Source organism: Thiemannella venezuelensis (assembly GCF_014203605.1).
Lineage (GTDB): Bacteria > Actinomycetota > Actinomycetes > Streptosporangiales > Streptosporangiaceae > Planomonospora_A > Planomonospora_A venezuelensis.
This window is the reverse complement of sequence record NZ_JACHJJ010000028.1, coordinates 55554-109303: the sequence shown is the minus strand read 5'-3', so window position 1 is coordinate 109303 and position 53750 is coordinate 55554. Positions and strand designations below refer to the sequence as shown.

At 73.0% G+C, this 53750-nt stretch carries 53 protein-coding genes and 2 riboswitches (1 of these 55 only partly in view); of the genes, 27 read left to right on the top strand and 26 right to left on the bottom strand.

Annotated features, from left to right (window positions below; translation table 11 throughout):
• Positions 1 to 153 precede the first annotated feature (153 nt).
• Entirely contained in the window at positions 154 to 453 is a 300-nt protein-coding gene (locus FHS22_RS31305) for a winged helix-turn-helix transcriptional regulator (RefSeq protein ID WP_184947730.1), read from the bottom strand.
• Positions 450 to 854 carry a VOC family protein gene (locus FHS22_RS31300; protein ID WP_184947729.1) on the bottom strand — a complete coding sequence of 135 codons (405 nt, stop codon included), beginning with the start codon at positions 852 to 854 and terminating at the stop codon, positions 450 to 452. The genes FHS22_RS31305 and FHS22_RS31300 overlap by 4 nt, the downstream gene beginning before the upstream one ends.
• 460 nt (positions 855 to 1314) lie before the next feature.
• Between FHS22_RS31300 and FHS22_RS31295 the strand changes: the two genes are divergently transcribed.
• On the top strand, positions 1315 to 2589 hold the full coding sequence (locus FHS22_RS31295; protein ID WP_221474340.1) for an MFS transporter: 1275 nt from the start codon (positions 1315 to 1317) through the stop codon (positions 2587 to 2589).
• Positions 2590 to 2727: 138 nt separating this feature from the next.
• Positions 2728 to 4500, top strand: a complete 1773-nt coding sequence (locus FHS22_RS31290) for a hypothetical protein (RefSeq protein WP_184947725.1) — start codon at positions 2728 to 2730, stop codon at positions 4498 to 4500.
• 61 nt (positions 4501 to 4561) lie between these two features.
• On the opposite strand, the gene FHS22_RS31285 is transcribed toward FHS22_RS31290, so the two are convergent.
• Together FHS22_RS31285 and FHS22_RS31280 are read right to left on the bottom strand one after the other, a co-directional pair.
• On the bottom strand, positions 4562 to 5572 hold the full coding sequence (locus FHS22_RS31285) for a phosphotransferase family protein (RefSeq protein ID WP_184947723.1): 1011 nt from the start codon (positions 5570 to 5572) through the stop codon (positions 4562 to 4564).
• 107 nt (positions 5573 to 5679) lie between these two features.
• Positions 5680 to 6870 carry an acyl-CoA dehydrogenase family protein gene (locus FHS22_RS31280; RefSeq protein ID WP_184947721.1) on the bottom strand — a complete coding sequence of 397 codons (1191 nt, stop codon included), beginning with the start codon at positions 6868 to 6870 and terminating at the stop codon, positions 5680 to 5682.
• 52 nt (positions 6871 to 6922) lie between these two features.
• On the opposite strand from FHS22_RS31280, the gene FHS22_RS31275 reads away from it, so the two are divergent.
• Positions 6923 to 7390: a DUF6285 domain-containing protein gene (locus FHS22_RS31275; protein ID WP_221474339.1), complete on the top strand. Its 468-nt coding sequence runs from the start codon at positions 6923 to 6925 to the stop codon at positions 7388 to 7390.
• A gap of 136 nt (positions 7391 to 7526) precedes the next feature.
• On the opposite strand, the gene mctP is transcribed toward FHS22_RS31275, so the two are convergent.
• The 4 genes from mctP to FHS22_RS31255 form a co-directional block, all read right to left on the bottom strand.
• On the bottom strand, positions 7527 to 9125 hold the full coding sequence (gene mctP, locus FHS22_RS31270; protein WP_338048035.1) for a monocarboxylate uptake permease MctP: 1599 nt from the start codon (positions 9123 to 9125) through the stop codon (positions 7527 to 7529).
• Between the two features lie 4 nt (positions 9126 to 9129).
• Positions 9130 to 9336 (bottom strand): DUF3311 domain-containing protein, encoded by a 207-nt coding sequence (locus FHS22_RS31265; RefSeq protein ID WP_338048037.1) that lies wholly within the window; start codon positions 9334 to 9336, stop codon positions 9130 to 9132.
• 159 nt (positions 9337 to 9495) lie between these two features.
• The gene (locus FHS22_RS31260) at positions 9496 to 10137 is read right to left on the bottom strand and encodes a carboxymuconolactone decarboxylase family protein (RefSeq protein WP_184947718.1); all 642 of its coding nucleotides are present in this window, start codon (positions 10135 to 10137) and stop codon (positions 9496 to 9498) included.
• Positions 10137 to 10691 (bottom strand): VOC family protein, encoded by a 555-nt coding sequence (locus FHS22_RS31255; protein ID WP_184947716.1) that lies wholly within the window; start codon positions 10689 to 10691, stop codon positions 10137 to 10139. Before FHS22_RS31255 ends, FHS22_RS31260 begins: the two co-directional genes overlap by 1 nt.
• A 131-nt stretch (positions 10692 to 10822) precedes the next feature.
• Between FHS22_RS31255 and FHS22_RS31250 the strand changes: the two genes are divergently transcribed.
• Complete coding sequence (locus tag FHS22_RS31250) at positions 10823 to 11737, top strand: SDR family oxidoreductase (RefSeq protein WP_184947714.1); 915 nt, start codon at positions 10823 to 10825, stop codon at positions 11735 to 11737.
• Between the two features lie 84 nt (positions 11738 to 11821).
• Here the strand turns inward: FHS22_RS31250 and FHS22_RS31245 are convergent, their stop codons facing one another.
• From FHS22_RS31245 to FHS22_RS31235, 3 genes are all read right to left on the bottom strand, one after another.
• Entirely contained in the window at positions 11822 to 12784 is a 963-nt protein-coding gene (locus FHS22_RS31245) for a WCX domain-containing protein (protein ID WP_184947712.1), read from the bottom strand.
• Positions 12785 to 12793: 9 nt separating this feature from the next.
• On the bottom strand, positions 12794 to 13621 hold the full coding sequence (locus FHS22_RS31240) for a glycoside hydrolase family 16 protein (RefSeq protein WP_338048034.1): 828 nt from the start codon (positions 13619 to 13621) through the stop codon (positions 12794 to 12796).
• Positions 13622 to 13783: 162 nt separating this feature from the next.
• Positions 13784 to 15391, bottom strand: coding sequence for a CocE/NonD family hydrolase (locus FHS22_RS31235; protein ID WP_184947710.1), 1608 nt, complete (start codon positions 15389 to 15391; stop codon positions 13784 to 13786).
• Between the two features lie 202 nt (positions 15392 to 15593).
• On the opposite strand from FHS22_RS31235, the gene FHS22_RS31230 reads away from it, so the two are divergent.
• From FHS22_RS31230 to FHS22_RS31205, 6 genes are all read left to right on the top strand, one after another.
• The gene (locus FHS22_RS31230; RefSeq protein WP_184947708.1) at positions 15594 to 16355 is read left to right on the top strand and encodes an SGNH/GDSL hydrolase family protein; all 762 of its coding nucleotides are present in this window, start codon (positions 15594 to 15596) and stop codon (positions 16353 to 16355) included.
• A 282-nt stretch (positions 16356 to 16637) separates the two neighbouring features.
• Entirely contained in the window at positions 16638 to 18779 is a 2142-nt protein-coding gene (locus FHS22_RS31225) for an anthranilate synthase component I (protein ID WP_184947706.1), read from the top strand.
• Between the two features lie 182 nt (positions 18780 to 18961).
• The gene (locus FHS22_RS31220) at positions 18962 to 20146 is read left to right on the top strand and encodes an amidohydrolase family protein (RefSeq protein ID WP_184947704.1); all 1185 of its coding nucleotides are present in this window, start codon (positions 18962 to 18964) and stop codon (positions 20144 to 20146) included.
• An 88-nt stretch (positions 20147 to 20234) separates the two neighbouring features.
• Positions 20235 to 21125, top strand: coding sequence for an ATP-binding cassette domain-containing protein (locus tag FHS22_RS31215; protein WP_184947702.1), 891 nt, complete (start codon positions 20235 to 20237; stop codon positions 21123 to 21125).
• Entirely contained in the window at positions 21125 to 21910 is a 786-nt protein-coding gene (locus tag FHS22_RS31210) for an ABC transporter permease (protein WP_184947701.1), read from the top strand. Before FHS22_RS31215 ends, FHS22_RS31210 begins: the two co-directional genes overlap by 1 nt.
• A gap of 87 nt (positions 21911 to 21997) precedes the next feature.
• Positions 21998 to 22444, top strand: coding sequence for a MarR family transcriptional regulator (locus tag FHS22_RS31205; RefSeq protein ID WP_184947699.1), 447 nt, complete (start codon positions 21998 to 22000; stop codon positions 22442 to 22444).
• 45 nt (positions 22445 to 22489) lie between these two features.
• On the opposite strand, the gene FHS22_RS31200 is transcribed toward FHS22_RS31205, so the two are convergent.
• From FHS22_RS31200 to FHS22_RS31190, 3 genes are all read right to left on the bottom strand, one after another.
• On the bottom strand, positions 22490 to 22780 hold the full coding sequence (locus FHS22_RS31200) for a DUF3817 domain-containing protein (RefSeq protein WP_338048033.1): 291 nt from the start codon (positions 22778 to 22780) through the stop codon (positions 22490 to 22492).
• Positions 22777 to 23337, bottom strand: coding sequence for a hypothetical protein (locus FHS22_RS31195; protein ID WP_184947697.1), 561 nt, complete (start codon positions 23335 to 23337; stop codon positions 22777 to 22779). The genes FHS22_RS31200 and FHS22_RS31195 overlap by 4 nt, the downstream gene beginning before the upstream one ends.
• A 94-nt stretch (positions 23338 to 23431) precedes the next feature.
• Positions 23432 to 23662: a hypothetical protein gene (locus FHS22_RS31190; RefSeq protein ID WP_184947696.1), complete on the bottom strand. Its 231-nt coding sequence runs from the start codon at positions 23660 to 23662 to the stop codon at positions 23432 to 23434.
• Positions 23663 to 23852: 190 nt separating this feature from the next.
• Between FHS22_RS31190 and thyX the strand changes: the two genes are divergently transcribed.
• Complete coding sequence (thyX, locus tag FHS22_RS31185) at positions 23853 to 24578, top strand: FAD-dependent thymidylate synthase (protein ID WP_184947694.1); 726 nt, start codon at positions 23853 to 23855, stop codon at positions 24576 to 24578.
• Positions 24579 to 24637: 59 nt separating this feature from the next.
• On the opposite strand, the gene FHS22_RS31180 is transcribed toward thyX, so the two are convergent.
• Positions 24638 to 25717, bottom strand: coding sequence for a WD40/YVTN/BNR-like repeat-containing protein (locus tag FHS22_RS31180; protein ID WP_184947692.1), 1080 nt, complete (start codon positions 25715 to 25717; stop codon positions 24638 to 24640).
• Between the two features lie 124 nt (positions 25718 to 25841).
• The gene (locus FHS22_RS31175; RefSeq protein ID WP_184947690.1) at positions 25842 to 26957 is read right to left on the bottom strand and encodes an FAD-binding oxidoreductase; all 1116 of its coding nucleotides are present in this window, start codon (positions 26955 to 26957) and stop codon (positions 25842 to 25844) included.
• A 487-nt stretch (positions 26958 to 27444) separates the two neighbouring features.
• On the opposite strand from FHS22_RS31175, the gene FHS22_RS31170 reads away from it, so the two are divergent.
• The 3 genes from FHS22_RS31170 (at position 27445) to FHS22_RS31160 (ending at position 29940) form a co-directional block, all read left to right on the top strand.
• Entirely contained in the window at positions 27445 to 28134 is a 690-nt protein-coding gene (locus FHS22_RS31170) for a gamma-glutamyl-gamma-aminobutyrate hydrolase family protein (RefSeq protein ID WP_184947688.1), read from the top strand.
• Positions 28135 to 28222: 88 nt separating this feature from the next.
• Positions 28223 to 29161, top strand: a complete 939-nt coding sequence (locus FHS22_RS31165; protein WP_184947687.1) for an alpha/beta hydrolase — start codon at positions 28223 to 28225, stop codon at positions 29159 to 29161.
• Positions 29158 to 29940, top strand: a complete 783-nt coding sequence (locus FHS22_RS31160; RefSeq protein WP_184947685.1) for an enoyl-CoA hydratase/isomerase family protein — start codon at positions 29158 to 29160, stop codon at positions 29938 to 29940. The genes FHS22_RS31165 and FHS22_RS31160 overlap by 4 nt, the downstream gene beginning before the upstream one ends.
• A 17-nt stretch (positions 29941 to 29957) precedes the next feature.
• Here the strand turns inward: FHS22_RS31160 and FHS22_RS31155 are convergent, their stop codons facing one another.
• A complete protein-coding gene (locus tag FHS22_RS31155) occupies positions 29958 to 30419 on the bottom strand; it encodes an Lrp/AsnC family transcriptional regulator (protein ID WP_184947683.1) in 462 nt (153 codons plus the stop codon).
• Positions 30420 to 30537: 118 nt separating this feature from the next.
• Between FHS22_RS31155 and FHS22_RS31150 the strand changes: the two genes are divergently transcribed.
• Positions 30538 to 31926, top strand: a complete 1389-nt coding sequence (locus tag FHS22_RS31150) for an amino acid permease (protein WP_221474338.1) — start codon at positions 30538 to 30540, stop codon at positions 31924 to 31926.
• On the opposite strand, the gene FHS22_RS31145 is transcribed toward FHS22_RS31150, so the two are convergent.
• The 3 genes from FHS22_RS31145 to FHS22_RS31135 form a co-directional block, all read right to left on the bottom strand.
• Positions 31923 to 32339 (bottom strand): SRPBCC family protein, encoded by a 417-nt coding sequence (locus tag FHS22_RS31145; protein WP_184947681.1) that lies wholly within the window; start codon positions 32337 to 32339, stop codon positions 31923 to 31925. The two genes, FHS22_RS31150 and FHS22_RS31145, sit on opposite strands and share 4 nt — an antisense overlap.
• Positions 32340 to 32408: 69 nt before the next feature.
• Complete coding sequence (locus FHS22_RS31140) at positions 32409 to 33590, bottom strand: acyl-CoA dehydrogenase family protein (RefSeq protein WP_184947679.1); 1182 nt, start codon at positions 33588 to 33590, stop codon at positions 32409 to 32411.
• A 93-nt stretch (positions 33591 to 33683) separates the two neighbouring features.
• Positions 33684 to 34274: a class I SAM-dependent methyltransferase gene (locus FHS22_RS31135; RefSeq protein ID WP_184947677.1), complete on the bottom strand. Its 591-nt coding sequence runs from the start codon at positions 34272 to 34274 to the stop codon at positions 33684 to 33686.
• A 128-nt stretch (positions 34275 to 34402) separates the two neighbouring features.
• On the opposite strand from FHS22_RS31135, the gene FHS22_RS31130 reads away from it, so the two are divergent.
• The 3 genes from FHS22_RS31130 (at position 34403) to FHS22_RS31120 (ending at position 37373) form a co-directional block, all read left to right on the top strand.
• On the top strand, positions 34403 to 36187 hold the full coding sequence (locus FHS22_RS31130) for a sensor histidine kinase (protein ID WP_184947675.1): 1785 nt from the start codon (positions 34403 to 34405) through the stop codon (positions 36185 to 36187).
• Positions 36184 to 36885, top strand: a complete 702-nt coding sequence (locus FHS22_RS31125; protein ID WP_184947674.1) for a response regulator — start codon at positions 36184 to 36186, stop codon at positions 36883 to 36885. Before FHS22_RS31130 ends, FHS22_RS31125 begins: the two co-directional genes overlap by 4 nt.
• Positions 36886 to 36953: 68 nt before the next feature.
• On the top strand, positions 36954 to 37373 hold the full coding sequence (locus FHS22_RS31120; protein WP_184947672.1) for a hypothetical protein: 420 nt from the start codon (positions 36954 to 36956) through the stop codon (positions 37371 to 37373).
• 153 nt (positions 37374 to 37526) lie between these two features.
• Here the strand turns inward: FHS22_RS31120 and thiC are convergent, their stop codons facing one another.
• On the bottom strand, positions 37527 to 39287 hold the full coding sequence (gene thiC / locus FHS22_RS31115) for a phosphomethylpyrimidine synthase ThiC (protein ID WP_260408461.1): 1761 nt from the start codon (positions 39285 to 39287) through the stop codon (positions 37527 to 37529).
• A riboswitch (TPP riboswitch) is annotated at positions 39280 to 39392 on the bottom strand. It overlaps the preceding gene by 8 nt.
• 174 nt (positions 39393 to 39566) lie before the next feature.
• Here thiC and clsA point away from each other — a divergent pair.
• From clsA to FHS22_RS31075, 8 genes are all read left to right on the top strand, one after another.
• A complete protein-coding gene (gene clsA, locus FHS22_RS31110; protein WP_184947669.1) occupies positions 39567 to 40157 on the top strand; it encodes a cardiolipin synthase ClsA in 591 nt (196 codons plus the stop codon).
• Positions 40158 to 40167: 10 nt separating this feature from the next.
• Positions 40168 to 42669: a mannose-1-phosphate guanyltransferase gene (locus FHS22_RS31105; RefSeq protein ID WP_184947667.1), complete on the top strand. Its 2502-nt coding sequence runs from the start codon at positions 40168 to 40170 to the stop codon at positions 42667 to 42669.
• Between the two features lie 269 nt (positions 42670 to 42938).
• Positions 42939 to 43451, top strand: coding sequence for an FHA domain-containing protein (locus FHS22_RS31100; RefSeq protein ID WP_184947665.1), 513 nt, complete (start codon positions 42939 to 42941; stop codon positions 43449 to 43451).
• 26 nt (positions 43452 to 43477) lie between these two features.
• Positions 43478 to 44128 carry a transcriptional regulator FtsR gene (gene ftsR, locus FHS22_RS31095; protein ID WP_377297359.1) on the top strand — a complete coding sequence of 217 codons (651 nt, stop codon included), beginning with the start codon at positions 43478 to 43480 and terminating at the stop codon, positions 44126 to 44128.
• 153 nt (positions 44129 to 44281) lie between these two features.
• The gene (locus FHS22_RS31090) at positions 44282 to 44761 is read left to right on the top strand and encodes a bifunctional nuclease family protein (RefSeq protein WP_184947661.1); all 480 of its coding nucleotides are present in this window, start codon (positions 44282 to 44284) and stop codon (positions 44759 to 44761) included.
• 144 nt (positions 44762 to 44905) lie between these two features.
• Entirely contained in the window at positions 44906 to 45526 is a 621-nt protein-coding gene (locus FHS22_RS31085) for a MerR family transcriptional regulator (protein WP_184947659.1), read from the top strand.
• A 15-nt stretch (positions 45527 to 45541) separates the two neighbouring features.
• Positions 45542 to 45633, top strand: a riboswitch (glycine riboswitch).
• 160 nt (positions 45634 to 45793) lie between these two features.
• The gene (gene gcvP / locus FHS22_RS31080; protein ID WP_184947657.1) at positions 45794 to 48649 is read left to right on the top strand and encodes an aminomethyl-transferring glycine dehydrogenase; all 2856 of its coding nucleotides are present in this window, start codon (positions 45794 to 45796) and stop codon (positions 48647 to 48649) included.
• Between the two features lie 327 nt (positions 48650 to 48976).
• Positions 48977 to 49777 carry a hypothetical protein gene (locus tag FHS22_RS31075; protein WP_184947656.1) on the top strand — a complete coding sequence of 267 codons (801 nt, stop codon included), beginning with the start codon at positions 48977 to 48979 and terminating at the stop codon, positions 49775 to 49777.
• A 136-nt stretch (positions 49778 to 49913) separates the two neighbouring features.
• Here FHS22_RS31075 and FHS22_RS31070 read toward each other — a convergent pair whose 3' ends face one another.
• The 5 genes from FHS22_RS31070 to FHS22_RS31050 all read right to left on the bottom strand — a co-directional run bounded on the left by FHS22_RS31070 (position 49914) and on the right by FHS22_RS31050 (position 53389).
• Complete coding sequence (locus tag FHS22_RS31070; protein ID WP_184947654.1) at positions 49914 to 50687, bottom strand: anti-sigma factor; 774 nt, start codon at positions 50685 to 50687, stop codon at positions 49914 to 49916.
• Positions 50684 to 51277, bottom strand: coding sequence for an ECF RNA polymerase sigma factor SigK (gene sigK / locus FHS22_RS31065; protein ID WP_184947652.1), 594 nt, complete (start codon positions 51275 to 51277; stop codon positions 50684 to 50686). The genes FHS22_RS31070 and sigK overlap by 4 nt, the downstream gene beginning before the upstream one ends.
• A 184-nt stretch (positions 51278 to 51461) precedes the next feature.
• Positions 51462 to 51860, bottom strand: coding sequence for a hypothetical protein (locus tag FHS22_RS31060; RefSeq protein WP_184947650.1), 399 nt, complete (start codon positions 51858 to 51860; stop codon positions 51462 to 51464).
• Positions 51861 to 51929: 69 nt separating this feature from the next.
• Entirely contained in the window at positions 51930 to 52877 is a 948-nt protein-coding gene (locus FHS22_RS31055) for an oxidoreductase (protein ID WP_184947648.1), read from the bottom strand.
• Positions 52874 to 53389, bottom strand: a complete 516-nt coding sequence (locus FHS22_RS31050; RefSeq protein WP_184947646.1) for a hypothetical protein — start codon at positions 53387 to 53389, stop codon at positions 52874 to 52876. Before FHS22_RS31050 ends, FHS22_RS31055 begins: the two co-directional genes overlap by 4 nt.
• Before the next feature lie 104 nt (positions 53390 to 53493).
• On the opposite strand from FHS22_RS31050, the gene FHS22_RS31045 reads away from it, so the two are divergent.
• Positions 53494 to 53750, top strand: partial view of an alpha/beta hydrolase family protein gene (locus FHS22_RS31045; RefSeq protein ID WP_184947645.1) — the start only. Its footprint extends 349 nt past the window's final position; only the first 257 of its 606 coding nucleotides appear in the window; the start codon lies at positions 53494 to 53496; the stop codon falls past the right edge of the window.

Here is a 53750-nt window from a genome sequence, read left to right as displayed (position 1 = left end):
CGCCGATGGTACTGCACTCGGGAGGGTGTGGGAGAGTAGGTCGCCGCCGGACAATCTTTTCAGTGAGGGCCATCCTTCGGGGTGGCCCTTTCTGTGTTTCGGAGGGGGCCGTCCCGGAAGGGGACGGCCCCTTTCGTGTTTTCCGGTGGCGTGTTACCGCTGCTCTCCCTCGCCCCACCGGGTCAGGGCGTCGATGCTCTCCCGGAGCGCGGCCCCGCGTTCGGTGAGGGCGTATGCGAGCACGTTGTGCGCGAGCGGGACCCGGTACAGGATGTCTGCCGCGTGCAGTTCCCGCAGCCGGGTGGCGAGGATGTTCGTGGGTGCGCCGAGCTCGCGCTGGAGGTCGCCGTAGCGCTTGGCGCCGCCGAGGAGGCTGCGGACGATCAGGAGCGCCCAACGCTGGCCGACGAGTTCGAGCGCTGCGGCGAGGCCGTCCCTGTCGCCGGGCGTCACTTCGCGGACGGGCCGTCCGGGTCCGTCCAGAACGGCGCGAAGTGGTTGCCGTCCGGGTCTTCGAACTGCCGCTGGTACATGAAGCCGTAGTCATCCGTTCCGCCGAGTTTTGCGCCGGCGGCCTCCGCCTTCGCGACGAACGCGTCCACGTCGGCACGGGTCGGGAAGTCGAACGCGAAGGTGACCAGCGAGGTCGTCGCCGGGTCGCCGACCTGCTTGCTGCCGTCGCCGAGGCTCGCGTAGTAGTCGCGGCGGAGCGCCATCAGGTACAGGTCGTCATCGAGGATGAAGCACGCGGCGTTGTCGTCGGTGACGGCCTCGTTGATGCTCCAGCCGAGGGCGGTGAAGAACGCCTTGGAGCGTTCGAGATCGGCGACCGGGAAGTTCGCGAAGAAGTTCATGACTTGATACTTGCAAAATGCAAGTGGCCGGTCAAGGGGTCACCCGCAACGGCGTCAGCAGGCTGAGCGATTTTCTGGTGGCCTGCTCCCGGAGGCCGGTTCCCGGAAAGGTGTAGGGGTCTCGGGGCTTCGGAGCCTCGGGGGGGTGACGGGATCGGGGACCGTCCTGGTCCGTCATCCGGGGAGGGCGCCCCTGTCCGGGGGCGATGGCCGCCCGGGAGCGTGCCAGGCCCTCTGCGAGCGGCCTTTCCACTGTTCCGGAAGCGGCCGGGGCGGTCCGGCGCACCCTTTACAAACACGGCGGTGATCACCCAGGCTTGGGCTGGGCGACCTGGCGTCGCCCGCAGGGCGCGGCCGGAGCGTGCCGTACCACCCGCGACTGTCCGCCGATTCCGATTCCGATTCCGATTCCGGTTCTGGTTCCTCCGTCCTCCGTTCTCCGGGAGTCATGGTGTCCGTCTTGCATGGTCGGTGGCGGGTCTCGGTGGCCTTGGCGTACGCGGTCTTCGTGCTGGTGGGGATGAGCGCCGGGGTGGGCGGCGTACTGCTGCCCGCGCAGATCGACGATTACGGCGTGGACAAGACCACCATCGGGATCACCTTCTTCACCTTCTCCGCGGGCTTCATGCTCGCCGGAGCCACCGCCGGGTCGCTGGTGGACCGTCTCGGCACCCGGGCCGCGCTCGTCGCCGGCGGCGGCGCGTTCGTGCTGGCCGGGCTGTACACGGCCACCCGCCCGCCGTTCGTCGCGCTCGTGGCGGTGCAGGTGATGGCCGGATACGGGACCGGTGTGCTGGAGTCCGTGCTCAACGCCCACCTCACCCGGTTGCCGTCGGCCACGACCCTGCTCAACCACCTGCACGCGTTCTTCGGCGTCGGCGCGCTGCTCGGCCCGCTGCTGGCCGCCTGGATGCTGGGTTTCCTGCCCTGGACGGCCGTCTGGCTGGTGCTGGCCGTCCTGTGCCTGCCGCTGACGGCGGGCTTTCTGATGGCCTATCCGGGGAGCGGCGCCGCCGCAGGCCGTGCGGAGGGGAAGGAGCCGCAGTCCGGTGTGCCGGCGGCCCTCGACGAGCCTGGCGGTACCTCGGACGGCCCCGGCGGCGCCTCGGAGAAACCGGGGAAGGGCCTGCTGGCCGCCGCCCTCAGGATGCCCGGTGTGCTGCTGGCCTCGGTGTTCCTCGCCGTCTACGTCGGACTGGAGATCGGCGTGGGCAACTGGGGCTTCAGTTTCATGGTCGAGGAGTACGAGCAGCCGGATCTGGCGGCCGGGTACACCGTCAGCGGTTACTGGCTCGGGTTGACCCTGGGCCGGTTCCTGATCAGCCCGGTCGCCGCCAGGCTGGGGCTGACGGCGACCGGAATGGCCTTCGTGTGCCTGTTCGGCGTCACGGCGAGCGCCGCGCTGACCTGGATGGCGCCGGTGGCCATGGTGGCCGCCGCCGGGTTCGCACTGCTCGGTTTCTTCCTCGGACCGCTCTTCCCGACCGCGATGGTGGTGGTGCCGAGACTGACCGCGCCCCGGCTGGTGCCCACGGCCATCGGCGTTATGAACGGGGTGTCGGTCATCGGGGGCTCCGCGTTCCCCTGGCTGGCCGGAGCCGTCGCGCAGGGCGTCGGCGTGTGGACCCTGATGCCCTTCGCCCTGACTCTCGCCCTGCTGCAGCTCGTCATCTGGCGCCTGCTCGTCACCAGGATGACGGCGGAGGAGGACGCCCCGGCACCGAGTCTCGGCTGACACGGGTCCGCCCTCCGGAGACGGCGGATCGCGGCCCTTCGAAGTCGTGTCGGAGGTCATGGCGTCTGATCGGCGGGGCGGGACCGCCCGTTTCCCTGAGTCCGCCTGCGCGGCGGTGCCGCACTAAGATCGCATCCTGTGTTTTCGGATGGTTTCTGGCGGATTGCCAGGGTCGGATTAGTAGGTCTGGTTCTTGCTGCGGCGGTCGCGGGCCTGGTGCTCGGCGACGCCTGGCTCTGGGCGGCCGTCGAATGGTCGCCGCCGGTCTATGCGGAGTTCTACGCACCCGACGGGTTCGACACCCTGACGGTTGCGACACTGCTCGTGGCCGCCCTGGTGAAGGCCGCGTTCCTGTGGCTGATCCTGCGCGCCCCCGCGCCGGGGCCGCTGGACCGCCGGGCGAGGGCGCTGCGCCGGCTGCTGTATCTGGCGGTGGCGTACACCCTCGTGCTGTGGTATCCGATCGCGCTGCTCCCCGGCGCGGTGGACGCGGCGTTCCAGCTCGCGCTGTGGACCGCGATCGACGTCCTCTTCCTGCTCGTCATCCGCTGGCGGTCCCGCGTACTGCGCGCGGCGGCCGGAGCGATGTTCGCGGTCGAGCTGGCCGGGACGGCCAACGAGCTGCTCGACGAGCTCGACCTCCCGGAGCTCGGATCGGGCGGCATCGCCGAACCGGGCTTGATGCTGGGCGGAGTGGCGGCGATCATCCTCACGGTCGTCGGGCAGCGGCGCGACGGCCGGTGGAGCCGTGGCACGCTGGCCGCCGGGTGGTCGTCGGCGGGCGTCTACGTGCTGGGGATCCCGCTCGGCGCTCTCTTCGGAAGGATCTCCAGCGGCGATCTGGCGATGCTGGTCGCGGTGGACGCGGTGGGGCTCGTCAGCACCGTGTGGATCGCGGCGACCGCCCGCGAACTGCCCGCTGAGGACCGCCCGGCGGACCTTCCGCCCACGCGGCGCGTGGTCCGCGTCACGGTGGCGGCCGTGGCCGTACTGCCGGTCATCGCGCTGATCCACCCGGAGCGGACCCCGCACCTCACCTACAGCGGCTGGTCGGCGGACTGCTACGACCGGCCCGCCTTCGGCGACCTGAAGCCTGCGGAACGCGAGGCCGCGTTCCTGTGCCGGGCGCGGGACACAGCGAGCGGGGGCTCGTCCATGTTCCCGGACGACCTGTCGGACCAGGAGATCCTCGCCTACGGGCGGGCGCTGTGCCGTGCGAAGGAGCGCGGCGAGCAGGAGGCGATCCTGGCGCGGGCCGGGAGCGCGCGGCCCGCCTGGGGCGCGGACCCGTGGGACCTCGTCTACATCTGCCCGGAGATCGTCGGCGCGACCCACCCCGAGCTGCTGCGGTCGACCGCGGAGACGGAGGCGGCGAACACCGCCTTCGTCGCCGAGGAGAACGCGAAGTGCCGCGACCCGTGGCCCCGGAGGAAGGGTGCCGTCCAGGCCACGGCCAAATACTTCCTGTTCGCCGACGGCGATCACGGCTATCTGGTCCACGACCCCGGCGACGAAACGGTCGGCGAGGCGGCGGAGCAGGCGATCGACAAGCTCTACGACGACAACGCCCTCATCGGGGTGGCCGGCAGCGCGGTGCTCGTCGGGCACATCGAGGACGTCATCGATCTGTGCCTCACGGTGAAGGCCTTCCGCACCGCGCCGCCACGGCGGACGGCCGGATGGGACCAGGTCACCGAGGTGCCGGTCGTCAGCCGCAGCGGCCGGCTCACCGTGCCGGAGATGGACGGGGACGGCGTGGGCGCCGGTGCCCCGATACCGAACCTGGCGATCGCGGGGAAGGGCCGCTACCGGCTCCGCGTCCACGTGCGGGTCGACGACGCGGGAGAGGAGCAGCACCTGGTCGTCGTGTTCCCGGGTGCGTCGAGGAAGAGGCTCACGCTGAAGCCGTGAGCGGCGGCGGGGACGCGGGGGCGGCCGGAGCGGGAGCCATGCGACCGGCGGAGACCCCGGATCAGAGAACGCGCAGCAGGTCCCATTCGGTCTCGCAGACGCGGCGGCCGATCGCGGCGAGCTCCACCGACCGGGCGCCGCCGCCCAGGTGCCGCATGGCCTGCATGACGCAGATGATGCCCCACTTGAGCACGCCGAAGATCTCCCACCAGCGCAGCGCGTCCCGATCCACCCGGTATCCGCTCGCCTTCTCGTAGGCCTCGACGAGCTCGTCGTACTCACCGAACCCGCCGACCGGCAGCGGTGAGCCGAACCGCCACGACTTCACGCACAACCAGCCGAGGTCCTCCAGCGGGTCTCCCGCATGGGCCAGCTCCCAGTCCAGCACCGCCCTGACGCCGTCGGGTGCGATGATCAGGTTGCCGTTGCGGAAGTCGCCGTGCACGACGGTGGTCCGGTCGCCCGGGGGCCGGGAGGCGGCCAGGCGCCGGAGGGCGAGTTCGAAGACCGGGTGCGGTTGCCCGGTCAGGTCCAGGAGGTCGCGCCAGGCCGCCAGCGGGTCGTCCGGCGCGCTCTGCGGAGCGGGTACGGCCCGCGGACCGGATCCGGTCCGCGGGGACCGGGGATCCGGGGAGGCCTCGGGCGGCGCGGGCGTCCCGGGCAGGCAGGAGAGCGGCATGCGGTGGACCGCGGCGAGGATCTCCCCGCACCGGGCCGCCAGGCGGGGCCGTACCGCGGCGAACGCCTCGTCCCGGAGGATCCTGCGGGGGATCGTCTCCCCGGCCACCCGGGTCATCAGGATGTGCGCCTCGCCGGCCGACAGGATCCGGGGGACCGGGACGCCCTCCGCGGCGGCGGCCCGCATCAGCGCGGCCTCTCCGGCCAGCCCGATCCCCGCCCCCGGAGCGGAACCGGGCGAGTCGAGGCGCAGGATCAGCTCGTGGACGCCGCCGCCGGGGTCCACCGCGTCGAGCGCCCACGTCTCGCGGGACGCCCCGCCCGGAAGCCGGACCTCCGCCGCGACCGCCGTGCCCTCGCCGAGCGCGCCGGTGAGGATCTCTTCTCTGTCCATCGGGCCTCTCCGTCGTACCGTGTCCGCTCGCCGTCCCGCACGCCCCGTCCCCGGTACCCGGCGGACGGCCGGACCCGGCGGTCGCCCCGGCGCCGCGTGCCGGTCCCCTACCGCAGGCCGAACTCCCAGTTGCCGCCGGCGGCGTACTCGCCGAGGATCCGGCGGCCGACCGCGTCGATGTGCACCTCGTCGGGGCCGTCGTAGATGCGCCCGGCGCGGGCGTGCCGGTACATCCGGTCCAGCGGGGTGTCGGGCGTCAGGCCCGCGGCGCCGTACACCTGGACGGCCCGGTCGATCACGTTGTGCAGCATCCGCGCCCCGGCCACCTTGACGGCGCCGATCTCCACCCGCGCCTGCTCGCCCCGGTCGATCGCCCGGGCGGCGTGCAGGGTCAGCAGGCGGGCCGACTGGATCTCGGTGTAGGAGTCGAACACGTGCTGCCGCATCAGCTGCCGGTCCGCCAGCGGGCGGCCGAAGGAGCTGCGCTCGTGCAGGCGGCGGCACATCAGGTCGAAGGCCCGCTGGGCCTGGCCGAGCCAGCGCATGCAGTGGAAGATCCGGCCCGGGCCCAGCCTCCGCTGGGCGATGACGAACCCCTGGCCTCGCGGGCCGAGGAGGTTGGCGGCCGGGACGCGGACGTCCTCGTAGCGGACCTCGCAGTGGCCGCCGTCGAGGCCCAGCACCGGTGTGTCGCGGACGATCGTGTATCCGGGCGTGCCGGTCGGCACGAGGATCATCGAGAAGGCCAGGTGCGGCGGGGCGTCCGGCTCGGTGCGGCACATGACGGTCGTGTAGGCGGCCCGGTTCGCGCCGGTGGTGAACCACTTGTGCCCGTTGATCACCCACTCGTCGCCGTCCAGCACGGCCTCGGTGCGCAGCTGGGTGGGGTCGCTGCTGGAGACGGCGGGCTCGGTCATCGCGAAGCTCGGCCAGATCTCCGCCCGGACCAGCGGTTCGAGGAACCGCTCGCGCTGCTCGGGACCGGCGAACTCGTGGAGCATCAGCGAGTCCTGCAGCGTGAACGTGCCGAGCGCCAGCTGCCCGAACTCGCTGCGCCCCTGGACCTCGTTGACGTAGACGTAGTCGAGGAAGGGCAGGCCCCCGCCGCCCAGCTCGGCCGGGTGGCCCAGGGCCCACAGCCCCGCCTTCCTCGCCTCCTCCTGGAGCTCGACCAGGACCGCCGAGGCCTCGGGTCCGCCCCGGTGCAGGACGTCCTCGGCGGGCTCGACCCGCTCGGTCATGAACGCGTGGACGGCGTCGCGGAGCGGGCGCACGCTGTCGGGAACGGCGAAGGTCATGCGATGATCTCACCGGAGATTCGTTGCCCAGTCAACGGATAAGGAGTCCCTTATGTCGCACCCCAGGGCGCCGGAGGATCCGCGGACGCCGGACCGGCCGGAAGAGCCGTCGCCGCCCCCGGCCGGTCCCGGTCCCCACGGCGCCGCCTCCGCCGCTCCCGGTCCGGGCGTCTCCCCGCCCGTGCCCGCGGGCCCCCACGACGTCCCGTCGGCGGCCCGGCTCGTCGCCGCGGTCCGCGACTTCCTGGAGAGCGACGTGCTCCCCGCCGTCGAGGGCCGGGTCCGCTTCCACACCCGGGTCGCCGCCAACGTGCTCGGCATGGTCGAGCGGGAACTGGAGCTCGGCCCGGGGCAGGCGGCCGCGCACGCGGCCCGCCTCGGCGGGCTGGGCTTCGCCTCCGACGCCGAGCTCGCCGCCGCGGTCCGCGAGGGGCTGGACCACCCCGGTCTCGTCGCCGCTCTGACCGAGGCCGTTCGGGACAAGCTCGCGGTGGCGAACCCGGCCTACCTCGACGGCTGACGCGCGGAGGGCCCGTCCGGCCCGCGGTCCGCCTCTTCCGGTGCGGGCGCCCGCCGTGCCGCCGGTACGGCCCCGCATGCCGGTACGGCTCGCGCCGCCACCGCGAGGCGCGAGCCGTACCCGATCGTGGAGAGGGTCAGTGGGTTCCCGGCGTGAGGTCGAGGTCCTTGACGCGGGGATCGCCCTCGTCGGCGAGGTAGTGGTCGGGACGGGTGGCGTCGCCGCCGTCGGCCAGCTTCATGGACCGGGCGAGGACCGTGCCGAGGGCGGCCACGACCAGGTTCACGGCCAGGGCCAGGATGCCCGCGTAGACGGTCATCTTGGTGTCCAGGCCGAGCCTCTCCAGCGGGAACGCCGATCCGGCGAAGTGCAGCTTGCCGGTGGCCGGGTTGCCGACGTTGTAGAGCAGGACCATGCCCGCGGTCATGCCCGCGGCCCAGCCGGCGATCAGGCCGCCGCGGTGGAACCAGCGGGTGTACAGGCCCAGCGCCACTGCCGGGAGCGTCTGCAGGATGATGACGCCGCCGATGAGCTGCAGGTCGATGGAGAAGCCGGTGTCGAGGAACAGGATGCAGGCCACCGCGCCGACCTTGACCAGCAGTGAGGTGATCTTCGAGACGCGGGCCTCGTCGGCGTCGCTCGCGTCCCGCTTGATGTACTCCTTGTAGACGTTGCGGGTGAACAGGTTCGCCGCGGCGATCGACATGATCGCGGCGGGGACCAGCGCGCCGATGCCGACCGCGGCGTAGGCCACGCCGGTGAACCAGTCGGGGAACATCTGGTCGAACAGCCGCGGCACGATCGTGTTGTTGTCCTTGCCGATCGGCGTGGTCCCGGCCGCGATGGCCATGTAGCCGAGCAGCGCGATCAGGCCGAGCAGCAGGCTGTAGGCCGGGAGCGCGGACATGTTCCGCTTGATCACGTCCCGGTTCCGGGAGGCCAGCACGCCGGTGATGCTGTGCGGGTAGAGGAACAGCGCCAGCGCCGAGCCGAAGGCCAGCGTGATGTACTGCAGCTGGTTGTTGGCGTTGAGCAGGATGCCGTCGCCGGGGGCGGGGGAGGCGGCGAACTTGGCCTCGGCCGCGTCGAAGACGGCCCCCCAGCCGCCCAGCTTGGCCGGGATGACGATGATCGCGACCAGGATCACGACGTAGATCAGCGTGTCCTTGACGAAGGCGATCAGCGCCGGGGCGCGCAGGCCCGACTGGTAGGTGTAGGCGGCCAGGATCGCGAACGCGATGATGATCGGCAGGTGCCCGGTCACGCCCATCGACTTCAGCACGGCCTCGATGCCGACGAGCTGCAGCGCGATGTACGGCATGGTCGCCACGATGCCGGTGATCGCCACCAGCAGCGCCAGCGTCGGGGAGCCGAAACGGGCCCGGACGAAGTCGGCCGGGGTGACGAAGCCGTGGATGTGCGAGACCGACCAGAGCCGGATCAGCACCAGGAAGACCATCGGGTAGATCACGATCGTGTACGGCACCGCGAAGAAGCCCATCGCGCCCGCGCTCCAGAGCAGGGCGGGCACGGCCACGAAGGTGTAGGCGGTGTAGAGGTCGCCGCCGACGAGGAACCAGGTGATCCAGGAGCCGAAGTTCCGGCCGCCCAGGCCCCACTCGTCCAGGCTGGCCAGGTCCTGCGGGCGCCGCCAGCGGGCGGCCACGAAGCCCATGCCGCTGACGAGCAGGAACAGGAAGGTGAAGACGATGATCTCGGTCAGATGCTCCTGCACGGGGTCACCGCCCCCGCTTGGTCATCTGGTAGACGACCGTGGTGCAGGTGACGCCGACCGCGATGAAGGCGAGCTGGAGCCAGTAGAACAGCGGGAAACCGAGCAGGCGGGGTTCGTCGGAGTTGAACAGGAAGGGCAGCAGGGGAAGGACGATCGGCACGACGAGCAGCCAGTTCCACGGGCTTCGGTCGCTCCGGTCCCCGTTCGGCACGGTCAACGCGGTCTCCCAGGTGTGCGGGACGGGCCGGCCGGGCCGGCCCGTTCGGGTTGACCGGCAGAGTAATCATGGGTCTGTTTCGTTGTGGTCACCGATCGCCGAACGGGCCGGTTGGCGCGACGAACGGTCATCGGCCGCCCGCGCGACCGGCCCTCAGCCGCCTCCTGAGATGTCGTCGGCGATGTCGCGGCTGCCGTACCCCTCGGGCGCGGCCACCTCGACGACCGGTTCGGGCCGGTCGTCGAATTCCAGGCGGAGCGCCCTCGACATGGTGGCGTGCATTTCGTAGAGGCAGGTGATGTAGGTGAGCTCCAGGATCTGCTCGTCGGCCAGGTGCGCCTTCAGCACCGCGAAGATCTCGTCGTGCACCCGGCCGCCGTCCAGCACCAGCCCGTCGGTGTAGCCGAGCACGGCCCGTTCCAGCTCGTCGAAGCACGGGCTGACCTGCCAGTACGCGACCGCCTGGACCTTCTCGTCGGGGACCCCGATCGCCCGCAGCTGCTTGCAGTGCTGGGAGAAGACGAACTGGCTGCCCCGCGCCCATCCGGCCCGCGCCTGGCCCAGCTCGCGCAGGACCGGGTCGAGGCCGGCCTCGCGGTAGAGCTGGAAGCCCTTCACGCAGTGCTTGAGGATCGCCGGATGCAGTGCGAAGACCGTCCACCAGTCGCCGGGCGAGCCGGTCGCGGTGCCCGGCTCGGCGACCGGGTCGCGGCCGGCGCCGAAGAGGCGGTCGTAGAAGAAGAGGGTGAGCGGGTCGGTGACCCGGTCGCGGGGGACCTGGCGCAGGCGCGGCATCACACGGTCCGCTCGGCGGCGGTCTTCGGCTCGTGCCGCACGTCCTCGGGCCGGTCGAGCGCGCGCGTCCACGCCGCGAACTCCATCAGGATGCCGTCGGGGTCCTTGAAGTAGATCGACCGGACGAACACGCCCTCCTGCATCGTCGGCGCCACGCCGAACTCGCTGTCGTCGTGGTTGAGGATCACCCCGACGTCCACGCCCTTGGAGACGAGCTTCTCCCGGTACTCCTCGATCTTCTCCGGTGCGACGTCGAAGGCGATGTGGTTCATCGACCCGACCGCCGAGAGCAGCTCGCCCCGGTCGGGCAGGTTCTTCGGCGCCGAGACGCCGGGGACCGGCTCGGGGGCGTCGGGGAACCAGAAGAACGCCAGCGCGTTGCCGCCCCCGCAGTCGAAGAAGAAGTGCTGGCCCCAGCCCATCGGCAGCTCGATCGTCTTGATCAGCGGCATGCCGAGGACGCCGGAGTAGAAGTCGACGGTCTGCTTCATGTCGGAGCACACCAGCGCCACGTGGTTGACCCCGCGCAGCTCGAACTCGCTGTTGTCGGCCATGGTCTCCTCGCTCGTCGAAGTAATGAATTACTTATCACACCGGAGGGGTGGGTCCCATGGGCCGGGAGGCCGGAAAAAGGGGCGGGAAAACATGACATGGGATGTCCTCTTTTCGCGGAAGCATCATGGCCATGGAAACGACGCTGAAGGGAAAGGTCGCCCTCGTCGCCGGGGCGACGCGGGCGACGGGCCGGGCGATAGCGGTCGAGCTGGGCGCGGCCGGGGCCACGGTCTACTGCACCGGGCGCAGCACGCGGGAGCAGCGCTCGGAGATGGACCGGCCGGAGACCATCGAGGAGACGGCCGAACTGGTGACGCGGGCGGGCGGCGAGGGGATCGCGCTCCGGGTGGACCACCTGGACACCGAACAGGTCCGGGCGCTGGTGGAGCGGATCGACGCCGAGCAGGGCCGGCTCGACGTGCTCGTCAACGACGTCTGGGGCGCCGACAGGCTCGCCGCCTGGAACACCCCGCTCTGGGAGCACCCGCTGGACGACGGCCTGCGCCTGCTCCGCCTGGCGGTCGAGACCCACCTCGTCACCAGCCACCACGCCCTGCCTCTGATGATCAGGAGCCCGGGCGGCCTGCTCGTCGAGGTCACCGACGGCACCTGGGAGTACAACTCCGCCAACTACCGGTTGTGCGTCTTCTACGACCTGGCCAAGATCTCGGTGAACCGGCTGGCCTTCTCCCAGGCCCACGAACTGCGCCCGCACGGCTGCACCGCGGTCTCCCTCACCCCGGGCTGGATCCGCTCGGAGGCGATGCTGGAGGGCTTCGGCGTGACCGAGGAGAACTGGCGCGACGCCACCGTCGACCAGCCGCACTTCGTCATCTCCGAGTCGCCCGCGTTCACCGGCCGCGCGGTCGCCGCCCTGGCCGCCGACCCGGAACGGGAGCGCTGGTCGGGGCGGTCGCTCTCCAGCGGGCAGCTCGCCCGGGAGTACGGCTTCACCGATGTCGACGGCAGCAGGCCGGACGCCTGGCGCTACATGGCGGAGGTCGAGGCGGCGGGCAGGCCCGCCGACGCCACCGGCTACCGGTGAGAAGGACGCGGCCGGACGGCGCGGAGGCCCGGCCCCTCCGCGGGCGGCGGGCCCGGCGTCCGGGCGGCGCGGGGCCCGGCGCGCTCAGCCGTACAGAGCGGTCATGCGGGCGGCGGCCCCGGCCATGAGGGCGCGCAGTCCGGGCGGGTCCAGGACCTCCGCGTCCGGGCCGAAGCGCAGCACCTGACCGTAGGCGACCTCGTAGGACTCGACGGGCAGGCGGACGGTGACCCAGCCCTGCCCGTCGGGCTCCCCCATGGAGGCGAGCGCGTCGGGCAGGGCCGCCGGGTCGGCGGCGGAGCGCAGGACGCGCCGGCCGTGCGGGCTGAGCCGCAGGGTGACGTGCTCCCTCAGCAGGGACCGGGAGAACAGGGACCGGGAGAACTCCGCGGCCCGCCCGGCCCAGAAGGCCGCCAGGTCGAAGTCCCGGTCGCGCGCGAAGCGCCGGTCGAGGTGGAGGACGACGTCGCCGAAGCGGTCCACCCGGTAGATCGCCGTGCGGGTGGCCAGGTACCAGACCCCGCCCTTGAGCACCAGCCCGTAGGGCTCCAGCGTGCGCTCGGCCTCGCGGTAGCGGACGGTGACCGGGCGGTCGTCCCACACCGCCCTGGCCAGCGGGGCCAGGGCCGGCGGCGGAGGGCGCTCGCCGGCGAACCAGCCGGGGGCGTCGAGGTGGAAACGCTGCGTGGCGGTCGCGGGGGCGTCGCGCAGGCTGGGGGAGAGCGCCGCGGCGGCCTTCAGCCTGGCGGTGGCCGCGACCTCGCCCAGCCCCATCTCGCGCAGCGCCTCGGGCACCCCGGACAGGAACAGCGCCTCCGCCTCGGCCCGGTCCAGGCCGGTCAGGCGCGTGCGGTAGCCGTCCAGCAGCCGGTAGCCGCCGCCGCGCCCCCGGTCGGCGTAGACCGGGACGCCCGCCTCGGACAGGGCGAGCACGTCCCGGTGCACGGTCCGCTCGGAGACCTCCAGCTCCCGCGCCAGCTCCGCCGCGGTCATGCCGCCGCGCGACTGCAGCAGCAGGATCACCGACATCAACCTCGCCGCGCGCACCCGTCGACCCTAACGCCCGGACGGCCGGTAACCCCTGACGTAGTCCACGGTGAAGCGCTTGGGGTAGGGGCCCTCGCGCTCCGGCGACCCGTCCTCCGGGGGGAACTCGTAGATGTTGAGCATGAGCTGCATGGGGTAGGCGGGCGACTGCCGGACCGTCCTGACATGCCGCCCGTCGACGAAGAAGGCGACGTGGTCGGGAGTCCACTCGGCGGCGTAGACGTGGAACTCCCGGGCGTCGATGGGGAGCGTCTCGACCGTGAAGTCGTCGGTGACCGCCGGGTCGTCGAAGGGGTGGACGCCCATGCCGATCCGCGCGCCGTCCGGGCCGACGTCGCGGCCGAAGATCTCGCAGACGCAGATCTCCGCCGAGCGCTCGGGCTCGTCCTCGTAGCCGATCATCCACAGGGCGACCATGCAGCGGGGGTCGTCGGTCGCCCTGGCCCGCAGCTCGATCAGGCCGTACCGAGGGGTGTAGAGCCGGACGTCGCGCTGCGCCTCCCGGACGACCGCGGCGGGGCCGAGCCCGTGCTGCCCGACGGAGCTGCCCACGGGCCCGGCGAAGACGCCGGTCTGCAGGGACGAGACGCGCAGCCGCCCGTCGAGCTCGGGGCACCAGGGGGCCTGGTCCTCCTCGATCAGCAGGTGCAGCAGGCCGTCGCGGATCTCGTACCGGGCGGCGGAGGCGGCTCGGCTGCTCCACTGGGGCAGGTAGTGCGGGATCCAGCGGGTCCCGTCGAGCCGGTCGCCGTCGAAGCGGTCCTCGAACTCCAGCTCGTAGCCGGCCTTCGTGACCGGATCGAGCCCGTCCGCGCGGTCCCCCGCCGTCGCCGCCACGATCGCCCCGCCTTCCGTCCACCCGGGCGTCCCGCTCCGGCGCACGCCGCCGGTCCGCTCGTCCGCGGGCGCACGGCGCGCTCCGCCTCCCGGGAACGCCGATCCTCTCACAGGCCCTCCGGAACCCCGGAGACCGCGGGCGGCGCGCGATCCCGGCGGGAGTCAGCGGGGGACGACGGGCAGGATGACGGCCGAGGGCCGCGACGGGTCGTGGAAGACCTCCTGCCGCGCGGCGACCATGGAGCTCGCCGTGCCCAGCGGGTCGCCGGTGCCCAGGTTGCGGGCGATGCGGGGGTAGGCGCCGCTCGCCACGTGGACCCGGATCCGGTGCCCCCGGCGGAAGCGGTGGCCGATCGGCCACAGGTCCACCTCGACCCGGCGCACCCCGTCGGCGTCCGCCGCGGGCGCCCCGGGGGCGAGCCGCCGCACCCCCTCGCAGACGTTGTAGGACGCGCCGTCCGGGTGGACGTCGCAGACCCGCACCACCACGTCGGTGTACGGCGTGCTGGAGCGCAGGTGGATCTCCGCGCGGACCGGGCCGATCACGTCGGTGTCCTCGCGCAGCTCGGGGCCGGTGTAGACGAGCACGTCGCGCCGGGCCTCCAGGCGCCGGTTGTCGCGCGGCCGGGAGTCGCCCAGCAGCACCGGGCCGCCCAGCGCCGGGGTGGGGTGCGCGGGGTCGTAGCGGTAGAGGTCCGGCTCCGACTCCACCGGATTCTCCGGGGCCAGCCCGGAGTCCGGCCGCAGGTGCCAGCGCTGCTCCCGCATGCCCGGCACCGGCCAGTCCGGGTAGTCGCGCCACTCCTCCGCGCCGGTCACATAGAGCCGGACCGGCTGCTCCCGCAGCCCCGACGGGTCGCCCATCAGATGCGCCCGGAACCAGGCCAGCGCGTCGGCTCCGGCCGCCCGCATCTGCCGCATGTCCGCGTGGTACCAGGGGCCGATCGTCAGCTGCGGCCGCCGCCCCGCGGCGCGCATCGCCGCGTAGTCCTTCACCTGCCACGGCAGGAAGACGTCGTACCAGCCGCCGACCATGGTGACCTCGGCCCCGACCTCGCCCACCGAGGCCGAGAAGTCGCGCCTGCCCCAGTAGGCGGCCGGCTCGGCGTGGTGGGCCAGCAGATCCTGGAAGAAGGGCATGCCCCGGCCCGCCGACAGCACGTCCAGCTCCGCCAGGGGCCGCCCGGACAGCGCCGCCCGCCGGGTCCTGCGCGGGGCCAGCAGCGCCCCGGCCCCGCCCAGCGGGCTGCCCATCGAGGCGGTCAGCGTGGTCCAGATCAGCGACGACTCCAGCGCGAACGCCCCGCCCACGTAGGCGGCGTCGCGGAACTGCGAGGCGGTCACCGAGGTGGCCATGGCCTTCAGCTCCGGTCCGGCGAACGGCGCGACGGCCCACTGCGTGTAGCCGAGGTAGGAGGGGCCCTGCATGGCCAGGCTCCCGCCGTACCAGGGCTGCCCGCGCAGCCAGGCGAGGGTGGCCAGGCCGTCGTCGTGCTCGTCGCCGAGCGGGTCGAGCAGGCCGCCCGAGCCGAAGCCGCCCCGGCAGCTCTGCATCACGACCTGGAAGCCCCGGTGGGCGAAGGCGCGGCCGTACACGAGGCCGAAGACCCCGCGCCTGCCGTACGGCGAGCGGACCAGGATCGTGGGCGGGCGCACGGCCCCGACCGGGATGTAGCGGTCGGCCAGGAGGACGACCCCGTCCGGCATGGGAACCGGAAGGTCGCGCTGGACCGCCACCCGGTGGGCGGTCCGCGGCCAGGTGATCGCCATGTGTCCTCCCGAGCCGTTCCCTACTTACTGGTAACAGAAGCGGGGCCCTCCTGACCAGCACCCGCGGGTGTGATGAGCACCATTTTTCTGTTTCGCCCATGTCGTCACGGCCGGGGCGGCCGGGCGCCCGGCCCCGTCCGGACGCGGGACCCGCAGGCCTACGGTCGCGTAGGGGGCGTCCGGCGCGGCAGACTGTCGCGACATGTCAGTGATCACCTCGTATGTCGCTCTTGGGGACAGCTTCACCGAGGGCTTGAACGACCACGTCGGCGGAGACCGCTACCGGGGCTGGGCCGACCGGCTGGCGGAGCTGCTGGCCGCAGGAGAGCCCGGCCTGCGCTACGCCAACCTGGCGGTCCGGGGCCGCCTCATCCGGCAGATCCTGGACGAGCAGGTGCCGCAGGCCGAGGCGCTCGCGCCCGACCTGGTCTCGCTGTGCGCCGGGGGCAACGACATCCTGCGCCCCGGCGGCGACCCCGACGCCATCGCCGCGCTGCTGGACACCGCCGTGACCAGGCTGCGCGCCACCGGCGCCCGGGTCGTGCTCTTCACCGGATTCGACCTCCGGCAGGTCCCGGTGATGCGCCTCGTCCACCACAAGATCGCCGTCTACAACCTGCACATCCACGACATCGCGGCCCGGCACGGCTGCACGCTCGTGGACCTGTGGGCGATGGGCGTGCTGCGCGACCGCCGGGCCTGGAGCGAGGACCGCCTCCACCTGTCGGCCGACGGCCACCGCAGGATCGCGCTGCGCGCCGCCGAGGTCCTCGGCCTGCCGGCCGGGGAGGACTGGCGGGAGCCGTACCCGCCGCTCGTCCCGGCCGTGTGGACCGACGCCCGCAGGGAGGACCTGCGCTGGGCCCGGGCCTTCCTCGCCCCCTGGATCAACCGGCGCCTGCACGGCCGCTCCTCCGGCGACGGCCTGGACGCCAAGCGGCCCGACCTGGCCCCTCTGCGGTGACCCGCCGGGAGGCCCGGTCCGGCCGCCCGCGACGACCGCGGGGATCCCGGGCCGGCCTCCCCGCGGCGACACCCCGGCGTGATGCGGCGATGACGTTGCATGATCATGTCCGGCACCGGTACGCTGACCCACATGCGATCCTCCTGTAACCTTCAGTGGTGGCGCCGCTTCTAGGCGGCGCGGGTTTCGCATACGCGATCAGACGGACGGCCGCCCGGGGAGGCGGCCTTTTCTGCGTCCGCCCCCCTGGGCATCAGGAAAGCGACAAGGGGCGAGACAGCAGTGGAGACGAGCGGATATACCACCGCCGGTGGCATCGGGGTCGAGGTCTCGACGGCCGACGTGCCGGAGAGCGTGCTCGGCGACGTCGTCGGCACGCTCGGCGAGCGGCGCGGCGGCGTCCTCTCCTCCGGGATGGAGTATCCCGGCCGCTACAGCCGATGGCACCTGGCCTACGTCGACCCCTGCCTGGAGATCGTGTCCCGGGGGCGCAGGATCGCGGCCCGCGCGCTGAACGCCCGGGGCCGGGTCGTGCTGCCCGCCGTGACGTCCTGCCTGCTCGCCGCGGGCGAGGCCGTCGCGGAGCCGACGGCCGACCACGTCGAGGTGTACGTCGCCGAGTCCGACGAGATCCTGCCGGAGGAGATGCGCAGCCGCCGGCCCACGGTCTTCACCGCGATCCGCGAGGTCATCGCCGCGTTCAAGGGCGAGGACGGGCACCTGGGCCTGTACGGCGCCTTCGGCTACGACCTGGCCTTCCAGTTCGAGCCGATCCGGCAGGTGCTCACCCGTCCGGACGACCAGCGCGACCTGGTGCTGCACCTGCCCGACCGGATCATGGTGATCGACCGCAAGCGGGAGACCAGCAAGGAGTACCGCTACGAGTTCACCGTGGACGGCGTCTCCACCCGCGGCCTGCCCCGCGAGGGCGAGGTCGTCCCGCTCCCGGCGGCCCCGGCCGAGATCCCGGCGAACCCGCCCAGGGGCGCCTACGCCGAGGTCGTCGCCGCGGCCAAGGAGAAGTTCGTCCGCGGCGACCTGTTCGAGGTCGTCCCCGGCCAGGTCTTCCACGCGCCCTGCACCGACCCGGCCGCCTTCTACCGGGGCCTGCGCAAGGCCAACCCCGCGCCGTACGAGTTCCTGTTCAACCTCGGCGAGGGCGAGCACCTGGTCGGCGCCTCGCCGGAGATGTACGTCCGGGTCGGCGGCGACCGGGTGGAGACCTGCCCGATCTCCGGGACCATCGCCCGCGGCAGCAACCCCGTCGAGGACGCCGACGCCATCCGCACCCTCCTGTCCAGCGTCAAGGAGGAGTCGGAGCTGACCATGTGCACCGACGTGGACCGCAACGACAAGTCCCGCATCTGCGTGCCCGGCAGCGTGCAGGTCATCGGCCGCCGCCAGATCGAGATGTACTCGCGGCTGATCCACACCGTGGACCACATCGAGGGCCGGCTGCGCCCGGAGTTCGACGCGCTGGACGCCTTCCTCACCCACATGTGGGCCGTCACCGTCACCGGCGCGCCCAAGACCTGGGCGATGCAGTTCATCGAGGACCACGAGGCCACCACCCGCCGCTGGTACGGCGGCGCGGTCGGCTACATCGGCTTCGACGGCTCGATGAACACCGGCCTGACCCTGCGCACCGCGCAGATCAGGAACGGCGTCGCCACCGTGCGGGCCGGGGCCACGCTGCTGTTCGACTCCGACCCCGACGCCGAGGAGCGGGAGACCGAGCTCAAGGCCAGCGCCCTGCTCGGCGCGCTCGCCGCCGTCGGCGCGCCGGCGGCCGAGGCGGCGGCCCCCGCGCCGGCGGCCGAGCTGCCGGGGGAGGGGATGAAGGTCCTGCTCGTCGACCACGAGGACTCCTTCGTCAACACCCTGGCCGACTACTTCCGCCAGCAGGGCGCCGAGGTCGTGACCCTCCGGCACGGCTTCCCGGCCGAGATGATCGACGAGATCGCGCCCTCGCTCGTGGTGCTCTCACCCGGTCCGGGCTGGCCCTCGGACTTCGGCCTGCCCGCGCTGGTCGAGGCGCTCTACGCCCGAGACCTGCCGGTCTTCGGCGTCTGCCTGGGCCTGCAGGGGATGGTCGAGCAGGCGGGCGGCACGCTGGAGCTGCTGTCCTACCCCGAGCACGGAAAGCGCGGCCAGGTCAAGCGGCAGGGCGACAGCGCGCTGCTGGAAGGGCTCCCCGAGGAGTTCACCGCCGCCCGCTACCACTCGCTGCACGCCAAGCAGCCGGGAGTGGTCGGCTTCGCGTCCACCGCCCTCACGCCGGACGGCGCGGTCATGGCGATCGAGGACGTGCAGCGGCGCCGCTTCGCCGTGCAGTTCCACCCCGAGTCGATCCTCACCGCCGAGGGCGGGGCCGGAGCGAAGATCATCGCCAATGTCCTGCGGCTCTCCCGGACGGCGGGCTGAGACGGCGGCGCCCGGGACGGCGGCCGCAGGCGGTGACGGGCCGGGGCCGGACGGCGCCGGCCCCGCGCGCTGATCCGAAACGGCAGCGCGATCACAGCGCGTAGCCGTAGAGTGCTCCAGAGGTGAACTGCGGGCGGGCCGGCGGACCGGCCCGCCCGCAGCCGCGTGAGAGGAGCCCCGCGATGCGACCGGAAGACGTGCTGCCCGGAGAACCGTCCGGAGAATTGCCCGCCGGGCTGCCCGACGCGGTCAGGGAGGCCCTGCTGGCTCCGCTCGTGGACCACCACTGCCACGGCGTACGCCGCGACGACCTGGTCCGGTCCCAGTTCGAGCTGCTGATCACCCCGGCGGACAGCCCGGCCCCGCCGGGCACCACCCACTTCGACACGCCCGCCGGCGCCGCGATCCGCCGCTGGTGCGCCCCGGTCCTCGGCCTGGAGCCGCACGCGCCCCCGGCCGTCTACCTGGCCCGCCGCGCCGAGCTCGGCCCGGCGGAGGTGAACCGGCGGCTGCTGCGCGAGGCCGGGATCGCGGCCTTCCTGGTCGACACCGGCGTGGACGGCCCGGACCTGCTGTCGGCGGCGGAGCTGGGCCGGCTGGGCGGGGCGGCGGCCGACGAGATCGTCCGGATCGAGCGGGCCGAGGAGGAGATCGCCGAGACCGCGGCCTCCGGCGTCGCCTACATCTCGGCGCTGGAGACGGAGCTCGCCTCCCGGGCCTCCCGGGCCGTCGCCCTCACGTCGGTCATCGCCCACCGGCACGGACTGGACTTCGACCCGGCCCGCCCGAGCCGGGGCGCGGTGATCGCGGCGGCCAACCGGCGCCTGACCGACCCCAAGGAACCGCTCACCGACCCGGTGCTCCTGCGCCACCTGCTCTGGACGGCCGTGGACGCGGCCAGGGAGCACAACCTGCCGCTGCGGTTCCAGACGGGCCACGGCGGTCCCGACCTGGACCCGCACCGCGCCGACCCCGCGCTGATGGCCGGTTTCCTCCGGGCGCTCCAGCCGATCGGGGTACCGGTCGTGCTGCTGCGCTGCTACCCGTTCCACCGCCAGGCCGCCCACCTCGCCGCCGTCTTCCCGCACGTCTACGTGGACGTCGGCCTCGCGCTGACCACCACGGCGGCCGGATCGGCCGCCGTCATGGCGGAGCTGCTGGAGCTCGTCCCCTTCCACAAGCAGCTGTTCGGCTCCGGCGCCCGCGGCGTGGCCGAGACCTTCCACCTCGGTGCGCTCCACTACCGGCGCGCCCTGGCCCGGGTCCTGTCGGCACGGCTGGCGGCCGGGGAGTGGAGCGCCTCCGACGCGGCCCGGGTGGCCCACATGACGGGATCGGGCAACGCCCGCCGCGTCTACCGCAGGTGAACCCGGCGACTCCTGAAGGGCACGTGTGATCGTATTTCCTCCCTGAGAAGGAGGTACGGCCGGCGGCGCGCAGGAATAATCCCGATCGATGACTGCCATCGAGATCCGAAATCTGTCGAAGGCGTTCGGTCCGGTCAGAGCCGTCGACGACGTCTCCTTCTCCGTCGAGTCCGGCACGGTCACCGGTTACCTGGGGCCGAACGGCGCGGGGAAGACCACGACCCTGCGCTGCCTGCTCGGGCTGGTCACCGCAGACAGCGGCACCGCCCTCGTCGACGGCCGGCCGTACACCGCCCTGGAGCGGCCGCTCGCCGAGGTGGGCGCGGTGCTCGAGGCCACCAGCTTCCACCCCGGCCGCACCGCCCGCGACCACCTGCGGGTGATCTGCACCGCCGCGGGACTGCCCGTGAGCCGCGCCGACGAGGCGCTGGAACAGGTCGGGCTGGCCGACTCGGCCGGCAAGCGGGTCGCCGGCTTCTCACTCGGCATGCGCCAGCGCCTGGCCCTGGGCACCGCGACGCTCGGCCATCCCCGCGTGCTCATCCTCGACGAGCCCGCCAACGGCCTCGACCCCGCCGGGATCGAGTGGCTCCGCGGCTTCCTGCGCAGTCTCGCGCACGAGCAGGGCGTGGCCGTGCTGGTCTCCAGCCACGTGCTCTCCGAGGTCCAGCAGACCGTGGACAACGTCGTCATCATCGCCCGGGGCAGGCTCGTCCACCAGGGCTCCCTGGCCGAGCTGACCGGCAACGGCGACCGCCCGGTCCGGGTCCACGCCGCCGACGCGGCGCGGCTGGCCCCGGTGCTGGAGGCCAAGGGCGCCCGGGTGGAGCAGCCCCAGCCGGGAGTGCTCCGGGTCCACGGCGTCGGCGCCGAGACCGTCGGCCAGGCCGTGCTGGACGAAGGGGTGCTGGTCACCGAGCTCGTGCGGGAACGCTCCGACCTCCAGGAGATCTTCATGGAACTGACCAGGGAGAAGTGATGACGGCACTGGTCCGTTCCGAGCTGCAGAAGCTGTTCACCACCCGGCTGTGGTGGATCATGCTCATCGTCATGCTCCTGTTCACCGGCATCAGCCTGGGCTTCCTGATCGGCTTCGCCGGGGTGGAGGGAGCGCAGGGGGCTCCCACCCTGCCAGGCAGGGACACCCTGGAGTTCCAGCGGTCGGCCTGGACGGCCGGCGCCGGATCGTCGATCTTCGTGATGGTCCTCGGCATCATCATGATGACCAGCGAGTACCGCTACCAGACGATCACCACCACCTTCCTCGCCACGCCCCGGCGCGGCCGGGTGGTGGCGGCCAAGCTGCTCGCCGGGCTCCTGGTCGGCGTGCTGTTCGGCGTCGCCGCGCTGCTGCTCACCGCGGCGGCGGTGATCCCGAGCGTGCTGATCGCCGGGGGCGAGCTCGCGCTGACCGACGGCGGCATCCCCCGGATCATGCTCGGCGTGGTGGCCACCTCCGCGCTGTACACGCTGTTCGGCATCGGCCTCGGCGCGCTGGTCCGCAACCAGATCGCGGCCGTCGTCGGCGCGATCGTCTGGGTCTTCGTCATCGAGTCGCTGCTCACGGCCATCCCCGCGCTCCAGGAGGTCGGCAAGTTCACCCCGTCCGGGGCGGCGCAGAGCCTGATCGCGGTCCAGGCCGACACCGGGTTCGGCCAGGCCGATCTGCTGCCCTCCTGGGCGGGCGCCTCGGTGCTCGTGGCCTACGCCCTGCTCTTCGCCCTGGTGGCCTCCCTGACCACGGTCCGCCGCGACATCACCTGACGGTCCGCCCGGGCCGCACGGCGTCCCGGGCGCAGCCCGGCCCTCACCCTGACCGGAGGCGACCGCGCGGTGCGGGAAACTGGGAGGGTGACCACAGAGAACGGCAGGACGGGCCCGCCCGCGATGAGCACCTCCATCGTCGTGCTGACGCTGGCGCGCCGGGTCGAGGCGGAGCTCAACGCCGCTCTCGCGCCGCTGGACCTCACCGTCAGCAGGCTCGGCCTGCTCGGCCACATCGCCGGCGTGCCGGGCGCCTCGTTCAGCGATCTCGCGCGGATGTCCGGGATCACGGTCCAGACCGTGCACTCCGCGGTGAAGGCGCTCGCCGGGGCCGGGCTGGTGCGCGATCACACCGCACGGGCCGGATCGGCCTCGGCGATCGAGCTCACCCCCGAGGGGACCCGCCTGCTCCGGGCGGCGGAACAGGCGGTGTCCCAGGTCGACGACCGCATGTTCGGCCCGGACGCGGACCCGGTGCAGCGGCAGGTCGCCGATGCCGTCCGGGCCGCGTTCGCCGGCGGCGCCGCGTCCTGACCCGCCCCGCGGCGCCGTACGGTGGTCCTCGCACGTGCCCGCCCGTCAGCTCCCGGGCCGGTCCGGGGCGGGAGGGCCCCCGGCGGAGGGGCCGTGCCGGAAGCGCCGGAGCACGAGCAGCCCGCCGACCCCCGGCACGGCGGCGCGCCACCGGACACCGGGCACGGCCGGGACCGACAGGGTGATCACGATGACCGCCAGGTAGGCCGCGCCGTGCAGGGGGCCGACGAGCGAGGGGACCGCCTCGGCGTGGACGGTGAGCAGGTTGGCCAGCAGGGCCGCCAGCGACAGGGCTTCGACGGCGGCCGTGACCCGCAGCGCACGCACCGTGCTCACGCCCCGTAGGCGGCGCCGGGGCGCACGATCATCAGGACCACGACGACCGCCCACAGCAGGTTGTAGAAGCCGGCGAGCATGGACAGGGTCCGCAACTCGCCGGACCGGGCGGGTACGGCGAGCGCGGCGCGCTGGCGCGGGTAGATCTGCAGGGCCAGCAGGACTCCGGCGGCGGCGGTGAGGACCATGGCGAGGGTGATCCAGATCTCGCCGCTGCGGCCCTGGACGAAGGCCAGGACGATGCCGGCGGCGGGCACGACGAGCCCGAGGAGGCTGTACCCCCGGGTGATGCGGTGGAGGGCGACGGCCACGGCCCGGCTCCGGCCGGCCGAGGCGTCCGGTGGTGAGGCGGCCGGGGCGGGCGCCGCGGCCCCGGGGGGCGCGGTGGTGGTTTCGGCGCCGGTGGTGGTCCCGGCGGTGGTGGTTTCGGCGCCGGTGGTGGTCCCGCCGGTGGCCGCCACCGGTGCATAGCGGGGGAACAGGCTCGCCGCGATCGCCGAGCCTCCGACGAACACGATTCCGGCCAGCACATGAATCGACAACAGGAGCTCTTCCACGTCTTCTCCCTTCACCTTCAGGTAGCCTGAACCCTAGCAGGCGAGCTTCAGGGTCCCTGAAGGAGGTGGCGGAGGCGCGCGGTGCCCGCAGGCCTCACGAGGGCCTGGTCCGGTCGGCGGCGATGACCAGGGAGACGCCCAGAGCCGCCAGGCTCAGGTTCGCGAAGATCTCGTAACCGGTCAGGAAGTCCAGCCGGCCGACGACGACGCGGTTGAAGAAGTTGAGGACCGGTCCGAAGAAGGGCTGGACGAACAGCCGGTCGATGGTTCCGCTGACCCCTTGGAGGACCATGACGATCCCGGCCAGATGAATGAGCTTGCGCATGCCCCAACGCTAGGAACCGCCGCCGCCGCGGGAATCGGCCATAGGGATCTCCCTCCTAGACCGAAGTCGATCCTTCCGCTCCGCCGGCGGAAGCGGGGCCCGGCCGGGAGATCCCCGCAGCGGCGGCTCGCCGGACGGGCGGCGCTAGGCTTGCCTGCGGTCCTGATCCCGACGCCGGAAGGTCTCTGCCGTGGACGAAAGCCAGCCGCGTTTCCTCGATGACGTGACCGTGGAGTTGGTCAAGCACAGCGCCTCGGACACCGACGTGCTCTGGGCGGCCCGGGTGTCCACCGCGGGGGAGCAGTCCCTGGACGAGATCGGCAAGGACCCCGAGAGGTCCAGGGGACTGATCAACTACTTGATGCGGGACCGGCACGGCAGCCCGTTCGAGCACAACTCGATGACCTTCTTCGTCGGAGCCCCGATCTTCGTCTTCCGCGAGTTCCACCGCCACAGGGTGGGGTGGTCCTATAACGAGGAAAGCGGGAGATATAGGGAGCTTCAGCCCAATTTCTATATTCCGGGCATGGAGCGCAAGCTTGTCCAGAAGGGGCGGCCGGGCAAGTACGTCTTCGTCGAGGGCACCGAGGAGCAGCACAAGGTCGTCTCCGAGGCGATGGAGGCGGCCTACCGGCAGTCGTACGCCGCCTACCAGGAGATGCTGGAGGCCGGGATCGCCCGCGAGGTGGCCAGGGCCGTGCTTCCCGTCGGGCTGTTCTCGTCGATGTACGCCACGTGCAACGCCCGCTCGCTGATGCACTTCCTGTCCCTGCGGACCAAGAACGAGCAGGCGAAGGTGCCGTCGTTCCCGCAGCGGGAGATCGAGATGGTCGCCGAGAAGATGGAGGCCGCGTGGGCGGAGCTGATGCCGCTCACCCACTCGGCCTTCGTCGCGAACGGCCGCGTCGCCCCCTGAGGGGGTGACGGGAGGGACCCCGTCCACGCGGGGGTCCCTCTCCCGGTGGCACGGCCGGATCAGAGCAGCGCGGCGCGGACGGAGAGCACGTCGGGCAGGTGCCGGGCGACGAGGGACCAGGTCTCGCCGTCGTCGCGGGAGCCGTACACCTCGCCGTCGCGCGTGCCGAAGAAGATGCCCGCGGGCGTGGCGCACATCGCGTCGCGCAGCACGCTGGAGTGGACCGGGTCCTCGGGCAGGCCGGTGCTCAGCTCCTGCCAGGACCCGCCCGCGTCGTCGCTGCGGAAGACCCGGCAGCGGTGGTCGACGGGGGTGCGGTCCATGTCGGCCTGGAGCGGGAAGACGTAGATCGTGTCGGGCCGCTCCGGGTGCACGACCACGGGGAAGCCGAAGTCGGAGGGGAGCGAGTCGCCGATCGAGGTCCAGGAGCCGCCGAAGTCGTCGCTGCGGTAGACGCCGAAGTGGTGCTGGAGGAACAGGCGCTCGGGCCGGGCCGGGTGCATGGCCACCTTGTGCACGCACTGGCCGAACTCGGGGTACTGCGAGCCCTCGGGGAGGAACGGGGCGCGGATGCCCTGGTTGGCGGCCTCCCAGGAGGTGCCGCCGTCGGTGCTGCGGTAGAAGCCGCCGGTGGAGACGGCGATCCCGACGGTCTTCGGGTCGGTGGGGTGGGGCAGCACGGTGTGCAGGCAGAGCCCGCCGCCGCCGGGATGCCACTGGGCCCGGTGCGGGTGGTTCCACAGCCCTTCCACCAGGGAGAACGTGGCACCGCGGTCCTCGGAGCGGAACAGCGCGCCCGGCTCGACCCCGGCCCAGACCACGTCGGGCTCGCTCGGCGAGGGCAGCAGCTGCCAGACGCGCTCCAGCGTGGCGCCGGTGTGCTCGGGGAAGGCGATGGGAGGCTTGTCCGCCTCCTGCCAGGTGGCGCCGAGGTCGTCCGACCGCATTACGGACGGTCCGAAGTGGCCGTACTCGATTCCGGCGAGGAGTCTGGGGGCCGGGCCCCGGGTGTCGATCGCGACTGAGGGGACTCCGATGGTGGAGAAGTGGACCGGCTCGACCTCGAACGGGCCGCCGTCGGCGGAGCGGGCGAGGAACAGGCCTTTGCGCGTGCCGACTGCCAGGATTGCGTCGTGCATGGTCGTCTCCCTTCGATTCATCTCCATGGTTTCACGGCACGACCTGATTCGCACGTGTTTCCTGATGCGCGTGTCCTGTTCGAACTGATCTTCGGGGATCCGGGCGGAGGGGGGCCCGGTCCCGTCAGAGCTCGCCGAGGGCGATGTCCCTGTGGATGTTCGCCAGGGGCACCCCGTTCCACAGCAGCCGGCGGACCGTCTCGTTGACCATGGCACCGGGCCCGCAGACGTAGACGTCGTGGTCGGCCCACGAGTGGAACCGCTCGGTGACGTCCGGCACCTGCCCGCGCATCCCGTCGTAGCCGGGCTCGTCGGAGACCACCGGGAGCACCCGCAGCCAGGGGAAGCTCGACTCCATCCGGATCAGGTCCGGCAGGTCGTAGAGCTCGCAGGAGCGGCGGGCGCCGTACAGCAGGTGGATGTTGGGCCGCCTGCCCGAGGCGATCACGTGCTCCACGATGGCCTTGAGCGGGGCCAGCCCGGTGCCGCCGGCCACGCACAGCATGTCGCGGCCCGAGTCCGGCGGGGTCATCGTGCCGACCGGCGGACCGAGCATGACGGTGTCGCCGATCCGGGTGTGGTCGACCAGCGCCGTGGAGACCCAGCCGCCCGGGACCGCCCGGACGTGCAGGCGGATGGTGTTGTCCTCGCGCGGCGCGTTCGCGATGGAGAAGGTGCGCCAGACACGGGGCCAGCGCGCGGTCTGCACGTTGATGTACTGGCCGGGCAGGTACGGCATGCGCTGGCCGGGCCGCAGCGTGATCACCGCGATGTCCCGGGTCCGGCGCTCGTGGTCGATCACCTCTGCCAGCCACCAGGCGGGGGAGACCCCGGCGTCGGAGTCGGCCGCCTCGATCATGGCGTTGGCGGCGGCGGTGTAGGCGGCCACCCACGCCGCCTCGATCTCGGAGCTCCACACCTCGGCGGCGAAGCGCCTGGCCGTGGCCAGCAGCGCGTTGCCGATGGCGGTGTAGTGCTCGGCGACCACCCCGTACTTGCGGTGGTCGCGGCCGAGCTGGCCGAGGAACGAACTCAGGCTGTCCGGGCTGTCGAGGCTCCAGACGATCCTGGTCAGCGCGCCGAACAGCCGGTCGCGCTGGAGGTCCATGGCCGGCGGGAACATCCCACGCAGGTGGGGGCTCTCGGCGAACAGTCGGCCGTAGAAGTATGCCGCGGCCTTGTCCGCGACGGGCTCGATGACGGCGAAGCTCTCCTTGACGAGATGCGGATTCAAAGACATGGACGGAACCCACCCTAATTGACCGGACCGACATCCGGTTTTGAAGATCCACCTCCCTGACGGTTCCGGGTGACGAGCGTCCGGCGGCCCCGGCGCACCTGGCGCTCTTATTTGAGTCTTCCATCACCATCGGGACGTCACAACCGATTCCCTCCAATATGGTGCGGATTCAAACTCTCTGTAATTGAGCGATTATTGACTGCTACGATCTGTTCGTCGAATGAGTGATAGGCGAATATGAATCGCATTCGGTGAAACCCGGGCATTTACTCGCTCTGGAAATCGCCGTCACCGCGGCCGAACCGCCCGCCGGGCCCGCAACCCCCCTCCGCCGTGGCCGGTGGACGCTTCCCGGCGAGACGACACTGATACCTGGGTTACGTGACATGGGGGAAATGGTGTACGTCATGATGGGACTGCTGCTGGAGATGGGATGGGTACCGCGGAGACAGGCGGTACGACCCGGCGCATGGCCCCTGGAGATCGCATGTCCCGACCTTTGATCGGTATCACCTCCTACCTCGAAGCCGCCCGCTGGGGCACCTGGGTCCGGGAGGCCGTCCTGTCCCCGCCGGCCTACGCGCGGGCCGTGGAGAAGGCGGGCGGGGCCCCCGTCCTGCTGCCGCCGCTCACCCTCGCCGCCGTCGACGACTACGTGGGCGGGCTGTCCGGCCTGATCCTGGCCGGCGGCTCCGAGCTCGACCCCGGCCTGTACGGCGCCGCCCGCGACGAGCGCGCCGAGGAGCCCCAGCCCCACCGCGACCGCTTCGAGCTGGCCCTGGCCCGCGCCGCCGTCGCGGCCGACCTGCCACTGCTCGCGGTCGCCCGGGGCATGCACGTCCTCAACGTCGCCCAGGGCGGCTCCCTGATCCCGTCCCTGCCCGACGTGGTCGACCACGACCGGCACGGGGAGGGCGGCCGCGTGCACACCATCCAGATCAGCGTCTCCAGCAAGCTGGGCAAGGCGATCGGCGACCGGGCCGAGGTGGCCGCGCCGCACCGGCAGGCCGTCAAACGGCTCGGCACCGGCCTGCTCGCCGTGGCCTGGGCCGACGACCAGATCGTGGAGGGCATCGAGCTCCAGGGCCACCGGTTCGGCGTCGGCGTGCAGTGGCACCCCGAGCGCGACACGGACAACCGGCTGGTCGAGGCGCTGGTCGAGGCCGCCGTCCACTGACCGCGGGCGCCGGGGCGGCGCGGTGCGCAGGCTGGTGCGCAGGCCGGGCCCCGCGGGGCTCCGGAGAGGCGGAGGGTAAGGTGCGATCATGGCGCTGCACCCCCAGGCCGAGGCCTACCTGAAGCTGTTCCCCACCGACCTCGGCACGCCGCTGGCCGAGCTCACCCCCGAGGCGATCGCGCAGATGCGGGCCCTGGACGGGTTCGCCGAGCAGCGAGGGCCGATCGCGCCGCTGCCGGTCGTGCGCGACGAGATCGCGGCCGCGGGGACCGGAGAGGGCGCGGGCGGCGTGCCGGTCCGGGTCTACCGGCCCGTCGACGGCGACCGCCCGCTGCCCGCGATCGTCTACTACCACGGCGGCGGATGGGTGTTCGGCAGCGTCGCCCGCAACGACGCGCTCGCCCGCGACCTGGCCGTGCGCAACGGCGCGGTGGTGGTCTCGGTGGACTACCGGCTCGCCCCCGAGCACCCCTTCCCCGCCGCGGCCGACGACGCGTGGACCGCGCTGCGGGACGTCTTCGCCCGGCCCGGGGCCTACGGAGCCGACCCGGAGCGGATCGCGGTCTGCGGCGACAGCGCGGGAGGGAACGTCGCCGCCGTGGCCGCCCGCCGGGCCAGGGACGCCGGGCTCCGCCTGGCGCACCAGGTGCTGGTCTACCCGGTGCTCGACGTCGCGATGGACACGCCGAGCTACCGGTCCTACGCCGCCGGCTTCGGGCTGGGCGCCGACGAGATGGCCTGGTTCGTCGCGCAGTACGGCGGGGACCCGGCCGATCCCGCGCTGGCCCCGATCCGGCTGGCCGACAAGTCGGGTCTGGCCCCGGCGACGGTGATCACCGCCGAGTGCGACCCGCTGTGCGACGAGGGGGAGGCCTACGCCGCCCAGCTCGCGGCGGCCGGGGTCCCGGTGGAGCTGCGCCGCTACGAGGGGGCGATCCACGGCTTCTTCGGCCTGCCGGGCTTCTTCGACCAGGCGATCGAGGCGCGCGAGTACGCCGCCGCACGACTCAGGGAGGCGTTCGCGTGAGGCACTACGAGAAGCTGAAGGTCGACTGGGCCGCCGACGGGGTGCTCCGCGTCGTGATCAGCGAGCCGCGCAGGCTCAACGCGGTGGACATGACCGGCCACCGCGAGCTGGCCGAGATCTGGCGCGACGCCGACCTCGACGACGACGTGCGCGCCGTGGTCGTCCGCGGCGAGGGCGAGGTGTTCTCCGCCGGCGGGGACCTGTCCATGATCGAGGAGATGACGCGCGACCACGCCACGCGCATGCGGATCTTCACCGAGGCCCGCGACATCGTCTACAACGTGATCAACTGCTCCAAGCCGGTCGTCTCCGCCATCCAGGGCCCGGCGGTCGGCGCCGGGCTCGCGGTCGCGCTGCTGGCCGACGTCTCGGTCGCCGGGCGGAGCGCGAAGATCATAGACGGCCACACCCGGCTCGGCGTGGCGGCGGGCGACCACGCGGCGATCGTCTGGCCGCTGCTGTGCGGCCTGGCCAAGGCCAAGTACCACCTGCTGCTGTGCGAGCCGGTCACCGGCGCGCAGGCCGAGGCGATGGGCCTGGTCAGCCTCTGCGTGGACGACGGCGAGGTGCACGAGAGGGCGCTGGAGATCGCCTCCCGGCTGGCCGCCGGCTCGGCCGAGGCGATCCGCCTGACCAAGTACTCGCTGAACAACTGGCTCCGCCTGGCCGGGCCGTCCTTCGACGCCTCCCTGGCCATGGAGTTCCTCGGCTTCACCGGGCCGGACGTGGCCGAGGGGGTGCGGGCCGTACGGGACAAGCGCCCGCCGCGCTTCACCTGACCCGCCCGGGCGGGCCGTCAGGGGTCGGGCAGGCGGCTGATCACGGTGTTCTGCACCCGCTGGAAGACGACCGAGGTGCGGAAGCCGGCGATCTCGCGGCGCTGGCTGAGCTGGTCGAGCAGGAAGCCGTGCAGGTGGTCCAGGTCCTGCACGGCGACGTGCAGCAGGAAGTCGTCGCCGCCCGCCAGCACGAAGACGCTCAGCACCTCGGGCAGGCGGCTGACGGAGTCCTTGAAGCTCTCGATCACGGCCCGGCTGAGCGGGCGGACCTGGACCGAGACCATGGCCTGGACGCTCCGGTTGAGCGCCGCGTGGTCGATGTCCGCGTGGTAGCCGCGGATCACGCCCCGCCGGGTGAGCGCGCGGACCCGTTCCAGGCAGGTCGAGGGGGCGACGCCGAGCGCGCGGGCGAGCTCCCGGTTCGACTGCCGCGCATCTGTCTGGAGAAGGCGGACGATTTCCGCATCAAGTTCATCCACACCGGTGATTCTACCCTGATTCCGACCATTCGTTCGGCTGATCACCCCGGTCCCCGCCCAACTGGTTACCTTCCTCCCCGTATCGCCGATCGAGGGGAAGGCAGGACTGACGATGCCGGTGGCAGGATGTGCGGACGGACCCGGCGCGGCGGGCTCCGGGACGGGACACGGCGGAGCCGCCACCGCGGGCCGGGACGCCGCAAGGGCGCGGTCCGCTGCGGAGACCGGGCCGGGGACGGGCGGCAGGCTCAGGACGGGGCAGGGGACGGCGCTGATGCTCGGCGGGGTGCTGGGGCCCGGCGTGCTCGCCCTGCCGCACCTGGCCGCGGCCGCCGCGGGCCCCGCCTCGATCCTGGCCTGGGCCGCGCTGCTGGCGCTCAGCGTGCCGGTGGCGCTGACCTTCGCCGCGCTGGGCGGCCGCTTCCCCGACGGCGGCGGGGTGGCGACGTTCGCCGCGCGGGCCTTCGGCGCGCGGACGGCGGCGGTGACCGGCTGGTGGTTCTACTTCGCCGTACCGCTCGGGGTGCCGGCCGGAGCCATGATCGGCGCCGGGTACGTCGCCCCGGCACTGGGTCTCGGCACGGCGGGGACGGCGGCGGTGACCTTCGGGCTGCTGGCGGCGGCGTTCGCCGCCAACCACGCCGGCCTGCGCCTGGCCGGCGGGGTGCAGCTGCTCCTGGCCGCCCTGCTCGCCGCGCTCCTGGTCGCCGCCGTCGTGGCGGCGCTGCCCGCCGTACGGCCCGGCAACTTCACGCCCTTCGCCCCGCACGGCTGGAGCGGGGTCGCCCAGGCCTCCGGAGTGCTGTTCTTCGCCTTCGTCGGCTGGGAGGCGGCCAGCCACCTGTCGGCCGAGTTCGCCGACCCCCGCCGCCACCTGGCCCGGGCCACGGCGCTCACCCTGGCCGTCGTCGGCGTGCTCTACCTGGGGCTGGCCGTGGCCGTGACCGGCGTGCTCGGCGAGCGGGCGGCCACCTCGCCGGTCCCGCTCGCCCTGCTGCTCCGGGAGGGCGCCGGGGACCTGGCCGGACCGGTCACGGCCGTCGCGGCCGTGCTGCTGAGCTTCGGCGCGATCAACACCTACATCGCCGGAGGCGCCCGGCTCGGCGCCGCGCTGGCGCGCGACGGGGCGCTGCCCGGGGTCCTCGCCGCGGGCGCGGCCCCGGGGCGGGTGCCGCACCGCAGCCTGGTCCTGCTGGCCGTGCTGACCGGCGCGCTCACCGCCGCGGCGGTGGCCCGGGGGGTCGGCCTCGACCCGCTCATGCGCGCCACCTCGGCCTGTCTGGCCGCGGTCACCGCGGTCGGCGTCGCCGCGGCGACCCGGCTGCTGACCGGGGCCGGGCGCCGGGTCGCCGCGGTGGCCACGGCCCTCACCCTCCTGCTGCTGGCATCCTGCGGGCCGTACCTGCTGGTGCCCGCGGGGCTCGCCGCGGCGGGCCTGGCGGTCTCCCGCGTGGGGCGGGGCACGGGACGGGCGGCCCGCGCCGCCGGGCGCGCCTCGGGAGGCTAGAAGCGCTTGTGCAGGGCGGCCAGGCCGGGTTCGAAGACGCCGCGGGTGAAGATCGCGGCCATCTTCGCCTCGTCGTCGGCGGTGAAGGAGGCCGACCACTCGACGAAGGCCCGGCCGCTGTCGGTGACGGGGGAGACCCGGTAGACGGCCCGGTAGCCGCTGACCGGCAGCGGGCACTCGAGGATCTCGTAGGTCGCCGAGCGGGAGGCGTCGTCGAGGGTGAGCAGCCGCTCCCGGAACAGGCCGCCCGCGCTCTCGATCCGGCGGACCGCGCCCGGCTGCGAGGCCGTCCCCTCCTCGATCTCGCAGCCGGTGATCCCGGGCAGCCACTCGGCCACGTTGCCGAAGTCCCGCAGGTAGTTCCAGACCTCGTCGGCCGAGGCGTCGACCACGGTGCTGGCGTAGGCGGTCATGAGGGCTCCTTCGCACTCGATGAGGCGGACCAGCCCATGGTCCGTCAGCGGGGCGCGCGCCGCAATCGCTCAGAAGCTCCGGGGCAGTCCCAGGACCTGGGTGGCGAGGTAGTTGAGCAGCAGCTCCTCGGTCACCGGGGCGACCTTGCCGATCCGGGCGTCGGCCAGCAGGCGGGCGACCGGGTACTCCATCGAGTAGGCCATGCCGCCGTGGGTCTGGAAGGCGTGGTCGGCCGCCTCCCAGGCCGCCTGGGAGGCGGTCAGCTTGGCGATGTTGGCCTCGGTGCCGCACGGCCGCCCGGCGTCGAAGAGCCAGGCCGCCTTGTACAGCATCAGCCTGGCCAGCTCGATCTTGGCCTTGACCTGGGCGAGGGGGAAGGCGATGGCCTGGTTGGCGCCGATCGGGCGGCCGAAGACCTCGCGCTCCTTGGCGTAGCGCACCGCGACCCGCAGCGCCACCTCGGCGCCGCCGAGGGCGGAGGCGGCCAGCAGGATGCGCTCGGGGTTGAGGATGTCCCAGAGCACCGCGGCGCCCTGGTCGACCTCGCCGACGACGTTCGCGGCGGGGACGCGCAGGTCGTCGATGAAGACCATGTTGGACGGGGTGGTGTTGGCGCCCATCTTGGGGATCGGCCGGAAGGAGAGCCGCCCGGAGGCGACGGCCTCGGGCACGTTCACCAGCAGGACGGTCATGCCGTGGGTGCGGGGCCGGGCCTCGGACGCGGGGACGGTCCGGGTGACCAGGAGCATCCACGTGGCGCGCTGCACGCCGGTGATCCAGATCTTCTGGCCGTTGACCACGAACTCGTCGCCGTCGCGGCGGGCGGAGGTGGAGATGCCCAGGGCGTTGGAGCCGGCGTCGGGCTCGGTGAGGGCGAAGCAGGTCTCGATCTCCCCGGTGGCGAGGCCGGGCAGCAGCCGCTCGCGCTGCCACCGGCTGCCGTGCCTGGCCAGGGTCATCGCGCCGAAGCCGGGGGTGAGGACGTAGGTGAACGCCGAGCCGCCCGCCGAGCCGGAGGCCGAGAGGGTCTCGGTGGCCACGGCCAGCTCCAGCAGCCCCTGCCCGCCGCCGCCGTACTCCTCCGGTACGGCCAGGCCCAGCCAGCCCCCCTTGGCCAGTTCCGCCCAGACCTCCTCCGGCCAGCGCTTGTCGGTCTCGCAGCGCTGCCAGTAGTCGAGGTCGTAGCGCGAGCAGATGTCGGCGACGCCGCGCTGGACGGCGAGTGCGCTCTCCGGAAGGGTGAAGTCCACCGTGATCAACTCCGTTCTGGTTGCGTGCGCAATAGTAGAACGAAGTTCGGTTCTGGAGCGAGGGTTTCCCGCGACTCCTGCGGGCGGGCGCCGCTACGGGCGGGGGCGGCGCGCGTGGTAGACGAAGGCCGGCGGGAGGTTGCCCCACACCGTCCGGCCCGTCACGACCTCCTCGAAGGTGTCGTGCAGGCGCCGCCGGAAGCGCCGCGCGGGCGGCAGCGGCTTGGCGAAGCTGTAGGCGAAGGTGGTGAAGGCCGTGTTCGGCCCCATGATCGCGGCGACGGCCTCGAGCAGGCTGGTCTGCGTCTCGGCGGAGAACGCGGCCCAGGGGAGCCCGCTCACCACGGCGTCGGCGTGGGTCAGGCCGCGCTCCGCCAGCAGCTGCGGCAGCTTCGCCGCGTCGGCGACCAAGACGTCCACCGCGGGGTGCCGGGCGGCGAGGTGCTCGGCCAGCTTCGGGTTGATCTCCACCGCCAGGTGGTGCCCCCGCCCTCCCAGGCGCCGCTGGATCTCGGCGGTGAACGCGCCCGTGCCGGGGCCGAGCTCGACGACGACGGGCTCTCCGCGCTGAGGGACCGGTGTGGCCACGGTCTCGGCGAGCCTGCGCGAGCTCGGCGCCACGGCCCCGGTGGTTCCCGGGGAGCGAATCCACTGACCCAGGAAGAGCGCGGTGTCATTGGTCATGGTGTGAAGATTAAGGGTTCTTTTGCCGTACATGACCAGCCATCCGGCCGATCTTCCGGCCACTAGGAGGAGGCGGGGCCGTACCGGAGGATGAGAGGGTGCGGGGCGGAGCCGGATACCTTCAGTCCATGAGACTCCGCGATCCGGCCCCGGAAGGCAGAACCCGCGGTCCCGCGCTGGACGTCTTCCTGGCGCTGGCCGGAGTCGCCTTCGGGCTGTTCGTCTCCGGCAAGACCGGCCATCCCGTGTCCTGGCCGGCGACCCTGGCGCTCGCCGCGGCGGCCGGGATCCCGATGGGCCTGGTCTGGAGGTGGCCGCTGGCGGTCTGCGTCTACCAGTCGGCGTTCCTGGTCGTCTGCGACCACTTCTCCAACTCCACCACCGACACGGTCCAGACGCTCACCCCGATCGCCGTGGGAGTCCTCGCCTACCGCTGCGACTGGCGGCAGGTCGTGCCCGGCGCCGCGCTGGCCGCGGGCGCCACCGCGGTCAACCTCGCCGACCCCGGGCTCGCGCTCACCGCCTCCACCTGGTATTTCCCGCTGGGGATGAGCGCCGTCCCGGTGGTCGTCGGCCGCTACCTGCGCAGCCCCATCGAGGCCGTGGCCAAGGTCGAGCGCCGCCCCGGCCTCGACCTGCTGCTGTCCGGCGGCGGTGTGGCCTTCATGGTCCTGGACACCTGGGCCGACTGGCACGACGGGCCCTGGCCGGTCTGGGGGGTGGGCTGGTTCGTGATCGGCTGCGGGCTCACCGCCGGCCTGGCCCGGATGCTCCCCGGTACGGCGTTCGCGCTGCAGGCCGTCCTGGTCCTGGTCGCCGACCAGTACGCCGGGTTCGCCGCCAACTCGCTGCAGGGCCTCTTCCTGGTCACGCTCGGCGCGTTCGCGATGCGCGCCTCGTGGTCCTGGACCGCCGTCGCCTACCTCCTGGCCGCCGGGGTGACCGCGCTGAACGTCGTGGAGGAGGAGTGGGCGGAGGTGACTCCGGCCCGGGTCGCCGCGCTGCTGGCCATGGTGGCCGCGCCGATCATCATCGGCCGCTACTTCGGCGTCCGCCGCGACGCCGCCGACCTGCAGCTCGCCATGGCCGAGGAGGCCAGGCAACTGGCCGCCGAGCGCGCCCGGGCCGACCTGCTGGCCGAGCGCGAGCGCATCGCCCGCGACGTGCACGACATCGTGGCCCACCACGTCGGAGCCATGGTGCTGCGGGCGGGCGCCGCCCAGTACGCCGCGCCGTCGGGGCCGGTCGCCGAGGCGCTCTCCGACATCCGCACCACCGGCCACCAGGTGCTGGAGGACCTGCGCGGCCTGCTCAACGTGCTGCGCGACCCCGAACTGGCCCACCTGCCCGTCGCCGCCCCGGAGGAGGTGGTGCGCGACGCGGTGGAACGGATGAACGCCGCGGGGCTGAGGGTCGAGCTCCGCTCCGGCCCCGAGGCCGGGCTCGTCCCCCTGGTCACCCGGGCCTCGGCCGCCAGGATCGTCCAGGAGGGCCTGACGAACGTGCTCAAGCACGCCGGGCCGGGCACCGCCGCGGTCGTGGAGCTGAAGGTGACCGGGGAGGCCCTCGAGGTGATCGTGACCAGCGGTCCCGCGCCCGAGGAGGCGCCGGGGCCGGGCCTCCTCCCGCCCGGCCCCCGCGACGCGCTGCCCTCCTCGGGCCAGGGCATCGCGGGCATGCGTGAACGGGCCCGCGCCCTGGGCGGGGACCTGTCCGCCGCCCCTGACGGGGCCGGCGGCTGGCGGCTGGCGGCGACGCTCCCGCTGGAGCGGGACGGGGGCTCGTGCGGGATGACGCCGCAGCGCAGGATCCTGCCCTGGCGGCGGGAGGAAGGACGGGAGGAAGGAAGGGTGGACGGCATGGGCGACCACGACGGCGCGGCGGGCCCGCGCCAGGCGGAGCGGCTCCGGTGATCCGGGTCGTCATCGCCGACGACCAGGCGCTCGTGCGCGCGGGCGTGCGGATGCTGCTGGAGGCCGCGGGGGAGATGGAGGTCTGCGGCGAGGCCGTCGACGGGGCGCAGGCCGTGCAGCACGCCGAGCGGCTCCGCCCCGACGTGCTCCTGATGGACCTGCGCATGCCCAGGATGGACGGGCTGGAGGCCACCCGGCGGATCCTGTCCGCCTGGCCCACCGCCAGGATCGTGATCCTCACGACCTTCGCCGAGGACGAGAACGTCTACGCCGCGCTGCGCGCCGGGGCGATCGGCTTCCTGGTCAAGGACGACGAGCCGGAGCGGATGGTCGACGCCGTGCGCCGGGCCGCCGCAGGGGAGCCGCTGCTCGCCCCCTCGGTGCTGCGCCGCGTGGTGGAGCGGGCGCTGGCGGCCGAGCAGCAGGTCGCCCCGCGTGTCCCGGCGGGCCTCACCGACCGGGAGCTGGACGTGCTGGCCCTGGTCGGCACGGGACTGTCCAACGCGGAGATCGCCGACACCCTGCACGTGGGCGTCACCACGGTCAAGACCCACGTCTCCACCGCCATGGACAAGCTCGGCCTGCGCAACCGCATCCAGGCGGCGGTGGTCGCCCACCGGATCGGGCTGGTCGACGCGGGCTTCCGGCCGGTGCGCAATCCGCCCCGAGGCGGACCCGGGGGTCAGCCCGCAGGCTGACGACGCCGCCGGGCCCCGGCGAGCACGATGTGTCCCGCAACACTCACCCCCGAGGAAGGACACGTCTCATGCAGGAGGTCATCACCCAGGGAGCGGCCGCCCAAGGACGGCCGGTCTCCGCCGGCCTGCTGTACGGCCTGCGCGTCCTGGTCGTCGCCCAGGCGGCCGGGCTGATCGTCGCCGCCTCGTTCGCCGGCCAGGCCGTCAACGGGGACCAGTCCCTGTCCGACACCCATGTGATGGTCGGAATGGTGGTGCACCTGATCGCCCTGCTGCAGATCGTCGCGGCCGTGCTCGTCTGGCGCCCAGGGCGCGGCGCGGGCTGGCCCGCGCTGGCCAGCCTCGGCCTGTTCCTCATCGGCATGGGGCAGCACTTCTCCTGGGAGATGCTCGGCACCCACGTGCCCAGCGGCCTGACCCTGTTCGGGCTGACCGTGGCCGTGCTCATCTGGGCCTGGTCGCCCCGCGCCGCCGTACGGCGCTCCTGAGCCCGCCGGGGGCGCGGACGGAACGCAGCCCGCCCGCGCCCTCCGGCAGCCCGCTCCGGCGGTGTCCGGACGCCCCCGCGAAGCTCCCCGGACACCGCCGGACACCGCCGGGCGCCGTTCCCGGCGCCCGCGGCGGCGTCGTCAGGGCGCCGATCAGACCCCCTCGACGGGCAGGTAGACCCGGCCGCCCTCGCGGGCGAACTCGTCGGCCTTCTCCCGCATGCCCTCCCGCAGGGCCTCGTCCTCGGTCAGCCCGCGCTCCTCGGCGAACCGCCGCACGTCGTGACTGATCCGCATGGAGCAGAATTTCGGCCCGCACATCGAGCAGAAGTGGGCCGTCTTGGCCGGGGCGGCGGGCAGGGTCTCGTCGTGGAAGGAGCGGGCGGTGTCCGGGTCCAGGGAGAGGTCGAACTGGTCCTCCCAGCGGAACTCGAACCGGGCGTCGGACAGCGCGTCGTCCCAGGCCTGCGCCCCCGGGTGGCCCTTGGCCAGGTCGGCCGCGTGCGCCGCGATCTTGTAGGTGATCACGCCGGTCTTCACGTCGTCCCTGTCGGGCAGGCCCAGGTGCTCCTTCGGCGTGACGTAGCAGAGCATGGCCGTGCCGTACCAGCCGATCATCGCCGCGCCGATGGCCGAGGTGATGTGGTCGTAGCCGGGGGCGACGTCGGTCGTCAGCGGGCCGAGGGTGTAGAACGGCGCGTCGTCGCAGAGCTCGCGCTGCAGGTCCACGTTCTCCTTGATCTTGTGCATGGGGACGTGGCCGGGACCCTCGACCATCACCTGGACGTCGTGCGCGTGCGCGATCTTCGTGAGCTCGCCCAGCGTCCGCAGCTCGGCGAACTGGGCCTCGTCGTTGGCGTCGGCGATCGACCCGGGCCGCAGCCCGTCGCCGAGGGAGAACGCCACGTCGTAGGCGGCGAGGATCTCGCAGATGTCGGCGAAGCGCTCGTACAGGAAGCTCTCCCGGTGGTGGGCCAGGCACCAGGCCGCCATGATCGAGCCGCCCCGGGAGACGATCCCGGTCTTGCGCCGGGCGGTCAGCGGCACGTGGGCCAGCCGCACCCCGGCGTGCACGGTGAAGTAGTCCACGCCCTGCTCGCACTGCTCGACGAGGGTGTCGCGGTAGACCTCCCAGGACAGTTCCTCGGGCCGGCCGCCCACCTTCTCCAGGGCCTGGTAGAGCGGGACGGTCCCGATCGGCACCGGGGAGTTGCGGATGATCCACTCGCGGGTGGTGTGGATGTTGCGCCCGGTGGACAGGTCCATGACGGTGTCGGCGCCCCACCGGGTCGCCCAGGTCATCTTGTCCACCTCCTCCTCGATGGTGGAGGCCACGGCGGAGTTGCCGATGTTGGCGTTGATCTTCACCAGGAAGTTGCGGCCGATGATCATCGGCTCGCTCTCCGGGTGGTTGACGTTGGCCGGGATGATCGCCCGCCCGGCCGCCACCTCGTCGCGGACGAACTCCGGGGACACGTCCTCGCGGACGGCGACGAACTCCATCTCCCTGGTGATCAGGCCGCGCCGGGCGTAGGCGAGCTGGGTCACCGGTGCCCCGGTCGCCCGCAGCGGCCTGCGGTCCCGTCCCGGCCGCGCCGGGTCCGCGCCGCCGCCGTCGAAGACGGCGTCCAGCGAGCGCAGGTCGCGGTTCCAGGACGCGGAGTCACGGTAGCCGTCGTCGGCGGGCCCGGCCGGGCGGCCGCCGTACCGGGCCACGTCGCCCCGGCCGAGGATCCAGTCCTCGCGCAGGCGCGGCAGGCCGCGGGTGATGTCGACGGCCGCGTCCGGGTCGGTGTACGGGCCCGAGGTGTCGTAGAGGGTGACCGTCTCGCCGTTGGTCAGCCGCACCTGGCGCATGGGGACGCGGAGGTCGCCCCGGTAGATCTTGGAGCTGGAAAGGCGCGCGTCGCTCATCGCGCAAACTCCCTTCGCCGGCATTACCCGGAGCAGGTTCTGGCGGTCGGCGGCCGTCACAGCCGTCCTCTCAGCCCGGTTCTCCGGGCTCCCGCGTTGGTCGGCGGAAACCATAGCGCGTCCCCGCGGCCGTGACCACCCTCCGCGCCGGGCCTGCGGGGCGCGGCTCCGGGGTGCGGCCCGCCGGTGCGGCTGGCCGGTGCGGCTGCGGGCCGCGACGCGAAGCGCCGCCATGGAAGCAGTAGTGTCACTATCAGGCACGGGGAGGGAGATAAACGGGTGAATTCGGAAGTACCGGGAACCGAGGATCGGATCTGGACGGTTCCCAACGCGTTGAGCCTGGCCAGGCTCCTCGGCGTGCCGGTCTTCCTCTGGCTCGTGCTGGGCCCGAAGGCCGACGGCTGGGCCGTCGCGTTGCTGATGCTCGCCGGGTTCTCCGACTGGCTGGACGGCAAGATCGCCCGGGCGTGGAACCAGACCAGCAGGCTCGGCCGGCTGCTCGACCCGCTGGCCGACCGGCTCTACATCCTGGCCACCCTGCTCGGCCTGGCCCTGCGGGACATCATCCCCTGGTGGCTGGCACTGGTCATCCCGCTGCGGGACGTGATGCTCCTGGGCATCCCGCCGATCCTGCGCCGGCTCGGGTACGGCCCGGCGCTGCCGGTGCACTTCCTGGGCAAGGCCGCCACGGCCAACCTGCTCTACTCCTTCCCGCTGCTCTTCCTGGCCCACCACGACACGTGGTACGCCGACCCCGCGCGGATCGTCGGCTGGTCGCTGGCGATCTGGGGCGTGGGGCTGTACTGGTGGTCAGGGGTGCTGTATTGGGTACAGGTGCGGCAGCTCCTCAAAGGAGCCAAAACGCCGTAAGGGGTGATGTGTGAAGGCCGTCGTCATGGCGGGCGGTGAGGGGACGCGGCTCCGGCCGATGACCGCGAACCAGCCCAAGCCCCTGCTCCCCGTGGTCAACAGGCCGATCATGGAGCATGTGCTGCGCCTGCTGAAGCGGCACGGGCTCACCGAGACCGTGGTGACCGTGCAGTTCCTGGCCGCGCTGGTCCGCAACTACTTCGGCGACGGCGACGAGCTCGGCATGAGCCTGTACTACGCCACCGAGGAGAGACCGCTCGGCACCGCGGGGAGCGTCAAGAACGCCGCCGACGAGCTCCGCGACGAGCCCTTCCTGGTCATCTCCGGCGACGCCCTCACCGACATCGACCTGACGGACATGATCCGGTTCCACCGGGAGAACGACGCCCTGGTCACCATCGGGCTCAAGCGCGTGCCCAACCCGCTGGAGTTCGGCATCGTCATCGTGGACGACCACGGCCGGGTGGAGCGCTTCCTGGAGAAGCCCACCTGGGGCCAGGTCTTCTCCGACACCGTCAACACCGGCGTCTACGTGATGGAGCCCGAGGTCCTCGACGAGGTCGGCGCCGACGGGCCGGTCGACTGGTCGGCGGACGTGTTCCCGAGGCTGCTGGAGCGCGGCGCCGCCCTCTTCGGCTACGTGGCCGACGGCTACTGGGAGGACGTCGGCACCCACGAGAGCTACCTGCGGGCCCAGGCCGACGTGCTCTCCGGCCGGGTCAAGGTGGACATCGGGGCCTTCGAGCTCTCGCCCGGGGTCTGGGTGGCCGAGGGCGCCGTGGTGGACCCCGACGCGATCCTCAAGGGCCCCCTCTACATCGGCGACTACGCCAAGGTCGAGGCGGGGGCCGAGCTGCGCGAGTACACCGTGCTCGGCAGCAACGCGATCGTCCGGGAGGGCGCGTTCCTGCACCGCGCCGTCGTGCACGACAACGTCTACGTGGGGCCCAGCACCCACCTGCGCGGCTGCGTCATCGGCAAGAACACCGACCTGATGACCGGCTCCCGGGTCGAGGAGAACGCCGTCGTCGGCGACGAGTGCATCATCGAGGCCGAGGCCTACGTCTCCTCCGGGGTCAAGATCTACCCGTTCAAGACCGTCGAGGCCGGGGCCGTCGTCAACACCAGCGTCATCTGGGAGTCCAGGGGCCAGCGCAACCTGTTCGGCCCGCGCGGGGTCTCCGGCCTGGTCAACGTGGAGATCACCCCCGAGCTGTGCGTACGGCTGGCCAGCGCCTACGCCACGACCCTGCGCAAGGGCACCTCGGTCATCACCTCGCGCGACTCCTCCCGGGCCGCCAGGGCCCTGAAGCGGGCCGTGATCAGCGCCCTGAACGCCAGCGCCATCAACGTGCTCGACCTGGAGGCCGCCCCGCTGCCGGTCGCCCGCTTCCACACCGCCAAGGAGAACGCCGTCGGCGGGATCGCGCTGCGCACCACCCCCGGCGACCCGCAGAGCGTGGACATCGTCTTCATGGACGAGACCGGCGCCGACCTGTCCCAGTCGGCCCAGCGCAAGCTGGAGCGGGTCTTCTCCCGCCAGGAGTTCCGCCGCGCCTTCCCCGGCGAGATCGCCGAACTCGGCTTCCCGCCGAGGGTGATCGAGGACTACACGCACGAACTGCTGCGCTGCGTGAATACGAACGGGGTGCGCGACGCCGACATGAAGGTCGTGGTCGACTGCGCGGGCGGCACCTCCTCGCTGGTGCTGCCCAGCCTCCTCAGCCGGGTCGGGGTGGACGTGCTGACCGTCAACAACCGGCTGGACGAGGCCTCGCCGACCGAGACCTTCGCCGAGCGCCGCCGCGACCTGCAGCGCCTCTCGGAACTCGTCAGCTCCTCCCGGGCCGCCTTCGGCGTGCGGTTCGACCCGGTGGGGGAGCGGGTCTCGCTGGTCGACGAGAGAGGCCAGCTGATCAGCGAGGAGAGGGCCCTGCTCGTCGTGCTGGACCTGGTCGCGGCCGAGCGGCGCGGCGGCCGGGTGGCGCTGCCGGTCACCACCACCCGCGTGGCCGAGCAGGTCTGCCGCTTCCACGGCGTGCAGGTCGAGTGGACCTCCACCGCGATCGACGCGCTCACCTCCGCCTCCCGGGGGAACGGCATGGTCTTCGCCGGAGACGGGCGCGGCGGGTTCGTCGTGCCGGAGTTCGGGCCCGCGGTGGACGGCCTGGCGGTCTTCCTGCGGCTGCTCGGGCTGGTCGCCAGGACCCGGCTCTCGCTCAGCCAGATCGACGCCAGGATCCCCGTGGCCCGGCTGCTGCGCCGTACGGTGCCCACCCCCTGGGCGGTCAAGGGGGTGGTGATGCGCTCGGTCATAGAGGCGGCCGAGGGCTACCGGATCGACACCACCGACGGCGTGCGGGTCGTCGCCGACGACGGGGGCTGGGCGCTGGTGCTGCCCGACCCGGCCGAGGCCGTCACCCACCTGTGGGCGGAGGGGCCCGACGTGGACTCGGCCCAGGCGCTCCTGGAACGATGGGCCAGGGTCGTGGAGCACGCCGCCGGTTCCTGACACGCCTCACGACCTGTGAGCACGGCGCATGAGCACGGCGCATGAGCACGGCGACGCGCCATCGTGGCGGGAGATATAGACCTTGGACCGTGCCCGGCTGTAGTTTTGACATCGACCGAACCCGCGGTCCGCCGCTCGTCTTGACCTTTGCGCTTCATCAGCGTAAGTTTCGGCATTCGCAGTCTGAACACACTTGAGAAGCGAAGAAGCGAGGCGCGCATCCCCGAGCACCGTTGCCGCGTCTTCGCGGTAGGAGGCCGAGCCGATCGATGCCGAGCGTCTACTGCACGCAGTGCGGTCATGCCAACCCCGAGGACGCGCGTTTCTGTTCTCGATGCGGGTCGCCGCTGACCAGAGCTGAGATCCCCGGAGACAGTACGTCGACGATCTCCCTCTCCGGGATCGAGGCGTACGAGGCGGAGACAGGGGAGACGCTTCTCGCCGAGCGGCAGGCCGTCGAGCAGTTGCCGCCGGGCACCGCTCTGCTGGTCGCCATGCGCGGTCCCAACGCCGGCAGCCGCTTCCTCCTGGACAGCGACCTCACCACCGTGGGCCGCCATCCCGAGAGCGACATCTTCCTCGACGACGTCACCGTCTCCCGCCGCCACGTGGAGTTCTACCGGCGCGGCGGCGGCGTGTTCACCGTCCGCGACGTGGGCAGCCTCAACGGCACTTACGTCAATCGCGAGCGGATCGAGGAGGTTCCGCTCTACGGTGGGGACGAGGTGCAGATCGGCAAGTTCCGCCTGGTGTTCCTCACCCGCGGCGCCGCTGGAGGATGATGAGCTCGCAGGCTGCTCGTGCCCACATGAGCATTGGGGAGGTCCTCGCCCTCCTGCAGGGCGAGTTCCCCGACGTCAGCATCTCCAAGATCCGTTTTCTGGAGGGCGAAGGGCTGATCGAGCCGGAGCGCAGTCCCTCCGGCTACCGCAAGTTCACCTACGCCGACGTCGAGCGGCTGCGGTACATCCTCAGCGAGCAGCGTGACCGCTACCTCCCGCTGCGCGTGATCAAGGACAGGCTGGAGGCGGCCGACCGCGAGGAGCGGCCGGTCGCCCGGCCGCGCGCGCTGCCCGGCGAGCCCGCCCCGGAGGTCCGCCTCAGCCGGGAGGAGCTGCTCGCCGCGGCCGAGCTCGACGAGGAGACCCTGGCCGAGCTCGAAGACTACGGCCTGCTGTCCGCCGTCGCCCGCCACTACGACGCCGAGGCGCTGGCCGTGGCCCGCAGCGTCGGCGCGCTGGCCGCCTTCGGCCTGCACGCCCGCCACCTGCGGGCGGTCCGGGCCGCCGCCGAGCGCGAGGCCGGGCTCGTGGAGCAGGCCGTCGCCCCGCTGCTGCGCCGCCGGGCCCCCGGCGCCATCGACCGGGCCGACGAGACCGCCCGGGAGATCTCCGGCCTCCTGCTGGACCTGCACGCCTCGCTGCTGCGGTCCGGTGTCCGCGACGCCCTGGGCAGGTGAGGACCTGGCCGGGCGCGCCGTGTCTCCTGCGGATGCCGTGTCCTCTGCGGATGCCGTGACCCACTGTGCTCTCCGCCCCCTGAGTGTTGCACCGCCCCCCGGGTGTTACGTTGAAGAAACCGGTCGGAACCCAGCGAAAAGACGGAGCAGCCCGTGTTGCAGATGGAGGTCGTGGGCGTTCGGGTTGAAATGCCCTCAAACCAGCCGATCGTCCTGCTGAAGGAGGCGCACGGGGAGCGCTACCTGCCCATCTGGATCGGCATGACCGAGGCGACCGCGATCGCCATGGCCCAGGCGGAGGAGCCGCCGCCCCGGCCGCTCACCCACGACCTGTTCCGCGACGTGCTCGACGCGCTCGGCGTGGGGCTGCGCACGGTGAACATCGTCGCCCTCCGTGAAGGCATCTTCTTCGCCGACCTGGTGTTCTCCAACGGGGTCGAGGTGAGCGCCCGGCCCTCGGACTCCATCGCCTTGGCACTGCGCACCGGTGCGCGTATCTTCGCCAGTGAGGACGTGGTCCGGGAGGCCGGGGTGATCATCCCGGACGACCAGGAGGGCCAGGAGGAGGAGCTGGAGAGGTTCAGGGAGTTCCTTGACCAGATCTCGCCGGAGGACTTCGGCCGCGCGGGGTAGGAATTTCGGTGCATTTACGCTTCACGACGCGCCGAGTGGGGTCGTTGACTGAGGTGGATCCCAGTCTTACGGTGCGAGTGAACCTGTGGCCGTGTGCAAACCCCCAGATCAGGCCATGGGATGAGAGAAAGCCGGAGGTCCGCAGTGGCGGTCAGCAGCGGCGAAGGAAAGGCGGCCGGCCAGGATGATCCGGGGCGGCGCCGGTCGGCGCGGCAGCGTGCCGGAGAAGAGGGCCTGCTGTTCGAGGGGCAGCCGGTGAGCCTGCCCGCCGACGTCGGCTATCGAGGCCCCACGGCCTGCACCGCTGCCGGGATCACCTACCGGCAACTGGACTACTGGGCCCGGACCGGGCTGGTCGAGCCCACGGTCAGGGCCGCGCACGGCTCCGGCTCCCAGCGGCTGTACGGCTTCCGCGACATCCTGGTGCTCAAGGTCGTCAAACGCCTCCTCGACACCGGCGTCTCCCTCCAGCAGATCCGCATCGCCGTGCACCACCTCCGGGCCCGCGGGGTCGCCGACCTCGCCCAGATCACCCTCATGAGCGACGGGGTGAGCGTCTACGAGTGCACCTCGCCCGACGAGGTGATCGACCTCCTCCAGGGCGGCCAGGGCGTGTTCGGCATCGCCCTGGGCAGAGTGTGGCAGGAGGTGGAGGGATCCCTGGCGCAGCTGCCCGGCGAGCGCGCCGAGGCCGGCGAGGGCCCTTTAGCCGAGCACCACACCGATGAGCTGGCCCGCCGCCGCAGGGCACGCCGCACGGGGTAAAGTTGACCTCGCTGACGACCCTGTGCGGGAGAGACCCCGGCCCGACCGGGGCGCCGAAGGAGCAACCTCCCCGGAATCTCTCAGGCACCCTGTACCGCACGGACGAGGCGACTCTGGAAAGCAGGCGCGCCCGCCAGGCGCGACTCACCGACGGTGAAAACCTCCCCGCGCGGGGCAGGTGAAGCTCTCAGGTCGAGATGACAGAGGGGGAGATCCGGCAACACGCCCGCGCTCAGCGCCGGTCTCCACCGCCTCGGGAGGCTTTCCATGACCGATCTGTCACCCCTCAGCGAGCTCAGCTCCCCGCCGTTCGCGACCCGTCACATCGGACCCGGCGACGCCGACCGGGCCCGCATGCTGGAGGCGGTCGGCTTCGGCTCCGTCGACGACCTGATCGCGGTCGCCGTGCCCGAGGTGATCCGGGCCGAGGACCGGCTCGCGCTGCCCGCCGCGGCGAGCGAGACCGAGGCCATCGGCGAACTGCGCGCCCTGGCCGGCCGCAACACCGTGCTCACCTCCATGATCGGCCTCGGGTACCACGACACGATCACCCCCGCGGTCATCCGCCGCAACCTGCTGGAGAACCCCGGCTGGTACACCGCGTACACGCCCTACCAGCCGGAGATCTCCCAGGGCCGCCTGGAGGCCCTGATCAACTTCCAGACGGTCGTGTCCGACCTGACCGGCCTCGACGTGGCCGGGGCCTCCCTGCTGGACGAGGCGACCGCCGCCGCCGAGGCGATGACCCTGGCCCGCCGGGCCGGCCGGGCGAAGTCGAACGTGTTCGTGGTGGACGCCGACGCGCTGCCGCAGACCAAGGCCGTGCTGCGCACCCGCGCCGAGCCGCTCGGCATCGAGCTGGCCGAGAGCGACCTGTCCGGCGAGCTGCCCGAGTGCTTCGGCGTCCTGGTGCAGTACCCCGGCGCCGGCGGCCGCCTGCGCGACGTCCGCGCGGTGGCCGAGGCCGCCCACGCGCACGGCGCCCAGGTCGTCGCCGCCGCCGACCTGCTCGCCCTCACCCTCCTGGCCGCCCCCGGAGAGCTCGGCGCCGACATCGCGATCGGCTCCTCGCAGCGCTTCGGCGTGCCGCTGGGCTTCGGCGGCCCGCACGCCGCCTACATGGCGGTCCGCGAGGGCCTGCAGCGGCAGATGCCCGGCCGCCTGGTCGGCGTCTCCCAGGACGCCGACCGGCGCCCCGCCTACCGCCTGGCCCTGCAGACCCGCGAGCAGCACATCCGCCGCGAGAAGGCGACCAGCAACATCTGCACCGCGCAGGTGCTGCTCGCCGTGATCGCCGGCATGTACGCCGTCTACCACGGCCCCGAGGGCCTGCGCCGGATCGCCCAGCGCGTGCACCGGCACGCCGTCGTGCTCGCCGAGGGCCTGCGCCACGGCGGCGTCGAGGTCGTGCACGACGCCTTCTTCGACACCGTGCTCGCCCGGGTGCCCGGCCGCGCCGCCCAGGTCGTCGCGGCCGCCCGCGACAACGGCGTGAACCTCCGCCTGGTCGACGCCGACCACGTCGGCGTCACCTGCGACGAGAAGACCGAGCTGCTCCACCTGGAGCAGGTCCTGGCCGCCTTCGAGGTCAGCGGCGCCGTCCTGACCGACCTGGACGCCGCCGCGCACGACGCGCTCCCCGCCGAGCTGCTGCGCACGAGCGGCTACCTGACCCACCCGGTCTTCCACAGCCACCGCTCCGAGACGGCGATGCTGCGCTACCTGCGCCGCCTGCAGGACAAGGACATCGCGCTCGACAAGTCGATGATCCCGCTGGGCTCCTGCACCATGAAGCTCAACGCGACCACCGAGATGGAGCCCATCACCTGGCCGGAGTTCGCCGGCCTGCACCCCTATGCCCCCGAGGACCAGGCCGAGGGCTTCACCGAGCTGATCAGGGGCCTGGAGGGCTGGCTGGCCGAGGTGACCGGATACGACGCCGTCTCGATCCAGCCCAACGCCGGCTCCCAGGGCGAGTTCGCCGGCCTGCTGGCCATCCGCGCCTACCACCGGGCCCGGGGCGAGGCCGGGCGCGAGGTCTGCCTGATCCCGTCCTCGGCGCACGGCACCAACGCCGCCAGCGCCGTCATGGCCGGGATGAAGGTCGTCGTGGTCGCGTGCGACGCAGGCGGCAACGTCGACCTCTCCGACCTCACCGACAAGATCGAGAAGAACCGCGACCGGCTCGCCGCGATCATGGTGACCTACCCGTCCACGCACGGCGTGTACGAGGAGACCATCACCGAGATCTGCGAGCTGGTCCACGAGGCGGGCGGCCAGGTCTACGTCGACGGAGCCAACCTCAACGCCCTGGTCGGCCTGGCCAAGCTGGGTGAGTTCGGAGCCGACGTCTCCCACCTGAACCTGCACAAGACCTTCTGCATCCCGCACGGCGGCGGCGGCCCCGGCGTCGGCCCGGTCGCGGTCCGCGCCCACCTGGCGGACTACCTGCCCGGCCACCCGCTGCGCGAGGACTCCGAGGTCGGCCCGGTCTCGGCGGCGCCGTACGGCTCGGCGGGCATCCTGCCCATCTCCTGGGCCTACATCCGGATGATGGGCGGCGAGGGCCTCAAGGCGGCCACCGAGCAGGCCATCCTCTCGGCCAACTACCTGGCCCGCAGGCTCAGCCCCCACTACCCGGTCCTGTACACCGGCCGCGGCGGTCTGGTCGCCCACGAGTGCATCGTGGACCTGCGCCAGATCACCAAGGAGACCGGCGTCACCGTGGACGACGTGGCCAAGCGCCTCATCGACTACGGCTTCCACGCCCCGACCATGTCCTTCCCGGTGGCCGGCACGCTGATGATCGAGCCGACCGAGAGCGAGGACCTGGCCGAGCTCGACCGGTTCTGCGACGCGATGATCGCCATCCGGGAGGAGATCGGGAAGGTCGCCTCGGGCGGCTACGACCGGGCGGACAACCCGCTGCGCAACGCGCCGCACACCGCCGACTGCGTCGTCGCCGACGCGTGGGACCACGCCTACACCCGTACCGAGGCCGCCTACCCGCTGCCCTCGCTGCGCGAGGGCAAGTACTGGTCGCCGGTGCGCCGCATCGACCAGGCCTACGGCGACCGCAACCTGGTGTGCTCCTGCCCGCCGCTCTCGGCCTACGAGGACTGACGGCCCGCGAGGAGACGACCGCGAGGAGACGGCCCGCGCCCCTTTTCCCGGGTGCGGGACGTCTCCTCGCCGAGGTCCGCGGCAGGCTCCTGGAGTTTCCCCGTTCGCCTTCCTAGATCACGGACCGGACGCTAGTGTGTTCACGTCCGAATCGGGCAGGCGGCCGGGCCGGTCGTCTCGGGGCGTGAAGACTTGGGGGTGCCCGGGTCGGTGAGACGTCAAGCACCCCGTTCCGCGGTTCGCGGTGTGCCGCGAGCCGCCGCACGAGCGGCACGGGAATCCTCGCCCCGGTAGGGCGGGGAGCAGGTCGACCGGGGAGGACCCTGCATGCCTGAGGTGGACACGCACCCGCTGGACACCGCGCGCCGGCTCGCCGAGGACGGCGATCTGGACGGCGCCGCGACGATCTTCGCCGAGCTGGCCGCCGATCCCGAGGGGCCCGACCGGGCCCAGGCCGCGGTGGGGCTGGCCGTGGTGCTGGAGGAGCGGGGAGACGTGCCGGGGGCCCGCGCGGCCGCGCGCACCGCACTGGCCACCGGGCACCCGGAGTTCGCCGCCCAGGCGGCCTGCCTGCTGGCCCGGAGCTTCGAGCGGGAGGACCTGCCCGACCAGGCCAGGGCCGCCTGGCAGGCCGCGCTCGGCCTGGAGAACCCGGCCTACGCGCCGCTGGCGCACATGGCGCTCGCCAGGCTGGCCACCGGGGAGCGGGAGGCCGAGGAGGCGCTGAGGGCCGCCCTGGCCACCGGCGACCCGGAGATCGCCTCCCGGGCGGCCCAGCGGCTGGCGGAGTTCCTGATCGGGGAGGGCGAGGCCGGGCAGGCCGCGGACGTGCTCCTGGAGGCACTGGAGATCCCCGGCGCGGCGGACGGGCCGCGGCTGCGGGTGCTGCTCGGCATCGCCCATCTGGAGCTGGCCTGCGCGGAGTTCGCCGCGGCGGTGGAGGAGTGCGAGGACCCGGAGGACCCGGAGGACGCCGAGACCGGCGCGCTCGCCATCGAGCTGCTGGCCCGCACCCTCCCGCTGCGCGGGCACGACGAGGACGCCGAGCGGGTGTGGCGCTACGGTCTCGACCACGCCGACGAGCGCCTCGCCGAGGAGGTCCGCCTGCGCCTCGGCCGCGACGCCTGACCGCGCGCGCCCGGGGCCGCCGGGAAGCCGCTCGGCCGGTGCGGGCCCCGCGGCGGGCTCCGCGCCGTCGCGCCCGCCGCGGGACGGAGCCCGCCGCGCCCGCGACCGGGAGCGGTCCCGCCCATGAGCGCCCTCGTCAGGCGGGAGGCAGGTCCACCACCAGCAGCGGCCGGCCGGTCGGCTGGGCGGAGCCTCCGGCGGGCTCGACCGTCACGGCGAGCCGGGTCACGCCCTCGCCCGTCGCGGCGGTCAGCGGCAGCGCGTCCCCGGTCGCGTCGGTGCTCAGCAGCCCCGCCGACCCGATCCGGGCGGCCGACAGCTGCCAGACCTGGTAGGCCCGGTCCCCGGGCAGCGGCGCCAGGTCCGCGGCCAGGAACACCAGCCTGCCCCGGGCGCGCGAGACGACCACGGTGCCCCGGCCGGCCGGCCCGGCCTCGGAAGTGGCCGTGCGGGCGTCCGGCGCGGCGAGCACCGCGGCCGCCTCGCGGGCGGCCTGCCGCTCCTGCTCCAGGCGGTGCCGGGCGTCCAGCGCGACGACGCCGAAGACGGCGGCGGCCGCCACGCTCACGGCCGCCGCCGCGGACGCGAGCCGCAGCCGCCACCCCGGCCCTTCTCCCGCCCGGCTCCTGCGGGTCCGGCCACCGGGTGACGCGGCGACGACCGGAGGGGCCTGCCTGACCTGTTCGATCTCGGCCATGACGCGCATCCGCAGCTCCGGCGGCGGTTCGGCGGCGGCGGCCCCGCCCAGCCGGGCGGCGGTCTCCGCCAGGGTGGCGATCTCCTGCGCGCACTCGGCGCACCGGGTCAGATGCTCCTCGAACCGCCGCCGCTCCAGCTCGTCGCCGATGGCGTCCAGCGCGTAGGCGCCCGCCAGCGTGTGCGGGTCGCCTCCGCCCGGCGCGGCCCTCATCGTTGCACCCCCAGGCAGTCGCGCAGCCGGATCAGCCCATCGCGCATCCGGGTCTTCACCGTCGCGAGCGGCGCCTGCACCAGCTCGGCGACCTCACGATAGGAGTATCCGCCGTAATAGGCGAAAGTCACCGATTCGCGCTGCAGCGGTGTCAGCCCGTCCAGGCAGCGGCGCACGCGTTCGCGCTCCAGCCGGCCCTCCACCGACTCGGCCACCTCGTCGAAGGGGCGGTGCACCTGCAGGCGTGCCGCGCGCGCTTCCCGGTCGCCGCCGGTCTGGGCCGAACGCACCCGGTCGACCGCCCGGCGGTGCGCGATCGTCATCACCCAGGCCGACCCCGAGCCGCGGCCCGGGTCGTAGCGGGCCGCGCTGCGCCAGACCTCCACCAGCACGTCCTGGGCGACCTCCTCGCTCTGCGCCCGGTCGCGGACCACCCGCAGGACCAGGCCGAACACCCGCGGCGCGATCAGCTCGTAGACCCTCTCGAACGCCGACCGGTCTCCCCGGGCGACCGCCCCCAGCAACTCCTCCAGCCCCGGCGGCTCCCCCCGGTGGACGCCCCACCGGTGTATCTCGCGCTCCGGCCCCATGCACCCCTCCCAGTCCCGGTCGGCCCGGTCTCTCCTGAAGAGGTTTCGGAGCACGACCCCGGACGGATGGCCGCGCACCTGCCGTATTCGGTGCCGGTCGCCGGAGCCGGGGGAGGAGCTGAGAGGACGGGGGATCGGGGGACGGGAGGATCACGGCGCAGCGGTGGTCGTTCTCCCGGGGCGCTCAGTCGCGGTGGCGCCAGTTGCCGATGGCGTGGGCGATGTTGATGGTCACGATGCCGCCCCAGGCCAGCAGCAGTCCCGCCAGGCCGGCCTCGGCGGCCGCGATGCCGGTGAGCGGGATGCCGATGCCCAGCGAGCCCAGGGCGATCGGGATCGAGGGGTTGCCGCTCCTCTTCGGCTTCTTGTACGGCTGGCCGGGGTAGGGCTGGGCCGGGTACGGGGCGGGGCCGGCGGCGTGGATCTCGGCCCGCACCCGGGAGGCGATGGTCGCGTCGAGGCGCTCGACGAACGACTCCACGAGTGCGGTCTCGTACTCGGGGCCGAGGTCGCGACGGGCGTCGATGGTGGCGCGCATGTCCTGGCGGATGTCGTTGTAGTCCTGCACACCCCCAGTCTGCACCCGCCCACCCTCTCAGGCATCGGTCATCAGGACGAGATGCGAGGGGGTACGGGCCCGGCGCGCGCCCGGTCAGGCGAGCTGGTCCAGGGCGGCGAGGTCGCCGGGAGCCAGGTCCAGGCGGGCCGCCGCGAGGTTCTCCTCCAGGTGGGCGAGGGAGGAGGTGCCCGGGATGGCCAGGGTGACCGGTGAGCGGCCGAGCAGCCAGGCGAGCGCCACCTGGGCCCGGGTCGCGCCGTACCGGCCGGCGGTCTCGTCGAGGACCGCGAGCTGCTCGGCGCTCGGCGCCATGCCGGGCGGGGCCTGCGAGAGGTCGAGGCCGGGGCGGAGCATCCCGGCGGCGAGGGGGAAGTAGGCGGTGAACGCGATGCCGGCGTCCTCGCACGCGGACAGGACGCCGGCGCTGGAGCGGTCGAAGAGGTGGAAGCGGTTCTGCACCGCCGCCACGGGGGCGATCCGGCGTGCCTCGGCGAGCCGGTCGGCGGTCACGCCGCTGAGGCCGAGGTGGCGGATCAGTCCGCGCCGGCGCAGGTCGGCGAGGGCGCCGAAGGACTCGGCGAAGGGCGTGTCCCCGGGGGACAGCAGCCCGTCGCCGCCCACCCGCAGGTAGACCAGGTCGAGCCGGTCCCTGCCGAGCCGGTGGAGGTTCTCCTCGACCTGCTCGCGCAGCTGCGCCGGCTCGGCTGCGGCGTCGAAGCCCTTCCACCCGTCGCGGACCACGCCGACCTTGGTGGCGATGACCAGGTCGTCCGGGTAGGGGTGCAGCGCCTGCCTGATCAGGTCGTTGGCCACGTGCGGGCCGTAGAAGCCGCTGGTGTCGATGTGGGTGACACCCAGCTCCACGGCCCGGCGCAGTACGGCGAGCGCCGTCCCGTGGTCCTGGGGCGGCCCCCACACGCCGGGGCCGGGCAGTTGCATCGCCCCGTAGCCGAGCCGTCCGACGGTCAGGTCACCCGCCAGGCGCAGAGCCTTGGCGGGGGTGTCGGCCCCGGCGGGGTCCCCGTTGACGGAAACGGTCATGCGTAACCTCCCTGTATCGGCCGCGGGTCGGCCGCGGAGCGTGCGGAGAGGCGGGCCTGGATCGACGCCGTGGTGACCCCGCCGTCCGGGGCGCGTTCGAGCTTGCCGCGCCGCAGGAGGTCGTGGACGCCCTGGCGGGTGATGCCGAGCATCGCCGCGGCGGCCGAGACCGGCACCGCGGAGGCGGCCGGATGGCCGGCGCGCCTGGCGACGGCCCGGCCCAGCGGAGTGTCCCACCAGGCTGCGGGCGGGTCGAACGGCGCGTCGCCCGGATACAGGGCGCTCACCAGGCGGATCGCCAGGTAGGCGGCCGCCTGGTCGTTCTCCCCGAGCAGCGTGTCGGCCCACTCGCGGCTCCTGGCCTCCAGCCGCTCGCGCAGCCGCTCGCTCCCGCCCGCGCCGGACGGCTCGTCGTCGCCGAGCAGGATGTCCAGCGGGTCGAGCAGCCTGCCGCCGACGAGCCTTCGCAGGTCGCCTGCCAGAGCACGGTGTTCGCCGGACCTCGGTTCCATGCCCGCCCTCCCTCTACTTGACGTTAAGTATCAAGTACTTGTCGTTGACCGTCAAGTAGTGCATGCGGACCGGGTGCGGGAGTCCGGCCCGGTACGGTCACCCCATGGAGTTCATGACGCCGCACGGGCCGGCGCGGGTGGAGATCGACAGGCCGCGGGACCCCCGGTTCCTGCTGGTCCTCACGCACGGTTCGGCCGGAGGGCTGGACGCGCCGGACCTGCTCGCCGTACGGGAGGCCGTGCTGGAGGCCGGGGGCGCGGTCGCCGGGGTGACGCAGCCGTTCCGGCTGCGGGGCGCGCGGGCGCCGGGCTCGGCGGTCAAGCAGGACGAGGCGTGGGTGGCGGTGGTGGAGGAGATCCG

Bases quoted from the DNA above. Each gene is read 5' to 3' on its own strand.
- FHS22_RS31300 (WP_184947729.1), bottom strand. From the start codon at position 854: ATGAACTTCTTCGCGAACTTCCCGGTCGCCGATCTCGAACGCTCCAAG.
- FHS22_RS31285 (WP_184947723.1), bottom strand. From the start codon at position 5,572: ATGGACAGAGAAGAGATCCTCACCGGCGCGCTCGGCGAGGGCACGGCG.
- FHS22_RS31280 (WP_184947721.1), bottom strand. From the start codon at position 6,870: ATGACCTTCGCCGTTCCCGACAGCGTGCGCCCGCTCCGCGACGCCGTC.
- FHS22_RS31275 (WP_221474339.1), top strand. From the start codon at position 6,923: ATGTCGCACCCCAGGGCGCCGGAGGATCCGCGGACGCCGGACCGGCCG.
- FHS22_RS31260 (WP_184947718.1), bottom strand. From the start codon at position 10,137: ATGCCGCGCCTGCGCCAGGTCCCCCGCGACCGGGTCACCGACCCGCTC.
- FHS22_RS31255 (WP_184947716.1), bottom strand. From the start codon at position 10,691: ATGGCCGACAACAGCGAGTTCGAGCTGCGCGGGGTCAACCACGTGGCG.
- FHS22_RS31250 (WP_184947714.1), top strand. From the start codon at position 10,823: ATGGAAACGACGCTGAAGGGAAAGGTCGCCCTCGTCGCCGGGGCGACG.
- FHS22_RS31235 (WP_184947710.1), bottom strand. From the start codon at position 15,391: ATGGCGATCACCTGGCCGCGGACCGCCCACCGGGTGGCGGTCCAGCGC.
- FHS22_RS31230 (WP_184947708.1), top strand. From the start codon at position 15,594: ATGTCAGTGATCACCTCGTATGTCGCTCTTGGGGACAGCTTCACCGAG.
- FHS22_RS31220 (WP_184947704.1), top strand. From the start codon at position 18,962: ATGCGACCGGAAGACGTGCTGCCCGGAGAACCGTCCGGAGAATTGCCC.
- FHS22_RS31215 (WP_184947702.1), top strand. From the start codon at position 20,235: ATGACTGCCATCGAGATCCGAAATCTGTCGAAGGCGTTCGGTCCGGTC.
- FHS22_RS31210 (WP_184947701.1), top strand. From the start codon at position 21,125: ATGACGGCACTGGTCCGTTCCGAGCTGCAGAAGCTGTTCACCACCCGG.
- FHS22_RS31190 (WP_184947696.1), bottom strand. From the start codon at position 23,662: ATGCGCAAGCTCATTCATCTGGCCGGGATCGTCATGGTCCTCCAAGGG.
- FHS22_RS31180 (WP_184947692.1), bottom strand. From the start codon at position 25,717: ATGCACGACGCAATCCTGGCAGTCGGCACGCGCAAAGGCCTGTTCCTC.
- FHS22_RS31175 (WP_184947690.1), bottom strand. From the start codon at position 26,957: ATGTCTTTGAATCCGCATCTCGTCAAGGAGAGCTTCGCCGTCATCGAG.
- FHS22_RS31170 (WP_184947688.1), top strand. From the start codon at position 27,445: ATGTCCCGACCTTTGATCGGTATCACCTCCTACCTCGAAGCCGCCCGC.
- FHS22_RS31165 (WP_184947687.1), top strand. From the start codon at position 28,223: ATGGCGCTGCACCCCCAGGCCGAGGCCTACCTGAAGCTGTTCCCCACC.
- FHS22_RS31145 (WP_184947681.1), bottom strand. From the start codon at position 32,339: ATGACCGCCTACGCCAGCACCGTGGTCGACGCCTCGGCCGACGAGGTC.
- FHS22_RS31135 (WP_184947677.1), bottom strand. From the start codon at position 34,274: ATGACCAATGACACCGCGCTCTTCCTGGGTCAGTGGATTCGCTCCCCG.
- FHS22_RS31130 (WP_184947675.1), top strand. From the start codon at position 34,403: ATGAGACTCCGCGATCCGGCCCCGGAAGGCAGAACCCGCGGTCCCGCG.
- FHS22_RS31120 (WP_184947672.1), top strand. From the start codon at position 36,954: ATGCAGGAGGTCATCACCCAGGGAGCGGCCGCCCAAGGACGGCCGGTC.
- thiC (WP_260408461.1), bottom strand. From the start codon at position 39,287: ATGAGCGACGCGCGCCTTTCCAGCTCCAAGATCTACCGGGGCGACCTC.
- FHS22_RS31100 (WP_184947665.1), top strand. From the start codon at position 42,939: ATGCCGAGCGTCTACTGCACGCAGTGCGGTCATGCCAACCCCGAGGAC.
- ftsR (WP_377297359.1), top strand. From the start codon at position 43,478: ATGAGCATTGGGGAGGTCCTCGCCCTCCTGCAGGGCGAGTTCCCCGAC.
- gcvP (WP_184947657.1), top strand. From the start codon at position 45,794: ATGACCGATCTGTCACCCCTCAGCGAGCTCAGCTCCCCGCCGTTCGCG.
- FHS22_RS31075 (WP_184947656.1), top strand. From the start codon at position 48,977: ATGCCTGAGGTGGACACGCACCCGCTGGACACCGCGCGCCGGCTCGCC.
- FHS22_RS31070 (WP_184947654.1), bottom strand. From the start codon at position 50,687: ATGAGGGCCGCGCCGGGCGGAGGCGACCCGCACACGCTGGCGGGCGCC.
- sigK (WP_184947652.1), bottom strand. From the start codon at position 51,277: ATGGGGCCGGAGCGCGAGATACACCGGTGGGGCGTCCACCGGGGGGAG.
- FHS22_RS31055 (WP_184947648.1), bottom strand. From the start codon at position 52,877: ATGACCGTTTCCGTCAACGGGGACCCCGCCGGGGCCGACACCCCCGCC.
- FHS22_RS31050 (WP_184947646.1), bottom strand. From the start codon at position 53,389: ATGGAACCGAGGTCCGGCGAACACCGTGCTCTGGCAGGCGACCTGCGA.